Origin of the sequence: Sphaerisporangium sp. NPDC051017 (assembly GCF_040683095.1) — a bacterium.
Taxonomy (GTDB): Bacteria; Actinomycetota; Actinomycetes; order Streptosporangiales; family Streptosporangiaceae; genus Sphaerisporangium.
Map to the genome: position 1 here is coordinate 171,708 of NZ_JBFBCI010000006.1, position 55,491 is coordinate 227,198.

The 55,491-nt window shown below is 71.4% G+C and carries 55 protein-coding genes, 3 tRNA genes and 1 pseudogene (2 of these 59 running past the window's edge); 19 read left to right on the forward strand and 40 right to left on the reverse strand.

The genetic code is table 11. From position 1 onward, the window contains the following. A protein-coding gene (locus AB0M95_RS08245) for a CaiB/BaiF CoA-transferase family protein (protein WP_363761126.1) crosses the window boundary here: on the forward strand, positions 1 to 423 show its 3' end. Its footprint begins 771 nt before the window's first position; only the last 423 of its 1,194 coding nucleotides appear in the window; its start codon lies beyond the left edge, outside the window; its stop codon occupies positions 421 to 423. 25 nt (positions 424 to 448) lie between these two features. Here the strand turns inward: AB0M95_RS08245 and AB0M95_RS08250 are convergent, their stop codons facing one another. Continuing rightward, the gene (locus tag AB0M95_RS08250; RefSeq protein ID WP_358511173.1) at positions 449 to 946 is read right to left on the reverse strand and encodes a GyrI-like domain-containing protein; all 498 of its coding nucleotides are present in this window, start codon (positions 944 to 946) and stop codon (positions 449 to 451) included. Positions 947 to 1,162: 216 nt separating this feature from the next. On the opposite strand from AB0M95_RS08250, the gene AB0M95_RS08255 reads away from it, so the two are divergent. From AB0M95_RS08255 to AB0M95_RS08265, 3 genes are all read left to right on the forward strand, one after another. Further along, on the forward strand, positions 1,163 to 2,602 hold the full coding sequence (locus AB0M95_RS08255) for a GuaB1 family IMP dehydrogenase-related protein (RefSeq protein WP_363761128.1): 1,440 nt from the start codon (positions 1,163 to 1,165) through the stop codon (positions 2,600 to 2,602). A gap of 208 nt (positions 2,603 to 2,810) precedes the next feature. Then, complete coding sequence (locus AB0M95_RS08260; protein WP_114032652.1) at positions 2,811 to 3,185, forward strand: FKBP-type peptidyl-prolyl cis-trans isomerase; 375 nt, start codon at positions 2,811 to 2,813, stop codon at positions 3,183 to 3,185. 353 nt (positions 3,186 to 3,538) lie between these two features. Further along, positions 3,539 to 5,077: an ATP-dependent DNA ligase gene (locus AB0M95_RS08265; RefSeq protein ID WP_363761131.1), complete on the forward strand. Its 1,539-nt coding sequence runs from the start codon at positions 3,539 to 3,541 to the stop codon at positions 5,075 to 5,077. 170 nt (positions 5,078 to 5,247) lie between these two features. Here AB0M95_RS08265 and AB0M95_RS08270 read toward each other — a convergent pair whose 3' ends face one another. Next, on the reverse strand, positions 5,248 to 5,841 hold the full coding sequence (locus AB0M95_RS08270; RefSeq protein ID WP_363761133.1) for a DUF1707 and DUF4870 domain-containing protein: 594 nt from the start codon (positions 5,839 to 5,841) through the stop codon (positions 5,248 to 5,250). A gap of 199 nt (positions 5,842 to 6,040) precedes the next feature. Here AB0M95_RS08270 and AB0M95_RS08275 point away from each other — a divergent pair, with 199 nt between their 5' ends. Then, on the forward strand, positions 6,041 to 6,385 hold the full coding sequence (locus tag AB0M95_RS08275; RefSeq protein WP_114032648.1) for a hypothetical protein: 345 nt from the start codon (positions 6,041 to 6,043) through the stop codon (positions 6,383 to 6,385). Between the two features lie 125 nt (positions 6,386 to 6,510). On the opposite strand, the gene AB0M95_RS08280 is transcribed toward AB0M95_RS08275, so the two are convergent. Beyond that, positions 6,511 to 7,704, reverse strand: coding sequence for a DUF4192 domain-containing protein (locus tag AB0M95_RS08280; protein WP_363761135.1), 1,194 nt, complete (start codon positions 7,702 to 7,704; stop codon positions 6,511 to 6,513). A gap of 140 nt (positions 7,705 to 7,844) precedes the next feature. On the opposite strand from AB0M95_RS08280, the gene AB0M95_RS08285 reads away from it, so the two are divergent. After that, positions 7,845 to 8,297, forward strand: a complete 453-nt coding sequence (locus AB0M95_RS08285) for a DUF5990 family protein (protein WP_363761137.1) — start codon at positions 7,845 to 7,847, stop codon at positions 8,295 to 8,297. 12 nt (positions 8,298 to 8,309) lie between these two features. Here the strand turns inward: AB0M95_RS08285 and AB0M95_RS08290 are convergent, their stop codons facing one another. The 5 genes from AB0M95_RS08290 to AB0M95_RS08310 form a co-directional block, all read right to left on the reverse strand. After that, entirely contained in the window at positions 8,310 to 9,110 is an 801-nt protein-coding gene (locus AB0M95_RS08290; protein WP_363761139.1) for an EI24 domain-containing protein, read from the reverse strand. Positions 9,111 to 9,150: 40 nt separating this feature from the next. After that, on the reverse strand, positions 9,151 to 9,759 hold the full coding sequence (locus AB0M95_RS08295; RefSeq protein ID WP_363761141.1) for a nucleoside triphosphate pyrophosphatase: 609 nt from the start codon (positions 9,757 to 9,759) through the stop codon (positions 9,151 to 9,153). A 53-nt stretch (positions 9,760 to 9,812) separates the two neighbouring features. Next, on the reverse strand, positions 9,813 to 10,997 hold the full coding sequence (locus tag AB0M95_RS08300; RefSeq protein ID WP_363761143.1) for a hypothetical protein: 1,185 nt from the start codon (positions 10,995 to 10,997) through the stop codon (positions 9,813 to 9,815). Between the two features lie 142 nt (positions 10,998 to 11,139). Beyond that, positions 11,140 to 11,847: a peptidyl-tRNA hydrolase gene (locus AB0M95_RS08305; RefSeq protein ID WP_363761145.1), complete on the reverse strand. Its 708-nt coding sequence runs from the start codon at positions 11,845 to 11,847 to the stop codon at positions 11,140 to 11,142. A 67-nt stretch (positions 11,848 to 11,914) separates the two neighbouring features. After that, positions 11,915 to 13,234 carry an MFS transporter gene (locus AB0M95_RS08310; RefSeq protein WP_363761147.1) on the reverse strand — a complete coding sequence of 440 codons (1,320 nt, stop codon included), beginning with the start codon at positions 13,232 to 13,234 and terminating at the stop codon, positions 11,915 to 11,917. 71 nt (positions 13,235 to 13,305) lie between these two features. On the opposite strand from AB0M95_RS08310, the gene AB0M95_RS08315 reads away from it, so the two are divergent. After that, a complete protein-coding gene (locus AB0M95_RS08315; protein ID WP_363761149.1) occupies positions 13,306 to 14,259 on the forward strand; it encodes a helix-turn-helix domain-containing protein in 954 nt (317 codons plus the stop codon). 64 nt (positions 14,260 to 14,323) lie between these two features. Here AB0M95_RS08315 and AB0M95_RS08320 read toward each other — a convergent pair. Then, positions 14,324 to 14,396 (reverse strand) — tRNA-Ala (locus AB0M95_RS08320). A gap of 184 nt (positions 14,397 to 14,580) precedes the next feature. Between AB0M95_RS08320 and AB0M95_RS08325 the strand changes: the two genes are divergently transcribed. Beyond that, complete coding sequence (locus AB0M95_RS08325; protein WP_363761151.1) at positions 14,581 to 14,847, forward strand: hypothetical protein; 267 nt, start codon at positions 14,581 to 14,583, stop codon at positions 14,845 to 14,847. Positions 14,848 to 14,898: 51 nt separating this feature from the next. Here the strand turns inward: AB0M95_RS08325 and AB0M95_RS08330 are convergent, their stop codons facing one another. Then, on the reverse strand, positions 14,899 to 16,407 hold the full coding sequence (locus AB0M95_RS08330; RefSeq protein WP_363761153.1) for a von Willebrand factor type A domain-containing protein: 1,509 nt from the start codon (positions 16,405 to 16,407) through the stop codon (positions 14,899 to 14,901). A 227-nt stretch (positions 16,408 to 16,634) separates the two neighbouring features. On the opposite strand from AB0M95_RS08330, the gene AB0M95_RS08335 reads away from it, so the two are divergent. Together AB0M95_RS08335 and AB0M95_RS08340 are read left to right on the forward strand one after the other, a co-directional pair. Continuing rightward, positions 16,635 to 18,032, forward strand: coding sequence for a selenium-binding protein SBP56-related protein (locus AB0M95_RS08335; protein WP_363761155.1), 1,398 nt, complete (start codon positions 16,635 to 16,637; stop codon positions 18,030 to 18,032). A 7-nt stretch (positions 18,033 to 18,039) separates the two neighbouring features. Continuing rightward, entirely contained in the window at positions 18,040 to 18,642 is a 603-nt protein-coding gene (locus AB0M95_RS08340; RefSeq protein ID WP_363761157.1) for a hypothetical protein, read from the forward strand. A gap of 56 nt (positions 18,643 to 18,698) precedes the next feature. On the opposite strand, the gene AB0M95_RS08345 is transcribed toward AB0M95_RS08340, so the two are convergent. Together AB0M95_RS08345 and AB0M95_RS08350 are read right to left on the reverse strand one after the other, a co-directional pair. Further along, a complete protein-coding gene (locus AB0M95_RS08345) occupies positions 18,699 to 19,487 on the reverse strand; it encodes an SDR family oxidoreductase (RefSeq protein ID WP_363761159.1) in 789 nt (262 codons plus the stop codon). Positions 19,488 to 19,573: 86 nt separating this feature from the next. Further along, the gene (locus AB0M95_RS08350) at positions 19,574 to 20,227 is read right to left on the reverse strand and encodes a methyltransferase domain-containing protein (RefSeq protein ID WP_363761161.1); all 654 of its coding nucleotides are present in this window, start codon (positions 20,225 to 20,227) and stop codon (positions 19,574 to 19,576) included. 294 nt (positions 20,228 to 20,521) lie between these two features. On the opposite strand from AB0M95_RS08350, the gene AB0M95_RS08355 reads away from it, so the two are divergent. Both AB0M95_RS08355 and AB0M95_RS08360 read left to right on the forward strand, forming a co-directional pair. Further along, complete coding sequence (locus tag AB0M95_RS08355; RefSeq protein WP_363761163.1) at positions 20,522 to 21,337, forward strand: YndJ family protein; 816 nt, start codon at positions 20,522 to 20,524, stop codon at positions 21,335 to 21,337. Between the two features lie 69 nt (positions 21,338 to 21,406). Next, on the forward strand, positions 21,407 to 21,958 hold the full coding sequence (locus AB0M95_RS08360) for a DUF1990 domain-containing protein (RefSeq protein WP_358511226.1): 552 nt from the start codon (positions 21,407 to 21,409) through the stop codon (positions 21,956 to 21,958). Here AB0M95_RS08360 and AB0M95_RS08365 read toward each other — a convergent pair. From AB0M95_RS08365 to AB0M95_RS08375, 3 genes are all read right to left on the reverse strand, one after another. Continuing rightward, entirely contained in the window at positions 21,916 to 22,746 is an 831-nt protein-coding gene (locus AB0M95_RS08365) for a GNAT family N-acetyltransferase (RefSeq protein WP_363761165.1), read from the reverse strand. The two genes, AB0M95_RS08360 and AB0M95_RS08365, sit on opposite strands and share 43 nt — an antisense overlap. 54 nt (positions 22,747 to 22,800) lie before the next feature. Continuing rightward, positions 22,801 to 23,364, reverse strand: a complete 564-nt coding sequence (locus tag AB0M95_RS08370; RefSeq protein ID WP_363761167.1) for a UTRA domain-containing protein — start codon at positions 23,362 to 23,364, stop codon at positions 22,801 to 22,803. 72 nt (positions 23,365 to 23,436) lie between these two features. After that, a tRNA-Ala gene (locus AB0M95_RS08375) sits at positions 23,437 to 23,509 on the reverse strand. 168 nt (positions 23,510 to 23,677) lie between these two features. On the opposite strand from AB0M95_RS08375, the gene AB0M95_RS08380 reads away from it, so the two are divergent. After that, a complete protein-coding gene (locus tag AB0M95_RS08380; RefSeq protein WP_363761169.1) occupies positions 23,678 to 24,598 on the forward strand; it encodes an alpha/beta fold hydrolase in 921 nt (306 codons plus the stop codon). A gap of 123 nt (positions 24,599 to 24,721) precedes the next feature. Here the strand turns inward: AB0M95_RS08380 and AB0M95_RS08385 are convergent, their stop codons facing one another. The 3 genes from AB0M95_RS08385 to AB0M95_RS08395 all read right to left on the reverse strand — a co-directional run bounded on the left by AB0M95_RS08385 (position 24,722) and on the right by AB0M95_RS08395 (position 26,479). After that, positions 24,722 to 25,111, reverse strand: coding sequence for a hypothetical protein (locus AB0M95_RS08385; protein ID WP_358511238.1), 390 nt, complete (start codon positions 25,109 to 25,111; stop codon positions 24,722 to 24,724). After that, positions 25,108 to 25,473 (reverse strand): hypothetical protein, encoded by a 366-nt coding sequence (locus AB0M95_RS08390; protein WP_358511241.1) that lies wholly within the window; start codon positions 25,471 to 25,473, stop codon positions 25,108 to 25,110. Before AB0M95_RS08390 ends, AB0M95_RS08385 begins: the two co-directional genes overlap by 4 nt. Positions 25,474 to 25,609: 136 nt before the next feature. Continuing rightward, on the reverse strand, positions 25,610 to 26,479 hold the full coding sequence (locus AB0M95_RS08395) for a hypothetical protein (protein ID WP_363761171.1): 870 nt from the start codon (positions 26,477 to 26,479) through the stop codon (positions 25,610 to 25,612). 358 nt (positions 26,480 to 26,837) lie between these two features. Here AB0M95_RS08395 and AB0M95_RS08400 point away from each other — a divergent pair, with 358 nt between their 5' ends. Beyond that, positions 26,838 to 27,587, forward strand: a complete 750-nt coding sequence (locus tag AB0M95_RS08400; protein WP_363761173.1) for a GntR family transcriptional regulator — start codon at positions 26,838 to 26,840, stop codon at positions 27,585 to 27,587. A 208-nt stretch (positions 27,588 to 27,795) separates the two neighbouring features. Here AB0M95_RS08400 and AB0M95_RS08405 read toward each other — a convergent pair whose 3' ends face one another. The 5 genes and pseudogenes from AB0M95_RS08405 to AB0M95_RS08425 all read right to left on the reverse strand — a co-directional run bounded on the left by AB0M95_RS08405 (position 27,796) and on the right by AB0M95_RS08425 (position 31,467). After that, complete coding sequence (locus tag AB0M95_RS08405) at positions 27,796 to 28,215, reverse strand: D-arabinono-1,4-lactone oxidase (RefSeq protein WP_363761175.1); 420 nt, start codon at positions 28,213 to 28,215, stop codon at positions 27,796 to 27,798. Positions 28,216 to 28,287: 72 nt separating this feature from the next. Continuing rightward, positions 28,288 to 30,129 carry a caspase family protein gene (locus tag AB0M95_RS08410; protein WP_363761177.1) on the reverse strand — a complete coding sequence of 614 codons (1,842 nt, stop codon included), beginning with the start codon at positions 30,127 to 30,129 and terminating at the stop codon, positions 28,288 to 28,290. Further along, the gene (locus AB0M95_RS08415) at positions 30,126 to 30,473 is read right to left on the reverse strand and encodes a hypothetical protein (RefSeq protein WP_363761179.1); all 348 of its coding nucleotides are present in this window, start codon (positions 30,471 to 30,473) and stop codon (positions 30,126 to 30,128) included. The genes AB0M95_RS08410 and AB0M95_RS08415 overlap by 4 nt, the downstream gene beginning before the upstream one ends. Before the next feature lie 472 nt (positions 30,474 to 30,945). Then, positions 30,946 to 31,062: pseudogene (locus AB0M95_RS08420) on the reverse strand (IS5/IS1182 family transposase); the annotation flags it as partial. A gap of 332 nt (positions 31,063 to 31,394) precedes the next feature. After that, positions 31,395 to 31,467: transfer RNA gene (locus AB0M95_RS08425), tRNA-Ala, on the reverse strand. 150 nt (positions 31,468 to 31,617) lie between these two features. Between AB0M95_RS08425 and AB0M95_RS08430 the strand changes: the two genes are divergently transcribed. After that, positions 31,618 to 32,046, forward strand: coding sequence for a PPOX class F420-dependent oxidoreductase (locus AB0M95_RS08430; protein ID WP_363761181.1), 429 nt, complete (start codon positions 31,618 to 31,620; stop codon positions 32,044 to 32,046). A 264-nt stretch (positions 32,047 to 32,310) separates the two neighbouring features. Here the strand turns inward: AB0M95_RS08430 and AB0M95_RS08435 are convergent, their stop codons facing one another. Both AB0M95_RS08435 and AB0M95_RS08440 read right to left on the reverse strand, forming a co-directional pair. Further along, a complete protein-coding gene (locus AB0M95_RS08435) occupies positions 32,311 to 32,946 on the reverse strand; it encodes a 2'-5' RNA ligase family protein (RefSeq protein ID WP_363761183.1) in 636 nt (211 codons plus the stop codon). 5 nt (positions 32,947 to 32,951) lie between these two features. After that, positions 32,952 to 34,463 (reverse strand): hypothetical protein, encoded by a 1,512-nt coding sequence (locus AB0M95_RS08440; protein ID WP_363761185.1) that lies wholly within the window; start codon positions 34,461 to 34,463, stop codon positions 32,952 to 32,954. A gap of 436 nt (positions 34,464 to 34,899) precedes the next feature. On the opposite strand from AB0M95_RS08440, the gene AB0M95_RS08445 reads away from it, so the two are divergent. From AB0M95_RS08445 to AB0M95_RS08455, 3 genes are all read left to right on the forward strand, one after another. After that, positions 34,900 to 35,187, forward strand: a complete 288-nt coding sequence (locus AB0M95_RS08445; RefSeq protein WP_363761186.1) for a hypothetical protein — start codon at positions 34,900 to 34,902, stop codon at positions 35,185 to 35,187. After that, positions 35,184 to 35,399: a hypothetical protein gene (locus AB0M95_RS08450; protein ID WP_363761188.1), complete on the forward strand. Its 216-nt coding sequence runs from the start codon at positions 35,184 to 35,186 to the stop codon at positions 35,397 to 35,399. Before AB0M95_RS08445 ends, AB0M95_RS08450 begins: the two co-directional genes overlap by 4 nt. A gap of 83 nt (positions 35,400 to 35,482) precedes the next feature. Beyond that, positions 35,483 to 35,929, forward strand: coding sequence for an ATP-binding protein (locus tag AB0M95_RS08455; RefSeq protein WP_363761190.1), 447 nt, complete (start codon positions 35,483 to 35,485; stop codon positions 35,927 to 35,929). Positions 35,930 to 36,036: 107 nt separating this feature from the next. Here the strand turns inward: AB0M95_RS08455 and AB0M95_RS08460 are convergent, their stop codons facing one another. Genes AB0M95_RS08460 through nadD form a run of 3 tightly spaced genes read right to left on the reverse strand, consistent with a single transcriptional unit; the run spans position 36,037 to position 37,750 of the window. Further along, positions 36,037 to 36,693, reverse strand: a complete 657-nt coding sequence (locus tag AB0M95_RS08460; RefSeq protein ID WP_363761192.1) for a histidine phosphatase family protein — start codon at positions 36,691 to 36,693, stop codon at positions 36,037 to 36,039. Beyond that, positions 36,686 to 37,093, reverse strand: coding sequence for a ribosome silencing factor (gene rsfS / locus AB0M95_RS08465; protein WP_363761194.1), 408 nt, complete (start codon positions 37,091 to 37,093; stop codon positions 36,686 to 36,688). Before rsfS ends, AB0M95_RS08460 begins: the two co-directional genes overlap by 8 nt. 51 nt (positions 37,094 to 37,144) lie before the next feature. Further along, the gene (gene nadD, locus AB0M95_RS08470; RefSeq protein ID WP_363761196.1) at positions 37,145 to 37,750 is read right to left on the reverse strand and encodes a nicotinate-nucleotide adenylyltransferase; all 606 of its coding nucleotides are present in this window, start codon (positions 37,748 to 37,750) and stop codon (positions 37,145 to 37,147) included. Positions 37,751 to 37,904: 154 nt separating this feature from the next. On the opposite strand from nadD, the gene AB0M95_RS08475 reads away from it, so the two are divergent. Next, positions 37,905 to 38,921 carry a M48 family metallopeptidase gene (locus AB0M95_RS08475; protein WP_363761198.1) on the forward strand — a complete coding sequence of 339 codons (1,017 nt, stop codon included), beginning with the start codon at positions 37,905 to 37,907 and terminating at the stop codon, positions 38,919 to 38,921. 195 nt (positions 38,922 to 39,116) lie between these two features. Here AB0M95_RS08475 and AB0M95_RS08480 read toward each other — a convergent pair whose 3' ends face one another. The 12 genes from AB0M95_RS08480 to mrdA all read right to left on the reverse strand — a co-directional run. Continuing rightward, the gene (locus AB0M95_RS08480; protein ID WP_363761200.1) at positions 39,117 to 40,895 is read right to left on the reverse strand and encodes a protein kinase; all 1,779 of its coding nucleotides are present in this window, start codon (positions 40,893 to 40,895) and stop codon (positions 39,117 to 39,119) included. Positions 40,896 to 41,024: 129 nt separating this feature from the next. Further along, on the reverse strand, positions 41,025 to 41,204 hold the full coding sequence (locus AB0M95_RS08485; protein WP_358511271.1) for a hypothetical protein: 180 nt from the start codon (positions 41,202 to 41,204) through the stop codon (positions 41,025 to 41,027). Positions 41,205 to 41,254: 50 nt separating this feature from the next. Beyond that, positions 41,255 to 42,544 (reverse strand): glutamate-5-semialdehyde dehydrogenase, encoded by a 1,290-nt coding sequence (locus AB0M95_RS08490; protein WP_363761202.1) that lies wholly within the window; start codon positions 42,542 to 42,544, stop codon positions 41,255 to 41,257. Beyond that, the gene (gene proB, locus AB0M95_RS08495; protein WP_363761204.1) at positions 42,537 to 43,688 is read right to left on the reverse strand and encodes a glutamate 5-kinase; all 1,152 of its coding nucleotides are present in this window, start codon (positions 43,686 to 43,688) and stop codon (positions 42,537 to 42,539) included. Before proB ends, AB0M95_RS08490 begins: the two co-directional genes overlap by 8 nt. 85 nt (positions 43,689 to 43,773) lie before the next feature. Continuing rightward, positions 43,774 to 45,126: a GTPase ObgE gene (gene obgE, locus AB0M95_RS08500; protein ID WP_363761206.1), complete on the reverse strand. Its 1,353-nt coding sequence runs from the start codon at positions 45,124 to 45,126 to the stop codon at positions 43,774 to 43,776. A gap of 217 nt (positions 45,127 to 45,343) precedes the next feature. Then, entirely contained in the window at positions 45,344 to 45,601 is a 258-nt protein-coding gene (gene rpmA, locus AB0M95_RS08505) for a 50S ribosomal protein L27 (RefSeq protein ID WP_184979518.1), read from the reverse strand. A gap of 12 nt (positions 45,602 to 45,613) precedes the next feature. After that, entirely contained in the window at positions 45,614 to 45,928 is a 315-nt protein-coding gene (rplU, locus tag AB0M95_RS08510) for a 50S ribosomal protein L21 (protein WP_114032603.1), read from the reverse strand. Between the two features lie 188 nt (positions 45,929 to 46,116). Continuing rightward, complete coding sequence (locus AB0M95_RS08515) at positions 46,117 to 49,212, reverse strand: Rne/Rng family ribonuclease (RefSeq protein ID WP_363761209.1); 3,096 nt, start codon at positions 49,210 to 49,212, stop codon at positions 46,117 to 46,119. Between the two features lie 173 nt (positions 49,213 to 49,385). Further along, positions 49,386 to 50,192 carry a TIGR03936 family radical SAM-associated protein gene (locus AB0M95_RS08520; protein ID WP_363761211.1) on the reverse strand — a complete coding sequence of 269 codons (807 nt, stop codon included), beginning with the start codon at positions 50,190 to 50,192 and terminating at the stop codon, positions 49,386 to 49,388. Between the two features lie 233 nt (positions 50,193 to 50,425). Beyond that, positions 50,426 to 52,348 (reverse strand): TIGR03960 family B12-binding radical SAM protein, encoded by a 1,923-nt coding sequence (locus AB0M95_RS08525; RefSeq protein WP_363761213.1) that lies wholly within the window; start codon positions 52,346 to 52,348, stop codon positions 50,426 to 50,428. A 55-nt stretch (positions 52,349 to 52,403) separates the two neighbouring features. Further along, a complete protein-coding gene (gene rodA, locus AB0M95_RS08530; protein WP_363761215.1) occupies positions 52,404 to 53,567 on the reverse strand; it encodes a rod shape-determining protein RodA in 1,164 nt (387 codons plus the stop codon). Next, positions 53,564 to 55,491 carry the 3' portion of a penicillin-binding protein 2 gene (gene mrdA, locus AB0M95_RS08535; protein WP_363761217.1) on the reverse strand. The gene runs 121 nt beyond the window's last position, so 1,928 of the gene's 2,049 nt are visible here — the last part of the coding sequence; its start codon lies off the right edge, out of view — the gene reads right to left on this strand; the stop codon is at positions 53,564 to 53,566. Before mrdA ends, rodA begins: the two co-directional genes overlap by 4 nt.

Below are 55,491 nucleotides of genomic sequence, written 5' to 3' on the forward strand. Positions count from 1 at the left end.
TACGTCGCGGTCGGCGCGCTGGAACCGGCCTTCTACGAGGAACTGCTGGCCAGGACCGGCCTCACGGACCTGCCGAGCCGCGACGACCGCGCCAACTGGCCGGAGATCCGCCGGCGGCTCACGGCCGCGTTCGCCTCGAAGACCCGCGCCGAATGGGAGCGGATCTTCGAGGGCTCCGACGCGTGCGTCTCCCCCGTCCTGGACATCGGCGAGGCCGCCAGGCACCCGCACAACGCGGCCCGCGGCACGTACGTCGAGGTGGGCGGCGTCGTCCAGCCCGCGCCCGCGCCCCGCCTGCTCGACGGCGGGCGGGAAGGCGGGCACGGCGGCCTCGCTCCGGCCACCCGGTTGCACGACCTGTCCGCCTGGGGCATCGCCGAGGATGACGCCAAGGCGCTGCGCGAGGCGGGCGTCCTGGCCTGACCGGCGCGGCCCCGCCCGGGTCCCGCTACGCCTGGACGTGGTCCCTGCCCTGCTGACCCGCCGGGGCGGGCAGGACGGCCAGGTACAGGTCGACCCCCGCCGCGTGGTGGACTTCCAGGTCGGTCGAGAACGCCCGCGCCGGGACGCCGCCGGACTCGGTGTGCCTCCAGACCTGCTGCCAGGCGTCGATCAGCGCCTGCGGCATCGGCCCGTGCGCCTCCACCGTCAACGACTGCACGCCGGGCACCCGGACCGCGACCATCCCCTCCGGCAGCCCCGCCGCCGTGCGGATCGCCACCCCCACGATCTGCGTGAAGGCGCCCTGGTGATCGCTCTCGTAGTCGGTCAGCACCGCGTACAGCTTGTCGTCCACGCGCCCCGGCACGTGCGCGAAGGCCCCCGGCGCTCCCGCCCGCTGCCACAGGCCCGGCAGCAGCGCCCGCGATGGATCGGCCTCCGCCGCGTTGCTGGTGCGCACGGCGTAACCGACGACAAGTACCTCCGGTCGTTCAACGATGAACATCGAGCCTCCAATTTCCAGGGGCACCCCGCCCCCTGCCCTCGCCCGATCGCGCCGAGCCGATCGGGCGGTCAATGTATCCATAGCGGAACATCGTCGTCTCGATCATCGCGCACAGAGGCATCGGGCGCGGCCCACAGCACGTGTACAGAACGACATATCGCGCAACTGAGCTGGGAAATCCCATTGTTTACCATGTATCGCATAGGCTGATCCAACGTGCGATTCCTCAACGATCAGGCACCGATCTACGACCTGACCTACAGCGACGTTTTCATGGTCCCCTCGCGGTCGGCGGTCGGCAGCCGGCTCGCCGTGGACCTGTCCACCGGAGACGGCACCGGCACCACCATCCCGATCGTGGTCGCCAACATGACCGCCGTCGCCGGACGCCGCATGGCCGAGACCATCGCCCGGCGCGGCGGCATCACCGTCCTGCCCCAGGACATCCCCATCGACGTCGTCGCCGAGGTGATCGACTGGGTGAAGAAGCGCGACCTCGTGCACGACACCCCGATCACGCTCACCGCCCACGAGACCGTGGGCGAGGCCCTGAACCTGCTGCCCAAGCGCGCGCACGGCGCGGTCATCGTCGTCGACTGGGAGAACCGGCCCATCGGCGTCCTCACCGAGGCCGACTGCCACGGCGTCGACATGTTCACCCAGCTCTCGCAGGTGATGTCCGGCTCGCCGCTCACCATCCCCGCCGGCACCGACCCGCGCGCCGCGTTCGAGCTCCTGCACGAGGGACGCCACCGGCTCGCCCCCGTGGTCGACGGCGACGGCCGCCTCGTCGGCGTCCTCACCCGCACCGGCGCCCTGCGCGCCACCCTGTACGAGCCCGCCGTGGACGCCGAGGGACGCCTGCGCATCGCCGCCGCCGTCGGCATCAACGGCGAAGTCGCCGCCAAGGCCAAGGAACTGCTCGACGCGGGCGTCGACTGCCTCGTCGTCGACACCGCCCACGGCCACCAGGAGAAGATGCTCGCCGCCCTCGCCGCCGTGCGCGCCCTCACCCCGGACGTCCCCGTCGCCGCGGGCAACGTCGTCACCGCAGCCGGGGTGCGCGACCTCGCCGCGGCCGGCGCCGACATCGTCAAGGTCGGCGTCGGGCCGGGCGCCATGTGCACCACCCGCATGATGACCGGCGTCGGCAGGCCGCAGTTCTCCGCCGTCCTCGAATGCTCCGCCGAGGCCCGCAGGCTCGGCAGGCACGTGTGGGCCGACGGAGGCGTGCGCCACCCGCGCGACGTCGCCCTCGCCCTCGCCGCCGGGGCGTCCAACGTGATGATCGGCTCGTGGTTCGCCGGCACCTACGAATCGCCCGGCGACGCCCGCACCGACGCCAACGGCCGCCGGTACAAGGAGAACTTCGGCATGGCCTCCGCACGTGCCGTCCGGCTGCGCACCGCCGACGACACCCCCTTCGAACGGGCGCGCAAGGCGCTGTTCGAGGAGGGCATCTCGACCTCGCGGATGTACCTGGACCCGCTGCGGCCCGGCGTCGAAGACCAGATCGACGCGATCGTCGCCGGGCTGCGCTCGTCCCTGACCTACGCGGGCGCCACCAACCTGGAGGAGTTCCACGAGCGGGCGGTGGTCGGCATCCAGAGCTCCTCGGGCTACTCCGAAGGCATGCCCCTCCACCAGAGCTGGTAACTCCTCCCCTTCAGCCAGAAACGTGCCGAATGTGGCTGAAATGGGGTCGCCCGCGGCCCGTGGCCGACGATCACATAATGAGCCCTCGCCGCCCGTCCGCCCCCGTGACCCCGTAGAGTCATCCGGTCGGCCGGAGAGCCGGCCGACGCCCGGTCCGAGCGCGCCCGGTGAGACTTCCAGGGCAGCGCACACTAATCAAGGAGAACACGTGGCACTCGAGAAGCCCGAGATCGACTTTCCGGAGGGCGACGCGCCGGCGGACCTCGAGATCGTAGACATCACCGTGGGCGACGGCGAGGAGGCCAAGCCCGGACACATGGTGAACGTGCACTATGTCGGCGTGGCGTTCTCCACGGGCGAGGAGTTCGACGCGTCCTGGAACCGTGGCGACTCGTTCCAGTTCCCGCTCGGGGCCGGACGCGTCATCGCCGGGTGGGACCAGGGTGTCGCCGGGATGCGCGTGGGCGGTCGCCGCCGGCTGACGATCCCGCCGCACCTGGGCTACGGCAACCGTGGCGCGGGCAACGCCATCAAGCCGGGCGAGACGTTGATCTTCGTGGTCGACCTGCTCGGCGTGAGCTGACGGCCCGCTCGCCGCACAGGTGACCGTGGTGGCCCGGTGGCCGCCCGGCCTCCCGCCCGACACGGGCGTGACCTCGACGACCACCTCCCACCACAGGTCACCCCCGGCGAGAATCCCTGACCCTCGCGATCAGGCGCACGGCGAACCCGCACCGGCTTCCCCGACGAAGCCGCACATGGGCCTGCCAGGAAACGTTCGCCGAACGCCACCCCATTCGATCGACCGGCATTGAGGACCGACACGCCAGTCCCGAGGCGTGTGAGAGCGGCCGCGTGCTTGTTCTTGACGGTTTAGGGGCCCTGTATGAGCGATATGGGCACCTGCGACGCCATCCGTCGCCCTGAACTGGCACGATGAGGACTGTGCTGCTCATCGACCTCGCGCGCACCTCGTCCGCCGTCGCGGCGGATCCGGCACGCCTCGCCAAGATCCGACACCTCGCCGAATTGCTCGGCAGGGTCGAACCGGCCGAGGCCGAGATCGCCGTGGCCTACCTCTCCGGCGAGCTCCCCCAGCGCCAGATCGGCGTCGGTTGGCGCAGCCTGCAGGATCTTCCCGAGCCGCGCCAGATCGCCAGCGCGTCCCTGACCGAGGTCGACGACCTGCTCAGCCGGATCAAGGCACAGACCGGGCCGGGGTCCCAGGCCGCCAGGAAGGAACTGCTGGATCGGCTGTTCCGCTCGGCCACCACCCAGGAACAGTCCTTCCTGCTGCGCCTGCTGGGCGGCGAGATGCGCCAGGGCGCGCTCAACGGCGTGATGATCGAAGCGGTGGCCAAGGCCGCGGGAACGCCGTCGGCCGAGGTCCGGCGCGCGCTCACGCTGCGCGGCTGGCTCCCCGCGGTCGGCGCCGCCGCGCTCACGGGCGGCGTCGAAGCCCTGAGGGCATTCCATCTGGAGGTCGGCCGCCCCGTCTCACCGATGCTGGCGCAGAGCGCGCCGAACGTGGCCGCCGCCCTGGCGAAGCTCGGAGGAGGCCCGGCCGCGCTGGAATGGAAGCTCGACGGCGTGCGCGTGCAGGCCCACCGCTCCGGCAGCGAGGTGAAGGTGTTCACCCGCACCCTGGACGACATCACCGCGCAGGTCCCCGAGCTGGTCGAGGCCGTGCTCACGCTCCCGGTCGGCGACATCGTCCTGGACGGCGAGGTGATCGCCCTGCGTCCCGACGGCCGCCCCGAGCCGTTCCAGGTGACGGCGAGCCGGGTGGCCAGCAAGTCCGACACCGAGCGGCTGCGCGACACCACCCCACTGAGCGTGTTCTTCTTCGACGCGCTGCGCGTGGGCGGAAAGGACCTTCTCGACCTTCCCGACAGCGACCGCCACGAGGCTCTGGCCGGCGCCGTCCCTGCCGAGTTGCTCACACCGCGCCTGGTGACCGCCGATCCCGAGGAGGGCATGCAGTTCTTCGCCGAGGTCCTGCGGCAGGGGCACGAGGGCCTCGTGGTGAAGTCGCCCTCTACCCCCTACGCGGCCGGTCGCCGTGGCGCGGGGTGGATCAAGGTCAAGCCCCGCCACACCCTCGACCTCGTCGTGCTGGCCGCCGAATGGGGGCACGGCCGGCGGCAGGGCAAGTTGTCCAACCTGCACCTCGGCGCACGCGATCCCGAGACGGGCGGTTTCGTCATGCTCGGCAAGACGTTCAAGGGGCTGACCGACGAGCTCCTCGCCTGGCAGACCGAGCGGTTCCTGGATCTGGCCGAGGGGCCGAGCGACGAGTGGGTGGTTCGGCTGCGCCCCGAGATGGTGGTCGAGGTCGCCTTCGACGGCGTACAGCGCTCGCCGCGCTACCCCGGCGGCATGGCTCTGCGGTTCGCCCGCGTCCTGCGCTACCGCCCCGACAAACGCCCCACCGACGCCGACACCGTCGACTCAGTCCGCCAACTCCTCCTCTAACCTCTCCCTCTAACTCCCCACCCCCACCCCACCCACCCGGCTTGAAGCCCGCGCCCGCCGACCCGTGCGGGCCAGGGATCGCCCGTGGCCCTGGTCCGCGTGAGTGGGCGGGGGCGGGGGCGGGGGTGGCCGAGGCGCGGTGGCACGGGCGGCCAGGAGGCGGGGGTGGGTTACTTGATGAGGCGGAAGGTGAGCGGGTAGGCGAAGCCGCCGTCGCCCAGGGCGGCGGCGCCTCCGACCAGGCCCAGGACGAACGCCACGATCCACATGATCGGGACCAGCACGATGCCGATGACCGTGAGCGGCAGCAGGATCGTGGCACCGAGCACTGTCAGGTGGAAGTTGAGCGACTCGATCGCGTGCCGCCTGATGTACGGCGAGTGCCGCCCCCCGGTGAGCAGGAGGATCAGCGGGCCGACGAAGGAGAGCCCGCAGATCGGAAGAATATGGGCGGCGGCGGCGCCGAGCCGCTCGCGGCCCGTCGGCATGGCGGCGTACCCGTGCCCCGGCCACGACGACGGCTGTCCAGGCCAGGCCGACGGCATGGGCGGGGGCGGCGCGGGCCGTCCCGCGTTCAGGTCCCGGACGATCGGCGCGAGGTCGGCGTGGACGCGCGCCGTCATCGCCAGGTGCAGGCGCTCGTCGAGTTCGTCCTTGCTGAGGCGGCCTTCGGCGTAGGCCGTGGTCACCTGTTCGACCACCGTGTCGCGGTCGTGGTCGGTCACCCGGAGCTGCGGGTGACTCGCGTCGTGAGGCTGGGACATCGGCCGCCAACCTCCGGGAGCGGGTGTCGCTGGTGGTGTCACTGCCCCTGCCATGAGAGCCCCGTGTCTTCCGTCGGATCGGGTGGTCTTTCTCATCTTTGGGGCCGCGCGAACGCGCGTCCATCCGGAACATCCCCGACCCGACCCCGATGTGGCCCGGAGCCCCCCATTGGAGGGCCGCTCCAGGTATACAAGGGATATGAGATGGCGTGATCGCTATGGAATTCGTCGGCTCCGGGGCCGCAAGATCGCAAAGTTCGACCGTGAGGCCAATGACGCCGACATCGAGGCGCTCATCGCTTTCGCGAAGTCCCGGCGAGGGGTGGAGTTCTACGTCGAGCCGGAAACGTTCGCGACCGACACGACCGCGGTCGCCGTGGCGCATGACGGCGAATGGACCCGGCGCAGAGTGGGTTCTCCCGCGGTCATCATCAAGGTGGCGAGAAACCTCGCCCTTCCGGTCTACGACGTTAACCTCACGGGCTATCCCGGCAGAATGAGGGCTTACAACGAGCGTCGCAGGAATAGCACCGCGCAGGACTGACGGGCCCCTTTCCCGAGCACGCCCTCTGAGCGCGAGCCCTCCTTGAGCCCTCTGATACGTCTTCACGTGCCCTCTCGCGGTGCCCTCCCACCGGTTCCCCCGCGCGGCCTCCACTCGATCTCCTGTCAGCACGTGCACCCCCTGCCCTTCACCGCTCGTGGTGGTGCTCCGGCACCGCCCATGGCGCGCTCGTTGATCGCCGGCACAGGCGGCCGGTCCGGCGCCGCCCCGGACGGGGAGCCCTCGGAGCGGAGTTCTTCGTCGAGCAGGCGCAGCATCGGACGCAGCCAGTCCATGTGGGGTGGCCCCATGCTCGCGTCGAGTTCCTCCGGGCTCGGCATGCGGTCACGCAGGACCTCGGGGCCGACGAGCTGCCGCAGGCCCTGCGCGAGCAGCCCGGCCATCGAGTAGGACGGATCGGCCGCGAGGGCGCGCTCGACCGCGATGCCCGCCAGCGCGCAGTCGCCGCGCCGCCAGGCGGCGGCTCCCAGCAGGGACGCGACCGGCGCCACGAAGCGCGTTCCCAGCCTGCGGGTGAGGTCGGCCCAGAGGGCGACGTGGACGTCCTGCGTCGCGTCGCCCATCAACGTCCACGCCTCGTCGCGCACCCGGACGATCGCGAGGTCGAAGCCGAGCCGCGCGGCTTCCAGGTCGTCCGGCGGCCCGTGGCCGGGAAACCCGTCGAGGCACCGGCGCACGCGTTCGAGCGCCTCGCCGACGAACGCGCGCGGCATCTGCGCGGGATCGCGGGTGCCGAGCAGCCGGGACCGTATGTCGGCGGCGGCCGACCGGGTCGCCTCGGACATCGCCGCGCGGGCGGCTCCCAGGACGGGCGCGACCGCGCGCTCCAGGCTCTCGCGGCCGGGCAGCGCGACCAGCCCGCCCATGGTGGCCTGCGCCGCGACCGGCCCGGCCACCGGGTCGTACGCCCTGCCCTCGGGCGGGCAGCACGCCACCTGCGTGCAGACGTACGACCAGTAGCGGCGCTCGTGCGCGCGGAGGGCCTCGATGACCTCGATGCCGGCGCCGGCGAGCAGCCGCAGCGCCTCGTCCATGGCGGGGGTGACAAGAGCGCCCTCGCCGAACCCGGCCAGGATCGTGTGGGTGACCTGTTCACGGCGGAGCAGCGGCACGAGCCGGTCGAGCGTGCCGGGCGCCGCCGGGAGGTCCCACCGGGTGGTGAGACGCAGCTTGCCCCGGACGCCCCGGCCGGCGAAGGCGATGACGACGAGGCTGTCGGCGGGATGGAAGCCGAGCAGGTAGGGAACGGCGCCCAGGATGTCGTCGGGAGTGGTGAGGAGGATCGGTGTCGGCGTCATGGCGGACACTTTCACCTGCGGGCGTCCGCGCCATCGAGCCGAGCCGCGTTCTGTGGACAACCGGCTGAACGGCGTTCGGAACGACCACCGACGGCGGGCCGCACGAACGGGGACGAATCACCAGGGGGGAAGATGGGCCCATGCTGATGCGGATCCACGCCACCGATCTCCCCGGCCGCGACTGCCCTGGTGGCGGCGGCTTTCCGGGCTACGGCAACGTGCACGTCGGCGTGCAGGGCCGCGTCCGCCGGGAGGAGATCCTGGGCCTTCATCCCGGCGACGCGCCGGAGGCCCTGTGGACACTCGAGTGCGAGGCGCGGCACATACCGGTCGGGGTCGACATACGGGGCCCGTATGTCCATGGCCGTCCCGGAGGCCGGTTCTTCTACCTCGCCTGGGGCACGGTGGACGGGAGCGGCGGCTTCGCGATGTTCAGGCGCGCCAAGCTGATGTTCGACGGCATCGCCCCCGAGATCGCCGAGGCCGCCCTGCGTTCCGGCGCCCTGCACGCGCGGCTCGGGCTCAGCGACGCCAAGGGCCACCCCCTGTGCGCCGCCGTGCGCCCTCCGGCCGTCACATGGTCCGCGGGCTGAGCCGGAAAGGGCTCAGGCGTGCGCCCGCCCCTCCACCGGCAGTTGCGGGGCGAGGCGTTCCCTGACCATGATCGTGGCCCCGGCGACGGCGGCGGGCATGGCGACGACCGCGCCGAGCGGCACCAGGAAGACGAGGAACAGCAGCACGCCGAATCCGAGCGCCGGAGCCTTGTCTGCGCGCAGCACGGCGAAGCGCTGCCTGCGCGCGAGCCCCCGGCGCTCCATGGCGAGGGCGGTCAGCTCGACGGTGAGGAAGAATCCCGACACGGCGGCGCCCAGCACCGGCACCACCGTCTGCCCGATCACCGGCACGAAGCCCAGGAAGAACAGCGGGATCGTGAACATCAGCACGTACCCGAGGGTGACCACGCTGTCGCGCAGCGACCGCAGCACCGACCGCCACAGCGGCAGCTCCGCGACCACCTCGACCCCGCCGAGGTCCTCCTCCACCCGCTCGGACAGCTTCTCGTAGAACGGGTCGCCGATGGCCAGCGTGGCGGCCGTGAACGTGACGACCGACAGGACGAGCCCGAGCGCGAACACGACGAGACCGAGCAGCGCGCGCAGGGTCTCGCGCAGCCCGGTGTTCCACCCGTCGGCGAACGGCGTGGCCCAGGCGGCGAGGTCCCCCGCGTAGGTGCCGAGCAGAACGAGGGCGACGATATAGAGGACCAGCGCGAGGAGCGCCGGGATGAGCCCGAAGAGCCACTGGCCGGGGTTGCGTGCGACCCAGCCGAGACCTTGGAAGACGTATTTGACGCCGTCGGCGAAGCCGCCCACGCCGCTGCGGATGGGCCGGCCCATGCTGTTCATGCCCGGCAGGCTAACGCCTTCCGCCCGGTTCGTCGCATGATCAGGAGAGAGATCCCTGTTTCCACAGGGCCGTCACCGTGACCCCGAGCTCGGCGAGCAGGCGGCGGACCAGCGGCAACGAGATGCCGAGCACGTTCCCGTGGTCGCCGGCGATGCCCTCGACGAACCAGCCGCCGGGGCCGTCCAGCGTGAAGGCGCCCGCCACGCGCAGTGGCTCGCCGCTCGCGACGTAGGCGGCGATCTCCTCGTCGGTCGGCGTGCCGAAGCGCACCACCGTCGAGCCCACCTCGGACGCCTGGGCGCCGCGCGCGACGTCGATCACGCAGTGGCCGGTGAGGAGCGTGCCCGTGCGGCCGCGCATCGAGCGCCAGCGCGCGACGGCGTCCTCGGGCGAGCCCGGCTTGCCGTACGCGCGGCCGTCGAGCTCCAGGACCGAGTCGCAGGCGATGACCAGCCCGTCCGTGAGACGCTCCGCGACTGCGGACGCCTTGGCGCGGGCAAGGGCGAGGCACAGCGCGGCGGGAGAGTCGTACGAGGCGGACATCGCCTCCTCGTCGACGTTGCTGACGATCACTTTGGGATCGAGGCCGGCGCTGCGCAGCAGCGCGAGCCGCGCGGGGGACGCGGAGGCGAGGACGATCTCGGTCATGTCTTCCGAGCCTAGGGCACTCCGGCGGCGGTGCGCGCCGCCGGAGCGGCCGGTCAGAGGATGCGCAGGCTGGACACGACGGTGTTGATGTCCGCCCACCGCTTCTTCTGCGCGTCGGGGATCGAGACGAACACCAGCGCGGGCTTGGAACCGGGCACGTCGACCAGCGCGACGGCGGCGGTGGAGACGTGCTTCTTCCCGCCCACCTTGTACTGCACCCGGTAGCCGAGCAGCCAGCCGTCCCGCTTGCCCGCCTTGATCGGCTGGGACGCCGTCCACGAGACCGTGGACCCGGCGGGGTGGTAGTTGAGGGTCCACCGGGCGGCCAGGAACGCGGTGTCCTTGAGCGTGTCCTGGACTGCGATCGGCACCGGGCAGGAGGCCAGCAGTGCCCGGTGCCCGGCGCCCTTCGCGTGTGCGAGCGTCCGGCGCGTGGCGAACGGGGACGACTTGGCCAGCTTCCACCCCTTGGTGAAGCGGGCGAAGGTGATGCCGGAGCGCTTGTCCTTCACGCGTCCCTTCACGGGCGCGCCGCGTCCGGGGAAGTCGGCGAGCTTGCGGTTGGAGGGCAGCGCGGGCAGGCGGGGGTCGGCCTTGGCGGCGGCGAGGGGGCTCCTCATGCCGGGGGTGGCCGTGGGCACGGGCGTGGCGCCGTCTCCGGTGACCGACGCCGCTCCCGAGGCCGACGCCGAAACGGACGGCGCCGGGGACGGCCCGGCCGAGGACGAGGCGGAAACGGACGCGGAAGCGGATACGGGCACAGGTGCCGACACCGACGCCGACACGGAGGGCTGGGCCGGGGCCACGGCGCCCGTGACCCCCGCCGAGGCGGAGAGGGACGGCGCCGCCGAGGGGATCGGCGTCCCCGGGGACGAGGACAGCACGGACGGCGCGGACGACGCCCCGGTCGCGGTACCCGGATCGGCCGGCGTGCCCACAGGGCCGGCCGGTGCGGCCGCGGTCGGCGTCCCCTTTCCGAAGGTCCCGGTCACGAACAGCACGACGGCCGCGACGGCGACCACGATCGCGGCGACGCCCGCCGCGATGGTGCGGTAGATGACGCGCATCGGCAGATCGCCGAGCCGCGAGAGCAGGGACCGCTTGGCGGGCGGGGCCTTGGAGGCCGCCGGTGCCGGAGGGTCCTCGATCGTGATCTTCGGGATGGGCGCGGTTTCCGCGTCCGCCGTCACGTACGTTGGGACGGCCTTGCCGTAGCTCCCACCTAGCCCATTTGGCACGATCGGAGCGTACGGCATATACAGACCGCTCGTTCGACGTCCCGATCACACTTCGGGAACGAGTGCCCATTCGCGAGGGCTTTGCATGCCCTCTGACCTTCGCTTTCACCCTCCGGTCAATGACGGCGGGCGACCACCGCGACTACGCCGTGGGGCTGCGCAGCGGACCCCATCCGGCCGGGCGGTGCCCCCCGGCGCGCAGCCACGGCGCGTCGGCGACGACCGTACGCGAGCCCGGCTCGATCTCGGTGTAACCCGCGTCGCGGACGACGGGCAGCCCGCTGCCGGCCAGTGCCGACCAGCGCCGCGGCCCCGCCGTGCGCACGGCGACCGGCAGGCCGTCCGCGCGCCACGCCTCGCGGGCGGGCTCGTCGGTGCCCCACCAGGCGAGCTGGGCCGCGTGCCCGGCCTGGGCCATGGCCTTGCCCGCCGACATCTCCAGGGAGGGGTTCATCCACAGCACCGCCGCGCCGGGCTCGGGAGGGTTCGGGGGCGCGGTGTCGGTCAGGTCTGTGCCCGAGACCTGGAGCCGCGACAGGTCCTTCGGCCAGCCGTCCAGCGGGACGGGCGGGTGCACGCGGACCTCGGCCGTGCGCACGGTAACGGTGATGCCGGGCAGGTCCAGCACCCGGCGCCACTCGCCGCCCCTGGCCCGGCGGACGACCTTCCTGATGCCGATGGTCTCCCAGGCGCTCACCGATTCCGCCCACTCGCCGCTCAGGGCCCGCTCGTCGTTGAGCAGGGTGAGCACGGCCAGCGCGGCGGCCTCCAGGGCGTCGGTTCGCTCCGGCGGGGCGGCGCGCTCGATTCGCACGACGAGGGGGAGGACTCTCTGGTCCGGCGCGTTCACGCCATCAAGGATCTCAGGTCCCGCACGCCGCCGTCCGGCCCGTCCGCCCCTAGGACGCGGGCGCCCGTCACGCTCCCCCGGCGTCGACGGTGACCGGGCGGGCGGGCGTCCGTTCCAGTGGCGGCGAGGTGGCGGCGCCGCGCCCGACCAGCACCGACATGATCGCCGCGAAGGCGCAGAGGATCCCGGCGCCGTACCAGGCGGCGTCGTAGTGCCCGAGGTGGTCGCGGGTCACCCCGGCGGCGACGGCCGCGACGGCGGCGCCGACCTGGTGGGAGGCGAACACCCAGCCGAACGCCACCGCGCCGACCGGCCCATAGATCTTGCGGCACAGCGCGACGGTCGGCGGCACGGTGGCCACCCAGTCCAGCCCGTAGAAGATGATGAAGATCAGCATGCTGGGCTGCGTCGTGGCCGCGAACAGGGAGGGCAGGATCAGCAGGGACGCGCCGCGCAGCGCGTAGTAGGCGCCGAGCAGGATCCGCGGGTCGACCCGGTCGCTCAGCCAGCCCGAGAACACCGTCCCGGCGATGTCGAAGATCCCGATGAGGGCGAGCAGGCCCGCGGCGGTGGTCTCCTGCATGCCGTGGTCGTGGGCGGCGGGGATGAAGTGGGTGCCGACCAGGCCGTTGGTACTGGCGCCGCAGATGGCGAAGCCGCCCGCGAGGTACCAGAACGACCGGGTGCGCGCCGAGGACCTGAGCACCGTCAGCGCCCGCAGCGCCGCGCCCCCGCCCGGAGCGGTGACGCGCACGGCGCCCGGCTCGGCGCCGAGCGCGGTCAGCCCGACGTCCTCGGGGCGGTCGCGCAGCAGGAACCACACCAGCGGGACGACGGCCAGCGCCGCCCCCGACACGATGAGCGCGGCCGTGCGCCAGCCCGGTCCCTCGGCGAGCCAGGCGAGCACCGGCAGGAAGACGAGCTGCCCGGTGGCCCCTGCGGCGGTGAGCACGCCGGTGACCACGCCCCGGTGCCGGACGAACCACCGGTCGGTGACCGTGGCGACGAAGACGAGCGCCATGGAACCGGTGCCGAGGCCGACGAGCACGCCCCAGCAGGCGACGAGCTGCCAGCTCGCGGTCATGAACACCGTCAGGCCGCTGCCGAGGGCGACGAGCGCGAGCGCCGACGCCACGACGCGGCGCATGCCGAGCCGGTCCATCAAGGCGGCCGCGAAGGGCGCGGTCAGCCCGTACAGGGTGAGGTTGACCGAGACGGCTAGCGAGATCGTCCCGCGTGTCCAGCCGAACTCGTCTTCCAGCGGGGTGATGAGCACCCCGGGCGTCGCGCGGAATCCGGCGGCGCCCACGATCGCGACGAAGGCGACTCCCGCCACGAGCCAGGCCCGGTGGAGGCGTCTTCGCTTCGCGTCCATCGTCAACGTCATGTGGACAATCCTGGATTTCCGCCCGCGGCCAGACGAGTGGCTTGAAAGCCAATATGTGCAAGAATCCGGCCATGGCTCACCGCATCGTGGTCGTCGCGCTCGACGACTTCGCCACCCTGGACCTCGGCATCCCGGGCCAGGTCTTCCGCGTCGCCGAACAGGACGGCCGGAAACTGTACGAGGTGGTCACCTGCACCCCGGGTGGACGCCCCGTCCGCGGCCCGGCCGGCTTCAGCGTGGTCCCCGACCACGATCTGTCGGTCCTCGACACGGCGGACACGGTCCTGGTGCCCGGCATCCACAGCGGTCCGCCGTTCAGCGACGGCACGATCGACCCCGAGCTGGGCGAGGCGCTGCGCCGGGCCGCCACGAAGTCACGGATGATGTCGATCTGCACGGGCGCGTTCGTGCTGGCCGCGGCAGGCCTGCTGGACGGCCGGCCCGCCACGACCCACTGGAGGAACACCGCCCAGTTCCGGACGCTGTTCCCGAAGGTCCGGCTCGACCAGGAGGTGCTGTTCGTCGACGACGGCGACGTGCTGACCTCGGCGGGCGTCGCGGCCGGCATCGACCTGTGCCTGCACGTCATCCGCCGCGACCACGGGAGCGAGGTCGCCAACCGGACGGCCAGGCGCTGCGTGACGCCGCCCTGGCGCGAGGGAGGCCAGGCCCAGTTCATCGAGCGCCCGCTGCCCGACCCGGGCGGGACGACCACGGCGCCGACCCGGGGGTGGATGCTGGAACGCCTCGCCGAGCCGCTCGGCCTCGCGGCGCAGGCCGCGCACGCCCGCATGAGCGTGCGCACCTACACGCGCCGGTTCCGGGAGGAGACGGGCCTCAGCCCGGCGCGGTGGCTGACCTTGCAGCGCGTGGACCGCGCGCGCCGCCTGCTGGAGACCACGACCCTGCCGGTGGACCAGGTGGCCGCCCAGGCGGGCTTCGGCACCGCGGTCTCGCTGCGCCAGCACCTGCACGCCACCGTCGGCGTCTCCCCGCTGGCCTACCGCCACACCTTCAAGAGCTGACAACGTCCCCGGCCCGGGAAACGCGGAAGGCGGCGAGCACGCCCGCCGCCTTCCGAACCGCTTGTGGAGCTATGGGGATTCGAACCCCAGACCTCCTCCATGCCATGGAGGCGCGCTACCAGCTGCGCCACAGCCCCTTGATCGCGCTTCGGGCGATATGATCGCCCGGCGCCTCGCCAGTGTATCGGACAACGGCGGGCGGGCCGAACCCGTTAGGGGGGCACGGAGGCCGAGCGACTCCGGCCGCGGCGGGCGGTCGCGCACGTGGAGCCGTTCGACTACGGCCAGTGGTCGTTCCGCTCCGAAAAGTAGGGGCGTTTGTTGATTTCCCGTTATGAACAACGTCACCAGCAGTACGCCCTGTGGGACGCGCTGGACACCGACGGCGACCAGAAGCTCAGCATGCGCGAGTACCTGCACCTGTGGTCGGCCTACGACGTGGGGACGGCGGAGGCGCGGGAGGCGTTCATCCTGCTCGACACCGACGGCCATCTCGGCAAGGACGAGTTCGCGCAGGCGATGTACGGCTACTACTTCAGCGAGGACCCCGCGAAGGCGGCGATCCCGATCCTCGGGCGGTCGTCGTGACAGGGGGACGGCGCCCGCCGCAGGCGCCGTCCCGTCCCGGCCGCGTCTCGCTCACCGCAGTGAGCCCGCCGTGCGGATCAGCTCCGCCAGCTCGGTCACCATCGGGTCCTCCGTCACCGCCGCGAGCCGCGAGGCGTGCCCGGCGAGCGTGCCGAGGTCCTCGTCGAACAGGCCGCCGTCCACGCGCCTGAGCCGGTCGGCGAACGCCGCCACGACCGCGTCGACCTGAAGCCTCGGCGACGACCCCTCCCACAACGACCCGGCCAGCTCCGCGACGTCCACCGCGCGGCTCACCTCGGCGGGCTGGCGGGTGTCGGGGTCCTGCCAGCGCACCGTCGCCACGGCGATCTGGCCCGAGGTCCCGGGGCGCAGCCGCACCTCGTACAGCGCGGTGACGGCGTGCCCGGGGCCGACCTCGCCGCCGTCCTTGGAGTCGTCGCGGAAGTCGTCCTGGGCCAGCGTCCGGTTCTCGTACCCCAGCAGCCGGTAGGACACGACGGTGGCCGGGTTGAACGCGACCTGCGCCTTGGCGTCGCGCGCCCGCAGCTCCAGCGCGGACGGCAGCCGGTCGACGAACACTTTGCGCGCGTCCTCGCGCGAGCTGACGTAGACCGCGGCGCCGTCCCCGTTGTCGGCGAGCTGCTCCATCAGGGCGTCGCCGTACTCGCGGCCGACGCCGACGCACAGCAGGGTGACCTGGCGCCCGGCGTACTCCTCGACCCGGTCCAGGATGCCCTTCCAGCTCGTGTCGCCCTGGTTGGCCAGCCCGTCGGAGAGCAGGATGACGCGGTTGGTGGCCACCGAGCGGAACGCGTGGGCCGCCTCCTGGTAGCCGGTGACGAGCCCGGACTCCAGGTTGGTGGAGCCTTCGGGCTCGAGCGTGTCGATGGCCTCGTGCAGCCTGCCGCGCTCGGCGACGGAGGTCATCGGGATGCGCAGCCGCGCCTCGTCGCTGAAGGACACGATCGACACCGCGTCGCTCGGGCCGAGCTGGTCGACGAGCGTGTGCAGGGCGTCGCGGACCAGATCGAGGCGGCCGGGGTCGGCCATCGAGCCGGACACGTCCACGACGAAGGTGAGGCTGGCGGGCCGCCTGGACGCCGCCTCGGCGGTCCGGGTCTGCAGCCCGACCCTGAGCAGCGCCGCGTCACCCGCGCCCTTGGCCCCGTCGATGTGGACGGCGAAGCCGTCGCCGGGCGGCTCCGTGTAGCCCTGGCCGAAGGCGTTGACGAACTCCTCCGGCCGCACCTGGCCGGGGTCGGGCAGGTGTCCCTCCTTGAGCACGGTGCGCGCGTAGCCGTACGACGCGGTGTCGACGTCCAGGGCGAAGGTGGACAGCTCGCCGGCGGGCCGCTCGGCCGGGCGGGTCGCCGAGGCGCTCGTCTCCGGCACGGCGGGGGCCGTGCCGGTCGGGGCGCGCGTCTCCGGGGGCCGGGGTAACGAGGTCCGGGCCGGCTGTGAGGCCTCTGTGGGCGCACTGGCCTGATCGCCTCCCCCGCCGCACGCGGACACGAGAACGGCGAGGACCACCAGGGCGAAGATGAGGAAACGTGACTTCATGACAGCCTCCCTCGGTTATCACCCCGTACGACGACCGCCCGGCGACGCGGCGCCGGAGCCGTCATTCAAGCGAGGGCGAACCGTTCCCGGGCCGTGACCCCCGATCTCCCGGCGACACGGGACTTTCCGGACGTACCACCAGCAAAGCCGCGGGCCCACTGGACAAGTCCAGGTTTCCCTACAAGATTGATGGGTTATCTGCCCGGTCCGACTCCGAAGGCGGTCACGTGCTCACCAAACCCGATCCCACGTTCTATCCCTCCGCCCGGGAGGCCATGCGGGCCCCACGCGAGGGGCTGGCGTACGTCGCGCTCCTCGACACCAAAGGGGAGGGCGGGCCCGACGGGCTCGCGACGATCGACCTGGACCCGGAGTCGCCGGGGTACGGCACCGTCGTCGGCGTCCACGACGTGCCCGTGCCCGGGGACGAACTCCACCACTTCGGATGGAACGTGTGCAGCGCGGCCCTGTGCCCGTACGCCCCGCACCCGCACGTCGAGCGGCGCTACCTCGTCGTCCCCGGTCTGCGCTCCTCACGTGTCTACATCTTCGACGTCAAGGACGACCCCGCCCGTCCCAAGCTGGTCAAGACGATCGAACCCGAGACGATCTTCGAGCGCACCGGCTACAGCCGCCCCCACACCGTGCACTGCGGCACCGACGCGATCTACGTCAGCGCGCTCGGCGACGTGAACGGCGACGCGCCCGGCGGGGTCTTCATGCTCGACCACGACACCTTCGAACCGCTCGGGCAGTGGGAGGCCGACCGGGGGCCGCAGCGCCTCCACTACGACTTCTGGTGGCATCTCGGGCACGACACGATGATCAGTAGCGAGTGGGGCACGCCCAACATGATCGAGGCGGGTCCCGACCTCGGCCTGCTGACCGGCCGGAAGTACGGCCACAAGCTCCACGTCTGGGACCTGCGCAAACGCACCCACCTGCAGGAGATCGACCTCGGCGACCAGCACCAGATGGCGCTGGAGCTGCGTCCCGCCCACGACCCGACCAAGACCTACGGCTTCGTCAACACCGTGATCAGCGTCGAGGACCTGTCGGCGAACATCTTCACCTGGTACCTCGAGGGCGGCGCCTGGAAGGCGAAGAAGACCATCACGATCCCCGCCGAGCCCGCCGACCCGGCGCTGCTCCCCGAGCCGCTCAAGCAGTTCGGCGCCGTGCCCCCGCTGGTCAGCGACATCTCCCTCACGCTGGACGACCGCATCCTGCTCGTCTCGGCCTGGGGCACCGGCGAGCTGCTCGCCTTCGACGTGTCCGACCCGCTCGCCCCGCGGCGGACCGGCTCGGTGCGCGTCGGCGGCATCGCCCGGCGCGACGCCCACCCCGGCACGCCGGGCACGGCCAGGAACGGCGGGCCGCAGATGGTCGAGGTGAGCCGGGACGGCAGGCGCGCGTACTTCACCAACTCGCTCTACCGCACCTGGGACGAGGCGTTCTACCCCGACGGCATCGCGGGGTGGATGGCCAAGGCGGACATCGCCGAGGACGGCTCGCTCTCCCTGGACCCGGGCTTCCTCGTCGACTTCGCCGAGGACGGCCGCCGGCCCCACCAGGTCAGGCTGCAGGGCGGCGACTCCTCCTCCGACTCCTTCTGCTACCCCTGACCGGCGCATGGATCTCACGCAGGTGATGGTCCTGGCCGGGTTCGGCGCCTTCCACGGCATGAACCCGGCCATGGGCTGGCTGTTCGCGGTGGCGCTCGGCCTCCAGGAGCGCTCGCGCCGCGCCGTGCTGAGGGCGCTGCCGCCCATCGTGCTCGGGCACGCGGGCTCGGTGCTGGTCACGCTGGCGCTGGTCGCCGCCGTACGGACCGCCGCGCCGCCGAAGCCGGTCTCCTACGCCGTGGCCGCGCTGGTGTGCGGGTTCGGCGTGTGGAAGCTGCTGCGCCGGCGCCATCCCCGCTGGGTCGGCATGCGCGTGACCGGATGGCAGCTCGCGGGGTGGTCCTTCCTGATGGCGACCGCGCACGGCGCGGGGCTGATGCTGCTGCCGGTCACGCTGACGGGCCACGAGCAGGCCGCGCTCGCGCTGAGCCGGCAGACCCTGGCCTTCGCGGCCGTGCACACCCTGGCGATGCTGGCGGTCACGGCCACGCTCGCCGTGGTGGTGTACGAGAAGCTGGGTGTCTCGGTGCTGCGCCGCGCGTGGTTCAACCTCGACCTGGCCTGGGCGGTGGCGCTGATCGGCGCCGGCGTCTTCGCCGCCCTGACCTGACCGCCCCTGGCCTGTCCCGCTGACCTCGCCGCCCTGCTCGGCCCTGGACGACGGGCTCAGCCCTCCAGCGAGGCGACGAACCGGGACATGCCCGCGAGCCAGCGGTCGGGGTCGGCGTACTTGCGGCGGACGTACTCGGCGACCTCCGGGTGGGGCAGGATGTAGAAGCGCTCGGCGTCCAGGCCGTCGATCACCGCCTGGGCCACCTGCGCGGGGGTGAGGATCTCGCCGGAGGCGACCACCCCGCGGTAAACGAGGGTGTCCTCCGCGCCCTCCCCGAGCAGGCCGGTGCGCACGCCCTGCGGGGCGAGCACGCTCACGCCGATGCCCTTGGCCCGGTAGTGGATCCCCACCCACTCGGCGAAGGCGATCGCGGCCGACTTCGTCACGGCGTACGGCGCGTCGCCGGGACAGCTGATCAGCCCGGCGGCCGAACAGGTGTTGAGCAGGTAGCCGCCGCCCCGCTCGGCCATCCCCGGCACCACGGCCTGCGCGGCGTACACGTGGGCGAGGAGGTTGACGTCGATGGTCCTGGTCCAGTCCAGGTCGCCGGCGTCGAGGCCGTGGCCGGTGATGACGCCCGCGTTGGAGCAGAACAGGCCGACGGGCCCGAACGCCTCCTCGGCCGCGCGGACCAGCGCCTGTACCTCCGCCTCGACGGAGACGTCGGCGCGCACGGCGAGCGCGCGGTCGCCGATCTCGCCCGCCACGGCGGCGGTGCCCGCCTCGTCCAGGTCGGCGACGACCAGCCCGGCGGCGCCCTCCTCGGCGAACCGCAGGGCCATGGCCCGGCCGATGCCCCCGGCGGCGCCGGTCACGACGACGACCCGGTCTCGTACCCGCATAGGCGTTCTCCGTCTCGAACCGACCAGTCGGTATCCTCGGACGGTAGGCGTCCGCGGCGTCACCCGTCAAACATGCCGAGTGCGGGTCAGAACGTGTTCCTGCGGCAGTTCAGGAAGAGCTGCATCTCGAACGGGTCGGTGTCGATGGCCGGCACGTACGCCAGGTCCATCTGCTCGCGGACGGAGAAGCCCGCCTCCTGGACGACGGCCCGCAGCGCGGCCCGGCCGTAGCCGGTCATGCGCATCGAGGTGCCGAGGACGCGGACCGGCGCGTCGTCCATGTCCATCTCGACCATGCCGAGGCCGAGCCAGCCTCCCGGCACGAGGAGCTCGTGCAGCCGCAGCAGGGACGCCATGATCTCCTCGCGGCGGAGCATGGACAGCGAGAAGTACGCGGCCACCGCGTCGAACCGGCCGAGCGTCTCGTCCACTTCCATGACGTCCAGCAGGTGGAGCTCGGCATCCGGAACGTTCTTGGCGGCGATCGAGAGCATGACGGGCGAAATGTCGATGCCGGTGACCTCGCAGCCGGCCTCGATGAACTGCCGCGCCGTCGGAACGCCCGTGCCGCAGCCGACGTCGAGCACCCGCGCGCCCGGCCGGAGCTTGCGCAGGATCCACTCCGCCGACGCGATCTGACCGCCCTTGTAGGGAAACGCCTCGTCGTACCGATCACCGATCCGGTCGAACGCCTCGGCCTGCGCCGCCCGATGCGCCGGACGCGAGCGTCCCAGAGTCATTTCGTCCACCCAACGCCGAATGAATATCTGACTCCCCATTAAATAGGGGGATACCACTTGGAAAGTCAAGGCAGGTCAGGATTGCGAGTTAACAGTATAGGTGGAGATATAGCGATCTTGCACTATTCATCCAGAATTGTCCGCTTTTCAGGGTGGCCGTTACCCACCAAACGGGACAAGCGGTACAACTCAGGGCAACATCGACCCTCGTCGGCGACCCCGGATTTCCCCCGCGCTTGACCACCTGATAACCTGCCGCCAAAAGCTGTTTGAACACGTTCAACCGGAGGCGGCATGGTCCCCCTGGTCAATGTGGTCATCATCGCGGGAATGCTGGTCGTGGTGCCCGCCGGGCTCCAGCTCATCGGCGCCCCGCGCGCGGTCCGCGCCGTCTGGCTGGCGGGGGCCGTGCCGGGCGCCGTCTCGCTCTGGCTCCCCCGCGGGCCGGTCGCGGTCACGCTCGCCGTCCTGTACGCCCTTGCCACGGCCGCGCCCGCCCTCCACGCGGCCGCACGGCTCGCCCGGCGCCGGTCCCTCGCCCCGCGCGAGGTGGCCATCCTGACCGCGCTCGTGACTCCGGCCGTCGCGGGCGTGTCCCTGGTCTGGGAGCGGGCGGGTCACCCGCTGCTCGGGTTCAAGCCCGCCATCCTGGCCCTGACCGTGGCCCACTTCCACTACGCCGGGTTCGCCGCCGCCCTGGTGGCCGGCCTGGTGTGCCGGGCCACCGGCGACGGGGTCGCCGCCAGGGCCGCCGCGCTCGCCGTCCCGGGCGGCACCCTGCTTGTCCTGGCCGGTTACTTCGCCGGCGACTGGGCAGAGTTGGCGGGAGCGGTCGTGCTGACGGCGGGCATGTGGCTCGTCGGCCTGCTGACCTGGACGGACGTCCGGCGCCGGGCCCCCGACCCGCTGACCCGGGCTCTGCTCACCGTCTCCGCCGCGGTGCTCGCCGCGACGATGACGCTGGCGCTGAGCTGGGCCCTGGGCGAGGCCACCGGCCTCCCCCACCCGTCGGTGGAGTGGATGGCCGCCACTCACGGAGTGTGCAACGCCGCCGGGTTCGCCCTCTGCGGGCTGGCCGCCTGGCGCAGGCTGCGGCCCCGGCCGCTGTGACAAGAGCCGCTGTGACGAGAACCGCTGTGACCAGACCGCTACGAGACCCGCCACGAGACGAGGAGCGTCATGGACCCCGAGCGCTACCTGAACGCGGAACCCAACTACCCCGAGGTCGGGGCGACCCGCACGGGCGACCTGCCGCCGGGATACCACCACGTGCGGCACCACCACGCCCTGGGCGACGGCGCCGGGTTCACCCGCGCCGCCGACGCCCTGCTGACCTGGCGCATGCACGCCGCGCTCGGCCTGTCCCCCCGGGCCACCGCGCCGCGGGCCGCGCCGGGCGTGGTGGTCGTGAACCACCTCGGCGTCGGCCCGATCGGCCTGCGCGCCCCCTGCCGGGTGATCTGGGCCATCGACGAGGACCGCCGCGCCGGCTTCGGCTACGGCACGCTGCCCGGCCACCCGGAGAAGGGCGAGGAGGCGTTCCTGCTCGAAGTGGGCGACGACGGGGCGCTGACGCTGACGGTCACCGCCTTCGTCAGGCCCGGCCGCTGGTACACCCGCCTCGGGTGGCCGCTGACCGTCCTCGCCGTGGAGTTCTTCTGCGGGCGCTACGCCGCCGTCCTGCGCCGCTACGCCCGCTCGTCGCCGCGCGCGAAGAAGATGGAGGCGTAGTCGCTGATGGGGCGGTAGCCGAGGGCCTGGTAGATGGCGTTCGACGTCGGGTTGGCCAGGTCGGTGAACAGCAGCACCAGCCGCGCCCCGGCCTCCTGCGCCGCGCGGGTGGCGGCGTGGGTGACCGCCGAGCCGTACCCGCGCCCGCGCAGCCCGGGCGGGGTGTACACCGGCCCGATGCGCGACATGCCGCTGATCGGCCGCGAGAACCCGGCCATCGCGACGGGCCGCCCGCCGTCCTCCCACAGCATGATCTCGCCCTGGCCGACGCGGTGTCTCATCTGCGGCAGCGGGTCGTCGCCGGAGCTGTGCGGCTCGGCCTCGGCGACGAAGGCGCGCATCCAGGCGGCGACCGGCTCGACGTCGGCCTCGCCGGCCGGGCGTGGGGCGCCGGTGGACGACGCCGGGCTCAGCGATTCGAGCCGGTACAGACGCTGCCGCTCGCGGGCGACCTCCGTCAGGCCGCTCAGCTCGGCGAACGCCTCGCTCTGCGCGCGGGGCCCGGACACGGCCGAGATCTCGCGCCCGCGCACGGCGTCGGCCAGCGCCGGAACCGAGTCGAGGGGGATGTCGGCGAGCAGCAGCGGGTAGGGCGGGGTGTGCAGGACGGCCCCGCGCACCTCGCCGCCGGCGGTCAGCCAGCCGAGCGTGGCGCCGTCGGTCCGCAGCCCGGCGCGCATGCGGCCGAGGACGGTCAAAGGGACGGTGTTGCGCGCGGGATCGCCGCGCAGCCACTGCTCGACGCGCTCGGGAAGGCCGTCGACGTGCCCGGTGAAACTCCACAGCATGCGGGACAGTGTGCCAAGATCCGCCCACGCGGGCGAACGGATTTCACGTGGGCGCTAGAACTCGTCGGCCCCGGTGACCTGGGTGATCGTGAAGACGTGCCGGGAGGCCGCGCAGATCGTCTCCAGGGCGTGGATCGGCGTGCCGGCGGTGTCGAAGCTCGTCCGGACGATCTGGACGACCCACTCGCCCGGGGCGAGGTCCAGCGTCCCGGCCTCGTCCCCGGCGGGCGGACGGGCGACCAGTTCCTCCTCGGCGTGGCCGAAGCGGTGGCCGAGCGCCTCGATGCCGGCCTGCAGGCTCGGCCGGACGAAGCCGGGCTCGCACAGCGGCGTGCCGTCGAAGACGTCCAGGCGGAAGAAGCTGGTGGCGACGCGCACGGGGACCTCGCCGGCGAGCAGCAGCTTGCGCCGGGCCAGCACGTCCGTGCCCGGCGCGACGCGCAGGGCGGCGGCGACGCGGTCGCCGGCGGGCTCGGGGCCGACGTACAGCATGCGGCGGCTCGCGCGGACGCCCTGCCGCTCGGCCTCGGCCATGAACAGGGACGCGGACGCGCGCACCGCGGGCTCGGTGGGCAGGGAACGGCGGACGAGCACGCGCGGGGCCCCGATCTGCTCCACCTGCCGCCCGTGCCTTCCCTGTAAACGGCGATACCGCCCTGGAGGGGGCGGTATCGGCTTTGTTCGCGAGGGTGGAGCTATGGGGATTCGAACCCCAGACCTCCTCCATGCCATGGAGGCGCGCTACCAGCTGCGCCATAGCCCCTTGCGATGCGCCTTTAGTCTATCGGAACCTGACCACCGCATGGGCCCGGACAAAGCCCGGCCTCCTCGCCGGGATGGCCTGCATCGGCCACGCCGCGAAAGAGCGCTTCCCGAACCGAGGGGGAGGTCGAGAATAGGGTGTCATGGAAAGTAACCGGGGGTGCGCATAGTGTCACGTCAGACGCCGCATTTCACGCCGGATTCGGCGTCGCTGCAGGTCTCACCGTCCGGCACGCGGCTGACGCACGAGTTCGGGCAGGTCGGCGACATCCGCATGCACTGGGTCACCGCCGGGGAGGGCGAGCCGGTGGTGCTGCTGCACGGCTGGCCGCAGACCTGGTACGAGTGGCGGCACCTGATCCCCGTGCTGGCGGGCACCTATCGGGTCATCGCCCCGGACCTGCGCGGCTGGGGCGAGACCGAGCGGCCCGCGGGCGGGTTCGACGTCCCCACCGCCGCCGCGGACATCGGCGCGCTGCTGGACCTGCTCGGCGCCGGCCCCGCGTACGTCGTCGGGCACGACTGGGGGGCGCCGGTCGGCTACCACCTCGCCGCGTCCGGCCGTGACCGGGTGCGCGCCTTCGTGGCGCTGGAGGCGAGCATTCCCGGCGCCGGGGGCGAGAGCATGCTGAACTTCTCGCGCGCCTGGAACCCGCTGTGGTTCTTCCCGTTCCTGGCCACGCCGGGGCTGCCCGAGCGGCTCATCGGCGGGCGGGCGGAGGTGTTCTTCACCTGGATCCTGGAGCAGATGGCCCGGTCGACGCCGGGCGCGCTGACCGCCGAGGACATCGCGGTCTACGTCAGGGCCTACGGCGACGACGACGCCGTACGGGCGAGCTGCGCCTACTACGTCAACACGTGGGCGAGCGCCGAGCGGATCCGCGAGGCCGCGCGGACCCCGCTCACCATCCCGGTGCTGGCGGTCTCCGGCGAGCGATCCCTCGGCCGGAACATGACCGACTTCGTCCGGCGGCTCGCGCCGGATGCCGAGGGGGTCGTCCTGCCCGGGTGCGGCCACCTGATCCCCGAGGAGCGTCCCCGGGAGCTCGCCGAGCTGGTCACCGCGTTCCTGGCCAAGGCCACCGGGTGAGCGGTCACGCCCGCCCACCCGGATCCGGCCATGACCGAGTGCTCGATGGTGCTCATCAGGCTCCCTCCCCAGCTGTGGCCTTGCTGTGGCTACGGAGGCCTGCCCTGCCCCTCATCGCCACACCTAATCGGACCTTCGCCTCCGGAGGAGCCAGAAAAGGCCCACAAGCGGCAGTACCAGCGGGATGAATCCGTACCCGCTGCCGTAACCCGACCAGACGGTGGCGCGTGGGAAGGCGGCCGAGTCCGCCAGGCTCAGCGTGCCGACGACGAGCACCCCGGCCAGCTCGATCGCGCACGCCGCCAGCGCCGTCCGCCGGGCGCCGCGGGCGAGGGCGACCGTGAGCAGGATGTACACGGCGGCGGCGAACGCCGACAGCCCGTACGCCAGCGGGGCCTCACCGAAGCGGGTGGCGATCTGCACGGCCGCGCGCGCCCCGGCGGCGAGCGCGAAGACGGCGTACACGGCGACCAGCAGGCGTCCCGGCCCGGTGTTGACGGGCGCGCCGGTCACGGGGTGGTCCCCTGCCAGATCTGCAGCAGCCGCCCGACCATGACCGGGATGGCGAAGCAGGCGACGGCGGCCACCGCCGGGCCCCAGCGGGTGCGCTCGCCGAGCGCCCAGAACGCCGCGACCGGCGGGATGACGATGGTGCCCGCCAGGTAGCCGATGAACGTCGCCGTCTCGGGCGGGCTCTGGCCGCCGATCACCTTGGCGACGCCGATGCCCGCCTGCGCGAGCAGCCCGAGCTCCAGCAGGGCGAGCCCGGCGAGCAGCACGACCCCCATCGCCCGGTTCCTGATGGCGACGATCACGCACGCCAGCGCCAGCAGCAGCGAGCCGATGATCAGCGCGGTGGCCAGGCCGCCGATCATGGAGCGGCCGGGAGGGTCGAGGCCGCGGGCGCAGGGATCTTCGGGAGCATGGCAGGTAGGGTATCGGCCGCCCGCCCCGGTCTCCCGCGCGAGGAGCCCCCTCCTCGACACGTCGCCGGGAGGGGGCCGCCATGGGCTAGGAGCAGGACACCAGCACGATCGACACCACCGTGCACCGCACCGTGGCGGAGTCGTTGGCGCTCACCGGGTCCGCCGGGGCGGAGGCGGTGCGGGTGGCGGTGAAGGTGTAGGGCACGCCGATGGTGAGCAGCCCCACGGGGACGGAGAACGTCCTGGTCACCGAGGCGCCCGGAGCCACCTCCCCCGTCGTGCAGGTGACGGCGCCCGAACCGGTGGCGCAGTCGCCGGACGAGGCGCCGAAGCCGGGAGGCAGCGGCGTCGTGACGGTCGCGCCGCGCACCGCGCCCGGCCCGTTGCCGGTGACACGCAGCCTGAACTCGATCTTCGGGACGAGCAGCGCCAGCTTGGGAGTCGCGGTGAGGGCCACGGCGGCGTCCGCCTCGGAGACGATCGTGAGCACCGGACCGGGGACGATCTCCGTGGCGTAGTTCGACCCGCGCAGCTCGCCCTGGAGGGTCTGCGCGCCCGGGTCTGCGCCCTGGGCGGTCGCCAGTGTGAACGCGACGGTGGCCGAGGCGCCGCCGGACAGGGCGCCGACGGGCGCCTGGAATCCGATCGGCGTGCCGCCGCCGTCCGTGACGGTGGTGCAGGCGCCGGCCGCCCCCGCGCACCCGGTGAGCGTGGCGTACGAGGGGAGCGCCGCGGGCGCGCTGTACACGCGGGCGGTGGCGTTGAGGACGGTGAAGGAGTGGATATTGGTGACCGTCACGGTGACCGTCACCGCGTCGCCCGCGTTGACCTGCGAGGACGATAACGACACCGCCACCTCGGGCGGGTCGGCGGATGCGGGGGCGGCCAGGACCGGGGACATGAGGGTCGCGACGGCCAGCGCCACGACGGCGAGGGAGTGCCGGAGGGATCTCATCGCAGCCTTTCGATCTGTGTGAACGAACCCTCCGACTATGGCCGCTCATATCCCGCATCAGTGTCATATCGCGGTTAATTGGTCACGATTGGTAGTGACCACATGTGGACACCATTCGCCGGTAACGGGGAGCGGCTCCAGTTCATCCCGCGCGGGGCCGCCGCCTGACCACCGCGCCGGCAGCAGCGCGTAGCCGGGGGGACCCTGCCGACCCCGGTGTGACTTGACGCACACCCCCGGTGTGACCCGGCTCACCCGGGCGATCGTTCCAGACTGTATGCTGTAGGCAGTTGACCAAAAACTTCAAGGCGGCCGCGCGGCTCGCGGCCCACACAAAATCCCCACTGGAGTTGAACAAATGCCGCGGTCGGATCTGGCGGGGAAGGCAGCCACACCCAGGATCGCGCGTCCCGTACCGCTCCGCGAGAGCGTCTTCGAGGCGCTCCTCGAGCTGATCATCAACGGAAGCCTCCACCCCGGCCAGCACCTCGCCGAGAGCGAGCTGGCCGAGATGCTCGGCGTCTCGCGCCAGCCCATCCGCGAGGCGCTCCAGCTGCTCAGCGGCGAAGGCTGGGTGGACCTGCACCCCGGGCACGGCGCCTTCGTGCACGCGCCCACCGCCGAGGAGGCCGACCAGCTCCTCGCCGTCCGTTCCCTCCTGGAGACCGAGGCCGCCACGCTCGCGGCCCGCAACCGCACCGACGAGGGCGTGGCCCGGCTGCGCGCCCTGTGCGCGCGTGGCCTGGCCGCCATCGAGGCCGACGAGATCGACAACGCCGTCGCGATCAATTCCGAGCTGCACGCGACCGTCATGGAGCTGTCCGGCAACACCGTGCTCGCCGAACTGGCCGCCCAGGTCTCGCGCAGGGTGCGCTGGTACCACACCCCGGTGGCCCGCCAGCGCGGCCGCGCCTCCTGGGAGGAGCACACCGCGCTGATCGACGCCATCGCCGCCGGCGACGCCGACCGCGCCGGCGAGATCATGAAGGACCACACCGAGCAGACACGTCGCCTCTACCTGAGCCAGCTCGGCGAGGAGGAGCCGCCGCAGCCCCTGCCGAACAACCGCCGCAGGAAGAGGCGGGCCCCCGCGCCTTTCGGCGGCTGAGGACCGGCCCGGGGCGGGGTTGTGACGTGGAAGTCACTCACCGACCGCTCCGGCGAAACAAACCGGGACGACCTTATGGGGGAAGGTACACGGCCCCGGGGGTGGGGCACGTATGGCGGTGCGCCGACCGCCGGGGACAGGGAGCCTCCCCGGCCGGCAGGTGCGCCGCCGGTCCTTCATCCGAGTGCGACCGGGGCGCCACGGGCTGTTACTCGCTCAGCACGTACTCGTCCACGAACTCGTTGGCGAACTTGCCGGCCGGGTCCAGGTCCCGGGCCGGCTTCCGGAAGTCCGGCAGGCGCTCGTACCGCGTGCGCAGCGTCCCGGCCGGGATGGTGAACAGCTTCCCCCAGTGCGGCCGGGGCCCCAGCTCGGTGTACCGGACGCTCCCGGTGACCCTGACCCCCGCGCCGTCCCCGTCGATCTCGATGCCCACCGGCAATCCGTCCAAGGAGACCAGCACCCCGGGCGTGTCGGCGATGCGAGTGAACGAGTGCCCACTGCCCAGGACCCGGACCTTGCCGCTGCGCGCCACCAGCGCGCGCAGCTCGTCGAGAGACGACGGCCGCTCGACACGCTCCGCCCGGAAAACGACGTTTCCCGCCCAGTTGGTGATTTGTGATGACAAGGCACGCCTTTTCCCATGGTGAGGCCGATCGTAACGTTAACGCAACCGACCCCACCGGTGTCACAGGCCCCGCTACCCGAGTCCGACGGGCACCGGCGGCAGCGGAACCCCGAAGAGCTTTCTCTCGTACGGGGTCACCTTGGCGCCGCTGCCCCCGACGAGCACGAATTTCCCGTCCGCGCTGAACGCGACCGAGGGGACCGCCGCCGAGGCGGTGACCAGGACCCCGCCCTGCCGCTCCCCCACCGCCCACAGCCGGACCGTTCGGTCGTCGCTCGCCGTGGCGAGGGACATTCCGTCCGGGCTGTAGGTGACGACGCGGACCGGGCCGGTGTGCTCGGTCAGCGTGTAGAAGGTGGAGCGGTCGTCGATATTCCAGACGCGCACCGTCTTGTCGTCGCTCGCCGACGCCAGGAACTCGCTCGCCGCCCCGAGGAAGGTCTCGAACGCCGACCGGTAGCTCAGCGACCGGACGGGAGCGGTGTGCCCGGTCAGCACGTCGGGCGCGCGTGCCGTGTCCCGCGTGTCCCAGACGCGCACCTTGCCGTCCTTCCCCCCGGACGCCAGGTGCTTACCGCCGGGGCCGAACGCCACGGCGTACACGGGACCCGTGCCCGCGGTCAGCGCGACCGCCGTGGGAACCCTCGCGGTGAGATCCCAGAGCAGGACGACTCCGTCGTCGCCCGCGCTTGCGAGACGCCGTCCGTCGGGACTGTAGGCGACGGACTCGACCGCGCCGGTATGCCGGCGCAGGGTCACGGTCGCGGTGCCGGTCGCGATGTTCCAGATCTTGACCGTCCGGTCGTCGCTGCCGGTCGCCAGGGACTTCCCGTCGGGGCTGTAGGCGACCGCGCGCACCGGGCCGAGGTGGCCGGGCAGCACCGCGAGCCCGGAGTTGGTCTTGGGGTCGACGACCCTGACGAGCCCGTCGTCGCTCCCGGCCGCGAACGACGCGCCGCCGGGACTGTAGGCGATGGAACGGACCCAGTTGGTCCCCGGGTCGAAGGAGGCGTGCTGGGTCGGTCTCTGCGCGAGTCCCACCACGATGATGATCCCCACCATGATCACGCTCACGATGGCCAGGGCCACGCCGGCCGGCCAGCGCGCCGGGACTCCGGGGGACGCCACCGGCGGTTCCGGCGAGACCGGGACCGCCTCCCGGTACCCGCGGTTGCGCGCCAGGGCGATGTACCCCCCGCCGTCCCGGACCGTGAGCTGCGGCCGGGGCAGCGCCTCGCCGCGCAGCCGCTCGTCCATCTCGCGGAACACGGTGGACATGTCGAGCAGGCGTGGGCCGTCCTCGATGCCGGTGCCCAGCAGGTTCACGAGGCGGCGGGTGAAGGCCGTCCCGCGCTCACCCGGATCGGACCAGGCCTTCCTGGTCGCGGCGGTGGCCGTCAGCACGCACGCGCCCTCGATGACGACGACGGCGTCCCCGCTCAGGGTCCGGCCGTGGGCCTGGCCGCTGTAGCAGCAGTCCAGGACCACGACCTTGTACCGGGCGCGGGAACGCTTCAACGCCCGGCGGATCAGCGTGAACGGCACCGTCCCATGGTCGAAGTTGTGCCTGTCGGTGCCCGGCAGCGAAAGGTGCAGTTCATCCCCGTCGTCCGGGTCGAGCAGGCCGTGCCCGGCGTAGTAGACCACCAGCCCTTCCGTCGCCGCCGAGCCCGCGGCCCTCAGGGTGTCGGCGACCCGGGCGTAGGCGTCCACACCGGCCAGAGCGTCGGTGTCGAGGACGGCGCAGTGCTCGTCCGGCAGGCCCCACAGCTCCCGGTCGGCCAGCACCCGGCGCAGGTCCGCCAGATTGTGGTCCACACCGGGCAGACCAGGCAACAGCCGGTACGTGGACACGCCGATCAGCACCGCCCGCGACCCACCGGGGTCCGGCAGCACCGGTGACGCGAGGCTCACTGATCCGCCTGGTCGGACAGAACCTCCATGATGTGTCGAATCGTCTCGGGGGAATCGTCCTTCAACGTGATCACGACACCGTTACGCTCGAACGTGACCGCGGGCCCGGGGTCACGGGCCGCCCGCCAGTCTCGGACCGAGAACAGCAGGCTGCCCAGCGCCAGGACGTCACCGACCACGGCGACGACGGCCTCGAACGTGACGCCCATCTCCCCCGGCGCGTCGGCCGCCTCGTCCGGCCGGACCGGCACGTCGCGGGTCACCTCCGGATCCTTTCGCAACCACCGGTAGAGGTCGGCGACATCCCCGTCCAGGGTGATAGTGATCTTCGAAGTCTCGTCCATGGGCCCGATCCTGGCATCAGCGGCTGGAACGCTCCGGCGAATCTCCTTATACGCCGATAAGTCCGAGTTGCACGGCTTAGAGTCCCTAACAAAATCATCTACGCTGTGGGCCGCCGCGGCGCTCCCCTCGCCGGGGAGCATCGATTGGCGGTGTCTCGTCCGCTGATCTAACGTGTCTGGCTATGGTCAGGGCATGGTGGGTGCTCGGCGTCCTCATGGTGGTGAGCGGTGCCGCGCTTGGCTTCTTCTTCCTGAACCCATGGGGCTGGGACGGTCACAGTTCCCTGACGTGCGGAAGCGCCTTTCTCGGAGATGGCTATCACGCGACTGACCCCCGGTGCCCGACTCGTCGGCTGCTATCAGGGAGCCTTGCAGTGATCCTCATCACCGCAGGTGCGATCTTGGCCTGGATGAACTTCCGAGCACGGCACAGGGCAGTGAGGTCCGGCCTCTAGAGTTGCCGGGCAGTAAGTCAGCGGGTGAGGCGGCGCCGGCAGATGATCGCGGCGGCGAGGGTCATGAAGGCTTCGTGGATGTCGTCGCGGATCTCCCAGCGGATGCGCAGGCGGCGAAACCAATGCAGCAGCGCGCGCAAACTCCTCGACGCCTACTACGCCGACGCACTCGACCTACCGACCCTCAAGAGCGAACAGAAACGCCTCACCAGCCAGACAGACCCCCTCGCCGTACGACTCGAAACTCTGGATGCCAGCGCCACCGAATGGCAGCAGATCCTCACCCTGGCCGCCCAGCTCGCCACCCGCATCGGCGATGCCTACCGGATCGGCACAACACGTACCCGAACCCAGCTCAACCAGGCGATCTTCAGCCAGATAAAGATCAAGGGCGGCCGGATCGGCGATGTCGCCTACCGACCGCCCTTCGGCGATCTGTTCCGTACGTTCGAATACGGAACACAGGTGGAGCTATGGGGATTCGAACCCCAGACCTCCTCCATGCCATGGAGGCGCGCTACCAACTGCGCTATAGCCCCTTGTCGCCGCTCTGGGTGTTCCCGTCGCGGCGCTCGGAGAGCATATAGCGACACCCGGCCATTCACCTAATCGACACCTCACCCGGGCACGGACGCCGGCCCCCGCGCCGCCAGGAATAGCCGGCACCCGATCGCGACTTGGCATAGGACATGACCGCCACATACGACCCGCGCGCGCTTCTCGCGGAAAGCAGGCTCGGCGTCCTCGCGACGATCAAGTCGGACGGCCGCCCGCAACTCTCCCCCGTACTGCCCTTCTACGACCCGGAGGCCGATGTCATCTACGTCTCGATGACCGAGGGACGAGCCAAGACGGCGAATCTGCGCCGGGATCCACGGGCCACGCTGGAGGTCACCAGCCCCGATGGCGGGGCGTGGGCCACCGCCGAGGGCGTCGCGACGCTCACCGGCCCGGGGACCGACCCCCACGGTCCCGAAGTCGAGGCGCTGGTGGACTACTACCGCCGCGCCGCCGGCGAGCACCCGGACTGGGACGAGTACCGGGCGGCCATGGTGTCCGACCGCAGGGTGCTCATGGCGATGACCGTCGAACACGTGTACGGCCAGAAGATCCGCTGAGCACCACGCCGACGATATCGCCAAGGATTCCGGGTGAGCGCTACGACGACGCCATCAGCCTGTTACGGGTAACCCGCTACAAGCTCCCATACCTCTCACCGATGTTGCCCCAGCCATGGCACCCATGTCGATCCAGCGCCGATTACGTGCGGCGACCTGGTCGAACACCCGGGAAGCGCGCTCAGACATCATCGCGGCGAACACCTCGCCCGGGCTTCGATGTGATGGCTCCATCGTGGTGGATCAAGGAACTCCGCTTGTACATCAGAGTTCGACCTGGTCCTTCACAAGAAACGCGGTCATGATGGTCCTCCAGCGGTACATGCCTTCGTCTCTGTTCAGGTCGATCAGGGTGATACGGGTAAGGGTCGCAGGCACCGCATCGCCGTAACGGCGGAGGATGTCTCGGATCGGGTGTAACGGAGAACCGCTCGTGTTGGCGTACGCCAAGCTGACGTGCGGGAAGAATCCTGCCGCAGGCTCCGGCACCCGATCCTGGCCCCAGGCCTCGCCGATTCCGTCTCGGACGGACTGACGGACCGCCGACACGGCCTCGGACGGCTGGACGGGAAGGTGAACGCCCTCGGCATCTACACAGAGTGGTCCGAGCCGCACGCGAAGCGGCCCAAAGTCGCCCACCCGCCTTATGACCGCAGCGCCTAACGCAGCCAATTCCTGCTCGCCTACCTCATCGCTGAAACCGACACCCTGTGTGGTCATGTGAAGCCACTGGATCGGGATGGGATCGAACATGGGCAACTCATCCAAAGCCAACCGCACGTGCTTTACGAACTCGTGCAGTTCAGGCTGTCCGTCCATGAGGAAGTGCCAGGTGTAGAAGCTCCGCCCCCGACGCCAACCCGGCCGCCACCACCAATGATCACGAGTCTCCGCGTCCACTGGGGTCATCCTTCCGTGCGTGGCACGGTCTCCGCACGGAAGACGCCGATGGCCTCCCTGATCACTTTGCCGTGCCCATCCTCGCGGTAGGCGGACGGCACACGCTCCGCGACCTCGCCGAGCTGAAGAAGCAGTGGTGCCGCGCGCAGTTCCGGAGGCGTCTGAAGAAGAGGCGTCAACACCTCCACTGCACCATCCAGGTCTGCCCTGTCGATGTGAGCCCGGACAATATGCAGTACAGTCATCCGCTCCGTACCCATGTTCCGGACCCGCTCTGGTCGTGCCCGGGACATCTCCACGGACCGGATGGCCATCTCCATTGCCCTAGCGGGATCATTGAGCACGAGATAGGCATCAGCCCAGTAACTGAGTGCCCGCTCCGGCGCGCAACTCAGAGGCCCGCCTGGGTGATCCGTCTGTCCAGGCTTGACCTCTTGGGCATGGCGCAGCATCGCATGCGCGTCCCGTACTCTGCCGAGTCTGGCGTAGTCGAGAGCAAGAGTGCTGGCCAGCATCACCTCGGTCTCTCCGCCGACGTGCACGGCTGAGCGCAAACCACGTTCAGCCCATGTGTGCGCACCCGATGTGCCGCGGTCCCAGTAGGCGGACATCTGTCTGGTCTTGCACGTCCAGGCGAGCAAGCCCTGATGATCGGCTTCTTCGGCGAAGTGCTGAGCGGCCCGAGCATGGTTCTCAGCAGCGTCGGGCCGACCGAGATCTGTTGAGATCCACCCCAGGAAGGTCATCGCCCATCCCACGATGACGTACAGATCCCGGCGATGGCGTAGCGGCTGGTGCCCCTCCAACAGCCTTAGCGCCTCATCACGGACGCGACGCAGGTCAGCCGATAGCGGCCCCGTGGGGACCTTCAGGTAACTGTCGGCGATGCGCCGCAGCTCATTGTTCAGACGTTCGATCGTCGATCCACCGACGTTACTGTTCTCTGCCTCGGACAAGATGAGATCGGACTCCCTAGCGTAGAGGGTTAGTTGCTCAGTTCCTGAGAACAGCCTCCTGTCACGCGTCCGCGAGAGCGTTGGAAGTGCTACTTCCACTGTTCCAGGAAAAGCAGGCACGCCACCTGCCGAAGCATGCCTTTTGCCGTTGAAATTAGGATCGGCCTGCCGGTAGTCGATCTCGTCGATCTCTGCCCGATCATCGGCGCTGTATAGCGCATACTCTTCCTCGGTAAGCAGGCGACGGGCCGTGACCTGGTAGATCCTAGCCAGAGCGTACAGCGCGGCCACACTCGGCCGACGGCCCTTCTTGGGCCAGTGCTCGTACTGATAGATCCGCGCCTTCACCATCGTGGGTTCGCCAGGATCAGCGGCATTCCATCGGTCGGCGACCTCCTGATGGCTGAGGTTGTGAGCCCAGCGGAGCGCAACCCGTGGACCGATCTCGGGGAAGTCGGTTTCCCACACGGACGCGATCTGTGCCCACGTAAAGCCGCAAACCCGTAGCCACTGCGAACGGTAGGCGCGCTGCCGACGACTGGGTTCGGTGGATTTGTCCATGAGTGGCTCAATCTCCGGAGGTGTCGAGACATCAGACACTCGCAGTTTACGCACCGTGTTCGTCACGTCACAGCTAACCGAGGTGATTCCCGTGACGCTCAGGCCCAGCTCAGGACGATGAGTGACGCTAACCCTTCTGGCTCTCCATCTCTCGGACCGCCCTCCGAAAACTTATAAGCCCAGCAAAGGCGGGTCCCGCAGGCGATGGCATGCCGTAAGGGTTCCCCCTGATCAGGAATCGAGGTCCTGACCCAATGCCCAACATTAGAGGCGTTCATCAAGGACGTATCCGTTGGAGCACGGACGTGGCGCCCGCCCCCGGACACCCGGCGAAGCACACCCGGCCCATCGCAGCCGCAGTGCCGTACAACCGAGGCGGCCCCCTGGGTGAACCCCCGACCGGCCAGCGTGGGGCGCACCGCTGCGAGGTCGCGGCGTGAGCCGGGTGGCGGGGCGGCATGTGCTCGGAGGGCCGGTCGGCGAGGTGCGCCCGGGGTGCTGGGACGAGCGGGAGAAGGCGGTCGCGGCTCAGATCGATCAGTTGGAGCCGGGGTGGCTTGTGATGTACGGGGTGTGGAGTCGGCGGTTCTTCGCCATCGCCGCGTGGTCCGGCGTGCCGCTGATGATCGAGGCTCGTGACGCCGAGGATCTGCGTCACCAGATGCGCGAGGCGGAACTGGACGCGATGCCTTCGTCGGGCTCGGGACAGCCGAGGGCGGCATGAACGGCATCGGCGTGCAGCACATCCACTACCGAGTATCCGCGTCCTCGGGGCAGGAGTTCGGCGCCGGGGATGTCACGACACTGGTGGTCGCCGGGCTGTTCACCGTCGTCTGCCTCGTGCTGGCCTGGCTTGAACGCCGGGGCCGGCCCGACGACGGCCCCGAAGGCGATGGATCGGCCCGGCGAAGCTCGGACGAACCGTATGGACAGTGAGATTCGACGTCAACCCGAGCCCCATTCCGTGGGCGGCCATCCATGTCAGAGCCCCTGAACCCCCATCAGCGGAGTTAGAGACCATGATCACGATTCCCGGCAGGCTGCGCTCGGCCACCTGGGACGTTCCGTACGACCTGGCGGCGATTCGCGGCGTCCGGCATCGGGTCCACGAGATTCTCAGCGCCTGGAAACTCGACGCCCTGGCCGATGACGTCGTGCTGGTGGTCGGCGAGTTGCTCGGGAACGCCCTTTCTCACGGCGCGCCTCCGATCCGCCTTTCGCTGTGGCGCACGCGCGGGGCACTCTGTGTACGCGTCACCGATCGGGGCTCGGGTGAGCCTCGACAGCTCGCCCCGGACGTGGACGCCGTCCATGGTCGTGGGCTGACGATCGTGGAGGCGCTGGCTGAGAAATTCGGGGTCCACTCCGAGCAGGGCCGGCCAGACACGGTCGTGTGGGCCAAATGGAGCCTGACGAGCGACATCAGCATCGATGACGTACGGATACCGAAGCAGCGGCAGCCCTGAGAAAGTACAGCCCGAGCGGAACGAGGACCATTTTCGGGAGCGATGCTTGTTTCGCGGGCTGGGCCCGGCGCGGGGTGTGGCCGCGCCGGGTGGCGTCTCGCGAGGTTTCAGGTGGCGGCGGGGGCGAACTCGGGTTTGTCGTCGCTGTTGACCGGCTCGGGCAGGGTGCCGGCGTTGTGTTCCAGGAGGCGCCAGCCGCGCCGCCCCTCCTGGACCACCGACCAGGAGCAGTTGGCAAGCCCGCCGAGGATGGGCCACAGCTCTTCGGGGAGGCCGAGCAGCCGCGCGACGCCGAGGCGGATCGCCGCTCCGTGGGAGGCGATCACCATCAGCCCGCCCTCCTCCAGGTGCGCGATCCAGCGCTTGGTGGCGGCCACGACGCGGTCGGCGACCTCGGTCACCGCCTCGCCGCCGGGGGCCTCCCATTCGGCGTACTGGACGGGCCATCCCGCGGCGATCTCTGCGCGGGTCAGGCCCTCCCACTCGCCGCCTCCGCGCTCACGCAGGTCCTTGTCGACCTTGACGTCGAGCCCGACGAGCCCACCGAGCGCGGCGGCCGTGTCGTGGGCGCGGCGCAGGTGGGAGGAGACGATCAGGGACGGACGCAGCGATGCGAGCAACGACGCGGCACGCTCGGCCTGCGCGATGCCCGTCTCGTCCAGGGGTATGTCGGTGTGCCCCTGGAAGCGCTGCTCGACGTTCCAGAGCGTCTGGCCGTGGCGCCAGAAGACGATGCGGCGGGCTCCGCCCCGCCCGTCACTCACCTGCCATCCCGCGAGCCCGCTGAGCTCGGACCCGCGTGACGGAGTCCGGGAGCGAGATGGCGGGGCAGTCCTTCCACAGGCGCTCCAGCGCGTAGAAGGTGCGGTCCTCCTCGTGCTGGACGTGGACCACGATGTCGAGGTAGTCCAGCAGCACCCAGCGGCCCTCGCGCTCGCCTTCCCGGCGGACGGGCTTGGCGTGGGCTTCGATCCGCAGGCGCTCCTCGATCTCGTCGACGATGGCGCGGACCTGACGGTCGTTGGAGGCGGAGCAGAGCAGGAAGACGTCGGTGATGACGAGCTGCTCGCTCACGTCGTAGGCGATGATGTCGTCGGCCAGCTTCTCGGCCGCGGCCTCGGCGGCCAGCGCCACCAGCTGGAGCGATCTTTCCGATGCGGTCACGATGTGGATTGTTCCTCCTGTGCGGCGTACAAGGTCCCGCGCTTCCTATTATCAGGATGCCCGGTATAGTCCCCGCTTGTTGATGTACTGAACAATCCCGTCGGGAACCAGATACCAGATCGGCTCGCCCGCGGCCACACGCTGACGGCATTCCGAGGACGAGATCGCGAGCGCCGGTATCTCGATGAGGCTGACCTTTCCCTTCGGGAGCCCGGGGTCGTGAAGCACATGCCCCGGACGAGTACAGCCTACGAAATGGGCCATGGTGAAGAGCTCGTCGACATCACGCCAGCTCAAGATCTGCGCCAGCGCGTCGGCGCCCGTGATGAAGTACAACTCGACGTCCGGGCCGTAGATCGCGGCGATCTCGCGCAGTGTGTCGATCGTGAACGTCGGCCCCGGACGGTCGACGTCGACCCTGCTGACCGAGAACCGCGGGTTGGACGCGGTGGCGATGACCGTCATCAGGTAGCGGTCCTCCACGGCGGACACGGCCTGGTCCGCCTTCTGCCACGGCTGCCCGGTGGGTACGAACACCACCTCGTCGAGATCGAAGTGGTGGGCGACCTCGCTCGCGGCGACCAGGTGGCCGTGATGGATGGGGTCGAACGTCCCGCCCATGATGCCGAGTCGCCTGATGGGAGCCCCGTTTCTCATGCGAGGGACACTAACGCGCGGCGCGGCGCGCACCGGCGGCCACCCCCCTCCGCGAGCCCCGCGCCATCCCTATCGGATCTGAGGGGCATAAGCTCACCCGAACGCGGTTTGCATCGCCGCGCACGGGCAGTCCCCCGGACGTAGCATGCCGACCATGACCACCACCACCCCGGATCGCAACCGTGTACAGCTGCCCGGCATCAGCTCCCGGGCGTACGAACATCCAGCTGACCGGTCCGCTCTGGTCGCGATGCGCTCCCTGTCGGGCTTCGACTCCGTGCTCAAGCGCATGTCGGGCCTGTTCAGCGAGCGTCGCCTGCGGCTGATGTTCCTCGCGTCGTCCGTGCGGGCGAGCGAGACCCAGTTCCGCGCCCTGTACGACATGGGACGCGACAGCGCCTACCTGCTGGACCTCCACCGGATCCCGGAGATCTACGTCCAGCAGGACCCGCAGCCGAACGCCATGGCCATCGGCTTCGACGATCCGTTCATCGTCATCAACACCGGCCTGCTCGACCTCATGGACGAGGAGGAGCTGCGTTTCGTCGTCGGGCACGAGACCTCGCACATCCTGTCGGGGCACGCCGTGTACGGCACGATGCTGGCGATCCTCACCCGCCTCGCCACCCGCGTGGCGTGGATCCCGCTGGGCTACATCGGCCTGCGCATCATCGTCACCGCCCTCGAGGAATGGCACCGCAAGGCCGAGCTCTCCGCCGACCGTGGCGGTCTGCTCTGCGGCCAGGACCCCGAGGCGTCCATGCGCGCGCTGATGAAGCTCGCCGGCGGCTCGCGCCTGCACGAGATGAACATCGAGGCCTTCCTCGACCAGGCCCGCGAGTACGACACCGCCGGTGACGTGCGCGACGGCCTGCTCAAGGTCCTCAACCTGCTCGGCAGCACCCACCCGTTCGCGGTGATGCGCGTGGCCGAGCTGGACCGCTGGCGGCGGGGCGGCGAGTACGAGGCCATCCTGGCGGGCAACTACCCGCGCCGCGAGGACGACGCCAACGCCAGCATCTCCGAGGAGGTCAAGGCCGCCGCGCGTTCCTACCGTGAGTCGTGGGCGCAGTCCCAGGACCCGTTCATCGGCGTGCTGCGCGATGTCGCCGAGGGCGCCGTCAACGCCGGTGAGCGTATCTTCAACAGGTTCGCCCGCAGGGACAACTGAGCGGGCCCGTGGTTCCCGGCCGGGCCCGGCGGCGCGCCCCTGAGCGGCGCCGCCGGTCCTGAGGTGCGGCCTGGCCGGGTACACAGGGCACGCGGGTCGACGGGGCACACGGGTTCGACCGGACGTACGGCTCAGCAGTACGGCTTGACAGGGCGTACGGCTTAACAGGGGTTCGGCTCAGCAGGGCGTACGAGATCACAGGGCGTGCGGGATCACCCACGCCAGCACGCGGACGGCCGCCGCGCACAACGCGACGAACCCGCCGAGGACGGCCAACGCGCGCAGGCCCTCCCTGCGCAGGTCCGGCACGTGGCCGCCGATGCGCTCGACCTCCCGGCCGACGATTCCGCCGCAGACCACGCCGAACACCACCCCCGCCACCGTCATCGGGCCCGCCGACGTCCACCAGCCGTCGTCGATGTGCCCTCCGGCGGTCACCCAGAACGCCGAGGCGGCGATGGCGGAGGCGGGCAGGCCGGGCCAGACGGCCGCGGTGAGCGCCGCCCCGGCCAGGGCGACGGGGAACGTCACCAGGCGGACGGTGCCCCGGACCCGGGCCGACCTTTGCCTCCGGACCAGCCAGTGGCCTCCCCACCACGCGCGGGCGAGCACGCAGAACGACGCCGTGATCGCGAACGTCGCCAGGGGCCAGATCACCGAGGCCACGACGCAGGGGATGGCCACCATGGCGAGCACGACGAGCACGGCGCTGCCCGGCGGCGAGGAACCCGCCGACGGGGCGGACCTGGCCGCCTCGGCGCCGAGCACCGACCGGCGCACGCCCTTCTTCGCCTTCTCTTTGACGTTCTCCTTCACGTTCGCGGCGGTTCGCCGTGCTCTCTCCCCTGGTCCGGCGAGCGTGCCGGTCCCCTCGCCGCGACGCGGGCGGTCCGCCGGGGGGCGGGGAGGTCGGCGGCCCGGGACGGCGGGCTTCTTGCGCGCGCCGGACGGCGTGTCCGCGGCCCCGTCCTCGCGGGTGGGCGGGTCGTCCGCGCGGGCCCCCGCCGCCTCCTCAGAACGCGGACGGCCGGCCTCGGCACGCGTCCGCGCGGGACCGCCGGCGTCGGCCCGGGTCTTGCCCGAGGCTGCGTCGGCCCGCGTCTTGGCCGGGGCGGCGTCGGCCCGCGGCCGTGCGGCGACGGGGACGCCGGGCGTGGCGGGGGCCGTGGCGCGGGCCAGGCGGGACAGCCGGTCGGCGAGCAGCGCAGCGGTGGGCCGCTTGTCCGGCTCGCGGTGCAGCGCCGCCCGGACCAGCGGCAGCAGCGAGCCGGGCACCCCGGCGAGGTCGGCGCGCCCGTTCAGCACGGCGTACATCTGCGCCTCGACCGTGCCCCGGCCGAACGTCGGGCGCCCGGTGGCCGCGAACGCGACCGTGGCCGCCCACGAGTGGACGTCGGACGGCTCGCCGACGGACTCCTCGGCGAACACCTCCGGCGCGGAGTAGCCGGGCGTGCCGAGGAACGTGCCGGTCATCGTAAGGCGGGTCGCGTCCGATACCTGCGCGATGCCGAAGTCGATCAGCACGGGACCGTCCGGCCCGAGCACCACGTTGGCCGGTTTCACGTCGCGGTGGATGACCCCGGACGCGTGGATGATCGCGATCGCGGTGGCGAGTCCCCGGGCGAGGTCGACCAGCGGCGCGCCCGACAGGGGGCCGCCGCGCCGGACCGCGTCCAGGAGGGTCTCCCCCTCGATGTGCTCCATGACGAGGTAGGGACGGTCGCCGGACAGGTCGCAGTCCAGGACCCGGGCGACGTACGGGCTCTCGACCCGCCGCAGCGCCCGCACCTCGCGGTCGAGTCTTAATCGCGCATCGGGATCGTCTCCGATGGGGTCGCGAAGGATCTTGACGGCGACCTTCGCCCCGCGCTTGCCGACGGCGAGATAGACCTCGCCCATGCCACCGCGGCCGAGGCGCTCAACCATGGAGTACGGGCCGACTCTGCCGAGCCCGCCCAGGCGCCGTTGACCCATAGGGAACGCCACCATAGCGCCGATCCACCCGCGAGCAACGGCGGCGCGCCGGGCGTCACGCCACGGGTTTTTTCCGGACATGTGCGGACACGTACCGCATCCCACCCGTACCGGCCTGCCCCGGGAGGGCTACCGGGGGCGGGGTGGCTCCTCGAAAAGGCTGTCCAGGCGGGCGCTGGGGCTCGCGGACAGGGACTTCCTGCCCCGGCGCCGCCAGTTCACGTGCCCGCGCCGCTCCAGCCACAGCATCAGCCGGTCCGCCGCCACGACGACCGCCACGGCGTACCCGACGGCGAAGAGGAGTCCCATGAGACCAGTCAAGCGCCCCGAGACGCCGGACACGTGGAGCGACGCGCCGACTACTTACCGCCACCCGCGATGACGGTGCCGGCGGACGTGCGCAGGTGGCCCTCGCCGGTGTAGACCCACTTGGTCGAGGTCAGCTCGGGAAGGCCCATCGGCCCGCGGGCGTGGAGCTTCTGCGTGGAGATGCCGATCTCGGCCCCGAACCCGAACTCGCCGCCGTCGGTGAACCGGGTGGAGGCGTTCACCGCCACCGCCGCCGAGTCCACCAAGGAGACGAACCTGCGAGCCGCCCCCTGGGATCGGGTGACGATCGCGTCGGTGTGCGCCGAGCCGTACCGCCGGATGTGGGCGACGGCGTCCTCCAACGAGTCCACGACGGCGGCCGCGATGTCCAGCGAGAGGTACTCGTCCCGGTAGTCCTGGTCGCCCGCGGGCACGACCTCGTCGCCGTACGCCGCGACGCGCGCGTCCCCGTGCACGGTCACCCCCTCGGCGGCGAGCCGGGCCAGGGCGGCCGGGACGAACGCGTCGGCGACCGCGGCGTGCACCAGGAACGTCTCGGCCGCGTTGCACACCGACGGACGCTGGACCTTGGCGTTGACCAGGATCTCCAGGGCCAGGTCCAGATCGGCGTCGGCGTCGACGTAGACGTGGCAGTTGCCGACGCCCGTCTCGATCACCGGGACCGTGGACTCCTCGACCACCGCGTTGATCAGCGAGGCGCCACCGCGCGGGATCAGGACGTCGACCAGCCCGCGGGCGCGCATGAGGTGCTTGACCGACTCGCGGGTGGTGCCGGGCACGAGCCGCACGGCGTCGGCGGGCACCTCGGTTCCCTGCAGCGCCTCCCGCATGACCTCGACCAGGACCGTGTTGGAGCGGTAGGCGCTGGAGGAGCCGCGCAGCAGCACCGCGTTGCCGCTCTTGAGGCACAGCGCGGCGGCGTCGACCGTGACGTTGGGGCGGCCCTCGTAGATGATGCCGACGACGCCGAGCGGCACGCGGATCTGGCGCAGCTCCAGCCCGTTCGGCAGGGTGCCGCCCCGGACGACCTCGCCGACCGGGTCGGGCAGGTCGGCCACCTCGCGGACCGCCGCGGCGATGGACGCGATCCGCTTCTCGTCCAGGCGCAGCCGGTCGATCATCGTCTCGGCGGTGCCGGACGCGCGCGCGGCCTCGATGTCGAGCGCGTTGGCCTCGACGATCTCCCTGGCCCGGGCCACGAGCGCGTCGGCGATCGCCCGCAGCGCGGCGTCCTTGGGAGCGCGCGGCAGCGGCGCCAGCCCGGCGGCGGCCTCCCTGGCGGCGTGGGCGACCCTGATGAAGTCTTCTGCCTCAGACATGCCTCGCGCTCCTGCTCTCGGTGATGGGATCGAGTATGACGATGTCGTCGCGGTGGATCAGCTCGCGTTCGTACTCCGGGCCGAGGCTCGCGGCCAGTTCGCGCGTGGACCGGCCCAGCAGGTCGGGGATCTCCACCGCGTCGAAGTTCACCAGGCCCCGGGCCACGGGCGTGCCGTGCGGGCTGTACAGGTCGACGGGGTCGCCTGCGGTGAACTCACCCTCCACCAGTGTCACCCCGGCCGGCAGCAGGGACTTGCGCCGGCTCACCACGGCCTCGACGGCCCCGGCGTCCAGGTGCAGGCGGCCCCGGCCGGTGGTGGCGTGGGCCAGCCAGAGCAGGCGCGTGCCGGGGTGGCGGCCATCCGGCTGGAAGAACGTCCCGACGTCCCGTCCTGCCACGGCGTGGGCGGCGTGGGCGGCAGCGGTGAGGACGACCGGCACGCCCGCGCCGGTGGCGATGCGCGCGGCCTCCACCTTGGTGATCATGCCGCCGGTGCCGACCCGCCCGGACCGGCCGAGTTCGACGCCCTCCAGGTCCTCCGGCCCGCGCACCAAGGGGATGCGCCGGGCCCCCGGCTGGCGCGGGTCGCCGTCGTACAGGGCGTCCACGTCCGACAGCAGCACGAGCGCGTCGGCGTGGATCAGATGGGCCACCAGGGCGGCCAGGCGGTCGTTGTCGCCGAAGCGGATCTCGTCGGTGGCGACCGTGTCGTTCTCGTTAACGACCGGGACGATGCCGAGTTCCAGCAGGCGCGCCAGCGTGCGCTGGGCGTTGCGGTGGTGGGAGCGGCGCATCATGTCGTCGGCGGTGAGCAGGACCTGGCCGACGCGCAGGCCGTAGCGGGCGAAGGACGAAGTGTACCGGGCGACGAGCACGCCCTGCCCGACCGAGGCGGCGGCCTGCTGGGTCGCCAGGTCGCGGGGACGGGCGCTCAGCCCGAGCGGGCCGAGGCCCGCGGCGATGGCGCCGGAGGAGACCAGGATGATCTGCGTGCCCGTGCGCGCCCGGGCGGCCAGCACGTCCACCAGGGCGTCAACCCGGTCGACGTTGATCGTGCCGTCGGGGGTCGTCAGCGAGGACGAGCCGATCTTGACGACCAGACGTGCCGCGGCGGCGACCCGCTCCCGACCCGCGTTGTCCACTTCACACCTTTCCTGCCACTGCCCTGCCGCGACGGTGCTCACCGGCGCGGCCTCGCCTCGCCTCCGGCCGGTCGCCGGAGGCCGTCTACCCGATGCGGTTGTCCGTTCCCCGCGGGCCCTGGTGGGCCGCGGCGGCGTCCAGGGTGGGATGCCAGTCGAAGATGTAGCCGCCCTCCATCGGCCCGATCACGACCTCGGCGCCCTCGGTGGCCCCGGCCTCGGCCAGCGCCTTCTCGATGCCGAGCCGCTCCAGCCGGTCGGCGAGGTATCCCACGGCCTCGTCGTTGGAGAAGTCGGTCTGGCGGATCCAGCGCTCGGGCTTCTCGCCGGTGACCTGGAAGGTGTGCTCGTCGACCCGGCGGACCTCGAACCCGGTCTCGCCGTACTGCCTGGGCCGGATGACCAGCCGCGTCGGTTCCTCGACGGGCTTGGCGGCGCGGGCGGCGGCCACCATCTCGGCCATGGCGAACGACAGCTCGCGCAGGCCCTCGTGGGTGGCCGCGGAGATCGTGAATACGCGCAGCCCGCGCTCCTCCAGCATCGGGCGCACCATCTCGGCGAGGTCGCGTGCGTCGGGCACGTCGGTCTTGTTCAGCACGGCCAGGCGCGGGCGGTCGTCCAGCTCGCCGTAGGCCGCCAGCTCGCCCTCGATGACCTGAAAGTCGGTCAGCGGGTCGCGTCCCGGCTCGATCGTCGCGCAGTCGAGCACGTGGACGATCGTCGAGCACCGCTCGACGTGGCGCAGGAACTCGTGGCCCAGCCCGCGGCCCTGCGAGGCGCCCGGGATCAGGCCCGGGACGTCGGCGACGGTGAACACCGTCTCGCCCGCGGTCACGACGCCGAGGTTGGGGACGAGCGTGGTGAACGGGTAGTCGGCGATCTTGGGACGGGCGGCGCTCAGCGCGGCGATCAGGGAGGACTTGCCCGCGTTCGGGTACCCGACCAGCGCGACGTCCGCGACGGTCTTCAGCTCCAGGACGACCTCGCGGTCGTCGCCGTCCTCGCCGAGCAGCGCGAACCCGGGGGCCTTGCGCTTGGTGGAGGCCAGCGCGGCGTTGCCGAGCCCTCCGAAGCCGCCCTGGGCGACGACGTAGCGGGTGCCGGCGCCGACCAGGTCGACCAGCACCTCGCCGGTCTTGGCGTCCTTCACCACCGTGCCGTTGGGGACCTTCAGCACGACGTCCTCGCCGGTGGCGCCGTCGCGGTTGGAGCCCATGCCCTGCTTGCCGTTGCCGGCCTTGCGGTGGGGGCGGTGGTGGTAGTCGAGCAGGGTGGAGGTGCTGGAGTCGACCTCCAGGATCACGTCGCCCCCGCGGCCGCCGTTGCCGCCGTCGGGGCCGCCGAGCGGCTTGAACTTCTCGCGGTGGATCGACGCGCAGCCGTTGCCCCCGTCACCTGCCTTGACGTACAGGACCACCTGGTCCACGAACTCGGCCACCGTCACTCCCTCTCATCGGCGTGTCCTCGCGGCGCACGCCGCCGCTCCGCCGCGCTCGGCGGGCGCCCCCTCGTGGCGTCGCACTGATATGCGCGCCCTCACGACGATGAGGCGGATCGAGAAGTCGATCCGCCTCATCAACGCGACTGCCGGCCCTCGCCGCCGCGCCCCACGCGCGGCCTGAGGGCCGTGTTCAGTGTCGTTCCCGGTAGGCGGATTACTCCGCGGCCGGGACGATGCTCACAGCGCGGCGCCCGCGCTTGTTGCCGAACTGCACGTGGCCCGCGACGAGCGCGAACAGCGTGTCGTCGCCACCACGGCCGACGTTGTCACCCGGGTGGAAGTGGGTGCCGCGCTGGCGGACGATGATCTCGCCGGCGTTGACGAGCTGGCCACCGAAACGCTTGACGCCGAGCCGCTGGGCGTTGGAGTCACGGCCGTTCCGGGTGGACGAGGCGCCCTTCTTGTGTGCCATGGTTCGCTACCACTACTTCCCGGGGTTGATGGCGGTCACCTTCACCTGGGTGTACCGCTGGCGGTGACCCTGGCGCTTCTTGTAACCGGTCTTGTTCTTGTACTTGAGGATGCGGATCTTGGGGCCCTTGGTCTCCCCGAGAATCTCGGCGGTCACCTCGAACTTGCCAAGCGTGGCAGCGTCTGTGGTGACATCGCCGTCGTTGACGACGAGCACCGGCGACAGCGACACCGTGGAGCCGACCTCACCGGCGACCTTGTCCACCTCGAGGACGTCACCGACGGAGACCTTCTGCTGCCTGCCGCCGCAACGAACGATCGCGTACACCGCGGAACCCTTCTCCTGGCTGATTGCTTCGCTGAACGCTGCGCCGCTTGCATCCAGCTCCCGTCGATAACACGACCGGCGAACCGAGTAGGCGCGCGTAGCTGGGCGCGCCACCGGACGCACCGATTGACCAGGATACCGGATCGTAGGTGTCTTGGTCGAACCGGACGGTACGCCGGGTCGCCGGCCTATTCGGCCGGCCCTGCCGGTCTGGTGACCTTACGTGAGCGGCGACGCCCCCGTGCGGACGGCTGGGAACCGCCCTCGTCGGAGCCGCCGAGCACGTCGGTCACGCTGTCGCGGACGACCACGCCGTTGGCGACGACCGCGGCCCCGCCGTTCTTGAGGATCTTGTCGGCTTCGGTCTTGGCCTTGTCCAGCTTCTCGGCCACGGCCTTCTCGATCGCCATCTTGCCCTGCGTGCCCCGCGGCTCGGGCTTGGCCTCGACCGGCTCGGTCGAGACGATCAGCCCGCGCCCGTTGCAGCAGTCACACGGCGTGGAGAACGCCTCCAGCAGGCCCTGGCCGACCCGCTTGCGGGTCATCTGCACCAGCCCCAGCGAGGTGACCTCGGCCACCTGGTGCTTGGTGCGGTCGCGGGCCAGGCACTCCAGCATGCGCCGCAGCACCAGGTCGCGGTTGCTCTCCAGCACCATGTCGATGAAGTCGATGACGATGATGCCGCCGATGTCCCGCAGCCTGAGCTGGCGGACGATCTCCTCGGCCGCCTCCAGGTTGTTCTTGGTGACGGTCTCCTCGAGGTTCCCGCCCTGGCCGGTGAACTTGCCGGTGTTGACGTCGACGACCGTCATCGCCTCGGTGCGGTCGATCACCAGGGAGCCGCCGCTCGGCAGCCACACCTTGCGCTCCATCGCCTTGGCGATCTGCTCGTCGACGCGGTAGGCGGCGAACACGTCGCCGTCCTCCCACTTGGTCAGGCGGTCGGCCAGGTGCGGCGCGACGTACCGGACGTACTCGTCCACCGTGCCCCAGGCCTCGTCGCCGGCGACCACCAGCGAGGAGAAGTCCTCGTTGAAGACGTCGCGGACCACGCGGATGGTGAGGTCCGGCTCGGAGTACAGCAGCTCGGGCGGGCTCGCCGACTTGGCCTTGCGCTGGATGTTCTCCCACTGCGCCGACAAGCGCGCGACGTCGCGGTTCAGCTCGTCCTCGGACGCGCCCTCGGCCGCCGTCCTGACGATCACACCGGCGTTCTCCGGCATGACCTTCTTCAGGATGGTCTTGAGCCGGGTGCGCTCCTTGTCGGGGAGCTTGCGGCTGATGCCGGTCATCGAACCGTCCGGCACGTACACCAGGTAGCGGCCGGGCAGGCTGATCTGGCTGGTCAGGCGCGCGCCCTTGTGCCCCATCGGGTCCTTGGTGACCTGCACGAGCACCGACTGGCCCGACTTCAGCGCCGCCTCGATGCGCTTGGGCTGGCCCTCCAGCCCGGCGGTGTCGAAGTTGACCTCGCCGGCGTACAGGACGGCGTTGCGGCCCTTGCCGACGTCGATGAACGCGGCCTCCATCGACGGCAGGACGTTCTGGACCTTGCCCAGGTAGACGTTGCCGACGTAGGACTGGCTGGACTCGCGGTCGACGTAGTGCTCGACCAGCACGCCGTCCTCGAGCACCGCGATCTGGGTGCGCCCGCCCTGGCGGCGGACGACCATGACGCGCTCGACGGACTCACGGCGCGCCAGGAACTCCGACTCGGTGATCACCGGCGGGCGGCGGCGCCCCTGCTCGCGACCCTCGCGGCGGCGCTGCTTCTTGGCCTCCAGGCGCGTGGAGCCGCGGAAGCCCTGCACCTCGTCCACCGAGGTGGAGCGGCCGGCGCGGGGGGCGCGGATGCGCACCACGGTGTTCGGCGGGTCGTCGGAGGTCGCCTCGGCGTCGTCCCCGCCCCTGCGGCGACGGCGCCGGCGGCGGCGCGAGGACGAACCGGCCTCCTCGTCGTCGAGGTCGGCGTCCCTGTCACGGGAGCCGTCGCGGGAGCCGCGCGACGCCTCGGCGTCGGCGTCCTGCTCGGCCTGCTCGTCCGCCACGGCACGCGCCTCGTCGTCGAGGTCGTCGACGTCCTCGGTCTCGTCGTGCTCGTCGCGCACCCTGCCCCGGCCACGGCCGCCCCTGCGGCGGCGACGGCGGCGGCCACCGGCCTCGTCGTCACTGTCGTCATCGTCGGCGGCGGTCTCGGCGGAGTCCTCGGCCTCTTCGGGCTGCTCGTCGGCGGGCTCAGGACGCTGCTGCAGCGGGAGCACGACGGGCGGGACGGCGGCGCGGGGCTCGGGCGCCTGGAAGATCGGCTGGAACACCGCGGCAGGCGCCTGGAAGGAGACGGCGGGGGCCGCGAGGCGCGCCTCGGCCATCGCGCTCAGCCCGAACGGGTCGGCGAACAGCGACCTTTGGACCCCGGGCTCCTCGACGTCCTTCTCCGCGGCGTCGTCGGCATTGTCCGCGGTCTCGTCGGCGGTGTCCTGGAGGGTGTCCACGTCCTCGCCCACGGGCTCGTCGTCCAGCGGCTCGTCCACGGGCATCGACTCGGCGAGCGCCGCGGCGACCTCGGCCTTGGCGGCCTTCTCGACGCTGGATCGCTCCGCCTGGACCTCGGGGAACTCGGGCGGGACCGGCGCGTCGGCGGCCTTGCGCACGCGGCGGCGGCGCGGCGGCGCTACCACGGCCTCGGCGGCCTGGACGGCTTCGGCGACGCCCGGGAGCGGCTCGGACACGGCGGGCGCGACCGGCTCGGCCGGGGCAGCGGCCTCCGTGCCGGCCTCGGGCTGGGCCGGGGCGGCGGCCTCGGGCTGGGCCGGGGCGGCGGCCTCGGGCTGGGCCGGGGCGGCGGCCTCGGGCTGGGCCGGGGCGGCGGCCTCGGCGGTCTTCCTGGTGGCCCGCGTGCGCGTGGGCCGCGCGGGCGCCGCGGGGGCGTCGGCTTCGGCGGTCTCGGCGAGGCCGGGGACCTCCGCGCCTTCGGCGGCTTCCACCGCGTCCTGGGCCGCTTCCTTCGCGGCCTTGGCCCTGGACGCCCGGGCGGGCTTGGCGGGAGCCTCGGCGCCGTCGGCATCCTTGGCGACCGCGCGCCGGGTGCGGGTGCGCTTGACGGGCGCCTCGGCCACGACGGGCTCGGACGCCTCCGCGACACCGGCCTCCACCTGGGACGACGCCGGGGCGACGGGCGCGGGCTCCGCGACGACCGCGGCCTGCGCGGCGCTCACCGAGGCGGCCGGAAGCTCCGGTTCCTCCGGCGGCGGGCCGGCCGGGCGGCTCGCCGCACGGCGGCGCACCGGCTTCGTTTCTTGCTGTGCTGTTATATCCCCGTCAGGGCCGAAGGCCCCGACAACGGGCTCGTTGTCGAGCATGCGGGCGTTCTCCCGTCAGCTCCCGGGCGCGTCTCCGCGCCGCGCGGGAGCTCTCGTCTCTCGCTGTGCGCCAGGCCGCGCGGCCCGGCGCCAAGTCCTTATTGGTGGTCACCAACGTGCCGCACAGCCGGTCCCGGCTCGCCGCCGCGCGTGTCGCGGTCCAGGTCGAGCGGGTCGGCCGTTGCACCGGTGCGCGCGTCGAGCGGACCCTGCGCCAGCCTGGTCACCGTGGGGGGTGACGGCGGCGCGAAGGCGGCCACTAGACGCAGACCCGTGAGCACGTCGTCCGGTCGGACGGCGGGCGTAACGTGCCGTACAACCATACGAAGTATCGCACATGGCGGGCCGGGCTCCCGGTCCGCCGTTTCCGCCGTTCCTTCGCGAGCCCTCCACGCGGCCGCGTCGTCGGGGCTTTCGGCCGTCAGCGTGACGACGGCCTCGCGCGCGTCGAAGCGGCGCGGGCCCTTCTTGGTCAGGCGCTCGACCTCCACGCGCTCGGCCGCCATGAACCGCTCGGCGGCGTCCTTCACCTCCGCCGGCTTCGCACCGGGCAGGCGGACCTCCCAGAGCGAGCCCTGCAGCCGGTCGGCCAGACTGCCGCCGCCCGCCTCCACGACGTCCAGGACATCGAGGCCGGGCGGCAGCGACGCGTCGAGATCGGCGCGCAGGCGGTCCGGCTCGCAGGCCGTGACGACGCCGATCTCCAGATATTCGGCCTCGCTGGCCACCCCGGTGGGGGCGGCTCCCGCGTAGGAGATCTTCGGATGGGGGGTGAATCCCGCGCTGAAGCCGACGGGAACGCCGGCCCTGCGCACCGCTCGTTCGATGGCGCGCGAGATGTCTCGGTGGCTGGTGAACCGCAGGCGGCCACGCTTGGCGTAGCGCACGCGAAGGCGCTGCACCACCGGCGCGGGCGGGGGCCCATCAGGAACGGGGTTCTTCAGCTAAGTCATCCTTCCCGTGTCGATCCGTGTCGTTCGCGAGGCCGTCTTCCCAGGATATGGGCCCGGTGACCCTGCCCTGTCGCGGCTCGTACGGCTCTCGTACCGCTAGAGGCTAGACCACCGGGGCCCGTCGGCGTACCCGACGACCCCCATGGTGCAACGGTTACGGCCGGTATTTGCTTCCATTCGGTGGGTCAGACGACCGTCAGCGGGAGCAGTTTCCTGCCGGTGGGGCCGATCTGGATCTCGGTGCCCATGGTCGGGCAGACGCCGCAGTCGTAGCAGGGAGTCCACCGGCAGTCCTCGACCTCGGTCTCGGTGACGGCGTCCTGCCAGTCCTGCCAGAGCCATTCGCGGTCGAGGCCGGCGTCAAGGTGGTCCCACGGGAGCACCTCGACCTCGTCGCGCTCGCGCGTGGTGTACCAGGCGACGTCGACGGGGTGGCCGTCGAACGCGCGCTCGGCGCAGGACATCCAGCGGTCGAAGGAGAAATGCTCGCTCCAGCCGTCGAACCGGCCGCCGGCCTCCCAGACCGCCCTGACCACCGCGCCGACCCGGCGGTCGCCCCGCGACAGCAGGCCCTCGACGATCGACGGCTGCCCGTCGTGGTAGCGGTAGCCGATGGCCTTGCCGTACTCCTTGTCGGAGCGCAGCGCGTCCCGCAGCTGCCTGAGCCGGTTGTCGACCGTCTCGTGGTCGCACTGCGCGGCCCACTGGAACGGGGTGTGCGGCTTGGGAACGAAGCCGCCGATCGAGACCGTGCAGCGGATGTCACGGGAACCGGCGGCCTCACGCCCGGCCTTGATGACCTTCTTGGCGAGGTCGGCGATGCCGAGGACGTCCTCGTCGGTCTCGGTGGGCAGCCCGCACATGAAGTACAGCTTCACCTGCCGCCACCCCTGGCCGTAGGCCGTGGTGACGGTGCGGATCAGATCTTCCTCTGTGACCATCTTGTTGATCACCTTGCGCATGCGCTCGGACCCGCCTTCGGGCGCGAACGTCAGGCCGGAGCGGCGGCCGTTGCGCGAGAACTCGTTGGCCAGGTCGATGTTGAACGCGTCGACCCGGGTCGAGGGCAGGGACAGGCCCGTGTTGGTGCCCTCGTAGCGGTCGGCCAGGCCCTTGGCGACCTCGGCGATCTCGGAGTGGTCGGCGCTGGACAGCGAGAGCAGGCCGACCTCGTTGAAGCCGGACTCCTTCAGGCCGACCTCGACCATGTCGCCGATCGTCGTGATCGACCGCTCGCGGACCGGGCGGGTGATCATGCCGGCCTGGCAGAACCGGCAGCCGCGCGTGCAGCCGCGGAAGATCTCGACGCTGAAGCGCTCGTGGACCGTCTCGGCCAGCGGCACCAGCGGCTTCTTCGGGTAGGGCCACTCGTCCAGGTCCATGACGGTGTGCTTCTGCACCCGCCAAGGCACCCCGGAGCGATTCGGCGCGACCCGCTTGATGCGGCCGTCCGGGTGGTACTCGACGTCGTAGAACTTCGGCACGTACACGCCGCCGGTCGAGGCCAGGCGCATGAGCAGCTCGTCACGCCCGCCGGGGCGGCCCTCGGCCTTCCACTCGCGGACGACCTCGGAGATCGCGATGGAGATCTGCTCGCCGTCGCCGAGCACCGCGGCGTCGAGGAAGTCGGCGATCGGCTCGGGGTTGAACGCGGCGTGCCCGCCCGCCAGGACCACCGGGTCGTCCTCGCCGCGGTCGGCCGCCACCAGCGGGATGCCGGCCAGGTCGAGGGCGGTGAGCAGGTTGGTGTAGCCCAGCTCGGTGGAGAACGACACGCCGAACACGTCGAACGCGCGCACCGGCCGGTGGGCGTCGACCGTGAACTGCGGCACGCCGTGCTCGCGCATCAGCGCCTCGAGATCGGGCCAGACGGCGTAGGTGCGCTCCGCCAGTGTCTCGGGCAGCTCGTTGAGGATCTCGTAGAGGATCTGGACGCCCTGGTTGGGCAGCCCGACCTCGTAGGCGTCCGGGTACATCAGCGCCCAGCGGACGGTCGCCTCGTCCCAGTCCTTGACGGTCGAATTCAGCTCACCCCCCACATACTGGATCGGCTTCTGCACGCGCGGCAGAAGCGGTTCCAGACGGGGGAACAGCGATTCGACAGACATGCGTCCAAGGGTAGTAGCTGCCCGCCGGGGCTCGCGCCAGCGCGTCCGAGGACGGTCAGAACGCCCGCTCGCGGATGTGGACGGCCTGGAGCAGCCCGAGGGCGATCATGTTGGCGAACGTCGCCGTCCCTCCATAGGAGACGAAGGGCAGCGGCACCCCGGTGATCGGCATGATGCCGATCGTCATGCCGACGTTGACGAACGTCTGGAAGGCGAACCAGCAGACGATGCCGCCGACCACGAGCGCGCCGAAGCGGTCGTCGCACTGGCGGGCGATGCGCAGCCCGCGCAGCAGCACCACACCCAGCAGCGCCACGACGGTGATCGAGCCGAGGAAGCCGAACTCCTCCCCCACGACGGTGAAGATGAAGTCGGTGTGCTGCTCGGGGACGAACCGGCCCGTGGTCTGCCCTCCGTGGAACAGCCCCTTGCCGAACAACTCGCCCGAACCGATCGCGATCAGCGCCTGGGTGCTGTTGTACCCGGCGCCGCGTGGGTCGTTGGCCGGGTCGATGAACGCCGTGAACCGGGCCACCTGGTACGGCTTGAGCAGGCCGAACAGCCACACGGCCGCGGCCCCGGCCAGGGCGATGACGCCCAGCCCGACGATGTACCGCTTGCGCAGCCCCGCGAAGATCATGGACGAGGCGGTGATCACGGCGAGCACCATCGTGGTGCCGAAGTCGGGCTGGAGCATGACCAGGCCCATGGCGATGGCGGCGGCCGTCATCGCGAGCAGCAGATCCAGCGGGCGTGGACGGTCGGTGCCGGGGGCGGGCTCGGCCAGCAGCGCGCTGAGCATGAGGATCAGCGCGGGCTTGGCCAGCTCCGACGGCTGCACGGCGAACCCGCCGCCGAGGAGGATCCACGAGTGGGAGCCGTTGATCGTGGAGCCGAGCGGGGTGATGACCGCGAGCAGCCCGAGCAGGGACACGCCGTACACCGCCGGCGCGTAGATGCGCAGGGTGCGCTGGTCGGCGAGGGCCGCGATGCCGCACAGCACCCAGCCGATGACCAGGTTGAGGATGTGCTTCTTGACCATGCCGGTCGGCGCGCCCACCGCCCAGGTGCGCGTCGAGGACCACACCAGCAGCGTGCCGATGACCGACAGCGCCATGACGGCGACGAGCAGCACCCCGTCGACCCGCCACACCGCCGACTGGGCCCCCATGGCCCGCTGGACCAGGGAGCGGCTGCGCGGCACGAGCGCCTGGTTCACTGCACCACCGTCCCGTCTCGCCTGATCGACGGGAGCCGCTCGACGGGCTTGCCCCCGGGCAGGGCGGCCGGGCCCTTGATGCCGTAGATGCCCTCCCAGATCTCCCGCGCCGCCGGGGCCGCGGCCATGGCGCCCTGGCCTCCCTGCGAGACCGTGACGACGACCACGAACCGGGGATCGGCCGCCGGCCCGAAGGAGGCGAACCAAGAGGTGTCCTCCTTGCCGTACACCTCGGCCGTACCCGTCTTTCCGCCGATCTTCACCACGTTCATCGGGAACCCGCCGAAGGCGCCCGCGGCCGTGCCGTCGGAGGTCACCTCGCTCAGCGCGGCGCGAATGTAGTCGCGCGTACCCTTGTCAACGGGAAGCTTGCCGGTCACCGGCGCCTTGATCTCCTGGACGTGGGTGCCGTCGGGCCGGACGATCGCCTTGGCGATGCGCGGGCTGCGCAGCTTGCCGTCCCCCACCAGGGCGGCGTACGCGGCGGCGAGCTGCAGCGGCGTCACCAGCACGTCACCCTGGCCGATCGACAGGTTGGCTGCCTCCGCGGCCTTCCAGTCCATGCCTTCCACGCAGTTCTCGTGGGCGAGCCTTTTGAGGTAGGCGGCGCGGCTCGGGTTCTTCTTCTCCACCTCGGGATAGCCGTTCTTGGCCCGCAGGCAGCTCAGGTGGTGGGTGGCGTCCCACATCTTCTTCTTCCAGGCGCGGCCGGGGATCCGCCCCGGCACCTCGCCCGGGAGGTCGATGCCGGTCTTCCTGCCGAACCCGAACGCCTTGGCGGTGTTGGTCATCGGCTCCTTGGGATGCGGCACGGGCTTGAGGCCGCCGTCCCGCTGCCACATCTCGTACGCAGCCTTGTAGAAGATGGTGTCGCAGGACTTCACCAGCGCCATGTGAAGATCGAGCACGCCGAGGCCGATGCCGCGGAAGTTGTGGAACGCGGTGCCGGCGACGTCGTAGACCCCGGGGCAGTCGTACTTGCCGTGCAGCGGGTAGCCGTCCCTGATCATCGCCGACACCGACGAGACCTTGAACGTCGAACCGGGCGCGTACTGGCCGTGGGTGGCGCGGGAGATCAGCGGCAGGCCCGCCTTCTCCGACAGCAGCCGCTGGTACTCCTTCTCGGAGATGCCTCCCGCCCAGACGGACGGGTCATAGGTGGGCATGCTGCCGATCGCGATCACCCCGCCCGTCCTGACGTCCAGGACCACCGCGGCGGCGCCGTCGGCCTTGGGGGCGTTCTTCATCGCGGTCGCCAGCGCGTGGTCCACGACCTTCTGCACATTGGCGTCCATGTTGGTGATCAGGATGTCGCCGGGCACCGGCGCGGTCTGACGCTCGACGCCGAGCACCTTGCCCATGCGGTCCACCTGGACCCGGCGCAGGCCGGGCGTCCCGCGCAGCGCCTCGTCGTAGACGTACTCCAGGCCGTCTCTGCCGACCAGGTCGACGCCGGAGAAGTTCGCCTTGAGGGTGGAGCGCTTCTTCAGCTCCTCCTCGGTGACCGGCTGCAGATAGCCGAGCGTCTGCGACGCGCCCGAGCCGAGCGGGTAATCGCGCACGGCCTGCACCTCGGCCGTCACGCCGGGGAACTCCTCCTGGCGCTCCAGGATCTGCAGGGCCTGCCGGGTGGAGACGTCGTCGTCGATCGGGATCTGCGAGTACAGGGAGCCCGGCCAGCAGGGACGCGTCACGTGCGGCCCACAGGGACGGATGCGCTCGCGCAGTTCCTTGGCCGTACGACCGAGCACCACCGCGAGCCGCTTGAGCACGCCCGCGCCTCCGCCCGGCATACGCTCCAACTCGGCGCGGTCCACCGAGACCACCAGCGAGGCGCGGTTGCGCACCAGGGGACGCCCGGAGGCGTCGTAGATCTGCCCCCGCACGGCCGGGACGATCACGTCGCGCGTGCGGGTCTCGGTCG

Bases quoted from the DNA above. Each gene is read 5' to 3' on its own strand.
- AB0M95_RS08345 (WP_363761159.1), bottom strand. From the start codon at position 19,487: ATGCGGGTACGAGACCGGGTCGTCGTCGTGACCGGCGCCGCCGGGGGC.
- AB0M95_RS08350 (WP_363761161.1), bottom strand. From the start codon at position 20,227: ATGACTCTGGGACGCTCGCGTCCGGCGCATCGGGCGGCGCAGGCCGAG.
- AB0M95_RS08270 (WP_363761133.1), bottom strand. From the start codon at position 5,841: ATGTCCCAGCCTCACGACGCGAGTCACCCGCAGCTCCGGGTGACCGAC.
- AB0M95_RS08280 (WP_363761135.1), bottom strand. From the start codon at position 7,704: ATGACGCCGACACCGATCCTCCTCACCACTCCCGACGACATCCTGGGC.
- AB0M95_RS08450 (WP_363761188.1), top strand. From the start codon at position 35,184: ATGAACGGCATCGGCGTGCAGCACATCCACTACCGAGTATCCGCGTCC.
- AB0M95_RS08490 (WP_363761202.1), bottom strand. From the start codon at position 42,544: ATGTCTGAGGCAGAAGACTTCATCAGGGTCGCCCACGCCGCCAGGGAG.
- AB0M95_RS08430 (WP_363761181.1), top strand. From the start codon at position 31,618: ATGACCGCCACATACGACCCGCGCGCGCTTCTCGCGGAAAGCAGGCTC.
- AB0M95_RS08355 (WP_363761163.1), top strand. From the start codon at position 20,522: ATGGTCCCCCTGGTCAATGTGGTCATCATCGCGGGAATGCTGGTCGTG.
- AB0M95_RS08330 (WP_363761153.1), bottom strand. From the start codon at position 16,407: ATGAAGTCACGTTTCCTCATCTTCGCCCTGGTGGTCCTCGCCGTTCTC.
- AB0M95_RS08340 (WP_363761157.1), top strand. From the start codon at position 18,040: ATGGATCTCACGCAGGTGATGGTCCTGGCCGGGTTCGGCGCCTTCCAC.
- AB0M95_RS08395 (WP_363761171.1), bottom strand. From the start codon at position 26,479: ATGAGATCCCTCCGGCACTCCCTCGCCGTCGTGGCGCTGGCCGTCGCG.
- AB0M95_RS08275 (WP_114032648.1), top strand. From the start codon at position 6,041: ATGAGATGGCGTGATCGCTATGGAATTCGTCGGCTCCGGGGCCGCAAG.
- AB0M95_RS08440 (WP_363761185.1), bottom strand. From the start codon at position 34,463: ATGGACAAATCCACCGAACCCAGTCGTCGGCAGCGCGCCTACCGTTCG.
- nadD (WP_363761196.1), bottom strand. From the start codon at position 37,750: ATGAGAAACGGGGCTCCCATCAGGCGACTCGGCATCATGGGCGGGACG.
- AB0M95_RS08525 (WP_363761213.1), bottom strand. From the start codon at position 52,348: ATGTCTGTCGAATCGCTGTTCCCCCGTCTGGAACCGCTTCTGCCGCGC.
- AB0M95_RS08285 (WP_363761137.1), top strand. From the start codon at position 7,845: ATGCTGATGCGGATCCACGCCACCGATCTCCCCGGCCGCGACTGCCCT.
- AB0M95_RS08290 (WP_363761139.1), bottom strand. From the start codon at position 9,110: ATGAACAGCATGGGCCGGCCCATCCGCAGCGGCGTGGGCGGCTTCGCC.
- AB0M95_RS08415 (WP_363761179.1), bottom strand. From the start codon at position 30,473: ATGGACGAGACTTCGAAGATCACTATCACCCTGGACGGGGATGTCGCC.
- AB0M95_RS08310 (WP_363761147.1), bottom strand. From the start codon at position 13,234: ATGACGTTGACGATGGACGCGAAGCGAAGACGCCTCCACCGGGCCTGG.
- AB0M95_RS08485 (WP_358511271.1), bottom strand. From the start codon at position 41,204: ATGGGACTCCTCTTCGCCGTCGGGTACGCCGTGGCGGTCGTCGTGGCG.
- AB0M95_RS08480 (WP_363761200.1), bottom strand. From the start codon at position 40,895: ATGGGTCAACGGCGCCTGGGCGGGCTCGGCAGAGTCGGCCCGTACTCC.
- AB0M95_RS08360 (WP_358511226.1), top strand. From the start codon at position 21,407: ATGGACCCCGAGCGCTACCTGAACGCGGAACCCAACTACCCCGAGGTC.
- AB0M95_RS08295 (WP_363761141.1), bottom strand. From the start codon at position 9,759: ATGACCGAGATCGTCCTCGCCTCCGCGTCCCCCGCGCGGCTCGCGCTG.
- AB0M95_RS08250 (WP_358511173.1), bottom strand. From the start codon at position 946: ATGTTCATCGTTGAACGACCGGAGGTACTTGTCGTCGGTTACGCCGTG.
- AB0M95_RS08390 (WP_358511241.1), bottom strand. From the start codon at position 25,473: ATGATCGGCGGCCTGGCCACCGCGCTGATCATCGGCTCGCTGCTGCTG.
- AB0M95_RS08315 (WP_363761149.1), top strand. From the start codon at position 13,306: ATGGCTCACCGCATCGTGGTCGTCGCGCTCGACGACTTCGCCACCCTG.
- AB0M95_RS08455 (WP_363761190.1), top strand. From the start codon at position 35,483: ATGATCACGATTCCCGGCAGGCTGCGCTCGGCCACCTGGGACGTTCCG.
- AB0M95_RS08265 (WP_363761131.1), top strand. From the start codon at position 3,539: ATGAGGACTGTGCTGCTCATCGACCTCGCGCGCACCTCGTCCGCCGTC.
- AB0M95_RS08475 (WP_363761198.1), top strand. From the start codon at position 37,905: ATGACCACCACCACCCCGGATCGCAACCGTGTACAGCTGCCCGGCATC.
- AB0M95_RS08365 (WP_363761165.1), bottom strand. From the start codon at position 22,746: ATGCTGTGGAGTTTCACCGGGCACGTCGACGGCCTTCCCGAGCGCGTC.
- AB0M95_RS08400 (WP_363761173.1), top strand. From the start codon at position 26,838: ATGCCGCGGTCGGATCTGGCGGGGAAGGCAGCCACACCCAGGATCGCG.
- rpmA (WP_184979518.1), bottom strand. From the start codon at position 45,601: ATGGCACACAAGAAGGGCGCCTCGTCCACCCGGAACGGCCGTGACTCC.